The sequence below is a fragment of the Phenylobacterium sp. genome (assembly GCF_030679875.1).
Lineage (GTDB): Bacteria > Pseudomonadota > Alphaproteobacteria > Caulobacterales > Caulobacteraceae > Phenylobacterium.
The window spans coordinates 1-55,219 of record NZ_JAUXSP010000018.1 but is presented as its reverse complement, the minus strand read 5'-3'; the positions used below and the strand labels follow the sequence as shown (position 1 = coordinate 55,219).

Below are 55,219 nucleotides of genomic sequence, written 5' to 3'. Positions count from 1 at the left end.
TTCGTGGCCGGCGGCCGCAGCCGTTGCGCCCTGGTGATCGGCGCCGAGATGATGACCCGGCTGATGGACTGGACCGATCGCGGCACCTGCGTGCTGTTCGGCGACGGCGCCGGCGCCGTGGTGGTCGAGCCCGTCGAGGGGCAGGGAACGACGGCCGACCGTGGCCTTCTGGGCTTCGCCCTGCGGGCCGATGGGACCAAGCAGGACCTGCTCTATGTGGACGGCGGCCCCTCCACCAATGGCCAGGTCGGCAAGCTGCGAATGCAGGGCAATCAGGTCTTTCGCCACGCCGTGGTGAACATCTCAGAGGCGGTCACCGCCGCGGCCGCCGACGCCGGAATTGAGGTCGACAAGGTCGACTGGTTCATTCCGCACCAGGCCAATCTGCGAATTCTGGAAGGCGTGGCCAAGCGCCTGGGTATTGATGAGGCGAAGGTCGTCACGACGGTCGCCGAGCACGCCAACACTTCGGCGGCCTCGATTCCCCTGGCCATGTCCGTGGCCGTGGCCGACGGCCGGATCAAGCCCGGGGACCTCCTTCTGCTCGAGGCCATGGGCGGCGGCCTCACCTGGGGCGCCTGTGTGCTTCGCTTCTGAGCGGCTGCTCAGAAGCGGTCGGGAACCCTTTGACCTTGCGCGACAATCACTGCATGAGGGGGGTTCATAATTGTCCGGGGGCGGGGTGCGTATGAAGGGCTCGACATTGACGCGGGCTGATCTTTGCGAAGCAGTCCACGACGAAGTGGGACTGTCGCGCCAGGATTGCGCCACTCTGGTGGAACGAACCCTGGAGCTGATGATCCAGGCCCTTGAGGCTGGCGAACAGGTCAAGCTCTCGGGATTCGGCGTCTTTCAAGTCCGCGCCAAGCGCGCCCGGATGGGGCGTAACCCTAAGACGGGTGAGCCGGCCGCGATCGAGCCACGCCGGGTGATTGGCTTTCGAGCCTCCCAGGTGATGAAGGCGAGGGTCGACAAGGCGCTCGCTGGGGACGACTAGGCCGTGGCCAAGAGCCCCGAGGCCTTCCGGACGATCTCGGAAGCGGCTGAGGAGCTGGACGTGCCTCAGCACGTCCTGAGATTCTGGGAGACCAAGTTCTCCTTTATCCGCCCCATGAAACGCGCCGGCGGCCGGCGCTTTTATCGCCCCCAGGACATCGCCGTCCTGCAGGGGGTGCGCCGCCTGCTGCACGACGAAGGCTATACGATCAAAGGCGTCCAGAAGCTCCACAAGGAGCAAGGGGTTCGCCGGCTCCTCACCGTGGCGCAGGCAGATGGCGATGTGCCGCCGGTCTTTGAAACATTCCTGGAAGACGAAGCGCGTCAGCGTCTGTGGGCGGTTCTGGCCGACCTCGAAGAGGCCAAGCTCGCCCTTGATGAGCGACTTGGGGACAGGGGTGACGGTGGCTGACTTTGCGGGTTGCCCGTCGCGGGGCGCCCGCCTATAAGACGCGACCTCGCCGCTGGCGACGGAGCGTAGCGCAGCCTGGTAGCGCACTTGACTGGGGGTCAAGGGGTCGTGGGTTCGAATCCCGCCGCTCCGACCATCGTCCAAACTGGACGGGGTCGAACAAGGGGCCACCGCCGCGCGGGGCCCGTCAGGGGCCTCAGTGGCCGCGGTTCATCCAACTGATGAGCGGCAGGATGGGGATCCCCCAGGCCAGCCCCGCAACGGCGAAATAGACCGTCTGAATCCACAGGCTGTCGGGCAAGCGCTCGCCCACCAGGATGGCCGCCACCGCATAGGCGGTGACGAACGCCACCATACCAAACAGGCCGATCAGTTTGCGCAGTCGGGCGCTCATCAGTTCCTCGCGACGCATGCGGCGCCAGGTCGGCGCAACCCCCATATAGGTTGCGCCGCCGCCCGATGTCACTTGCGCCGGATAAGACCAAGAATGGCCAGGAGCAGGACCGCGCCGATGGTCGAGACGATCAGGCTGCCGATGAAGCCACTGAACGGGAAATCAATCGCGTTGGCGATGAACCCACCAATGAGCGCGCCGACCAGGCCCACCACCAGGTTGGTGAAAAGCCCGTGGTCGCGTTTCATGATCTTCTCGGCGATCCAACCCGCGAAGATGCCAATGATAATCGCGCCAAGGATACCTACGCCGCTCATGCTGTCTTCCCTCTCATGTCCGGCTGTGGTCGCCGCCTTTGCAGAATGCGGCCAAGCTTGGGGGGTTCCAAAAGACCTGACAAGGTCCGCAGACCATGGACGGATTTCCTCCGGTGCTTTAGCCCATGGCCCAACTTAAACCCCAAAGAGGCGCGATCCCGCCGCAATGACCTCGTTCCTGCGTTCGGACCGGTCGACTCCGGTCGCCATCTGGCTTTCCATCGTCGCCGCTCTCGTGCTGCTGATGGTGGTGGTCGGCGGCGCGACCCGCCTGACGGACTCCGGCCTTTCCATCACCGAATGGCGACCGGTCACAGGCGCCCTGCCGCCGATGTCCGACGGGCACTGGGAGTCGGAATTCGCCAAGTACAGGGAGATCCCGCAGTACCAGCTGGTCAACCGCGGCATGTCCCTGGACGAGTTCAAGGTCATCTACTGGTGGGAGTGGGCGCACCGCTTCCTGGGCCGTCTGGTCGGCCTGGTTTACGCCTTGCCCTTCGTCTACTTCCTGGTCCGCAAGGAGATCCCCAGGCGCCTGATCCTGCGCTGCGTGGGGCTGTTTGCGCTTGGCGGACTGCAGGGCGCCATTGGCTGGTGGATGGTTTCGAGTGGGCTGTCGGAGCGGGTGTCGGTGGCGCCAGAGCGCCTCATGGTCCATCTGGGGCTGGCCTTTATCCTGTTCTCCGCCCTGATCTGGACGGCGCTGGACGCCTGGCGGGGGGAGGCGCGCCAATCCTTGCCCAGCCCCTGGAGCGGCCTCGCCCTCGGGCTTATGGGGCTGATCTTCCTGCAGATCCTTCTCGGGGCCCTGGTGGCCGGGAATGACGCGGGCAGGGTCTATAATGACTGGCCGCTGATGAACGGCACCCTCTTCCCGCGGGACTATGCCGGCGACGGTCTGTGGGGAACCATCGCTCATAGCCAGGGGGCGGTGCAGCTCCATCACCGGCTCATGGGCTACGTCCTGACGGCGGCGGTGATCTGGATGGCCATCAGCGCCCGCCGGACCAACTATGTGCCGTCCTCAGCCAAGCGGCTGATGATGGCCACCACCCACGCCACCCTGCTGCAGGTGGTGCTGGGGATCGCCACCCTGATGCTGGTGGCGCCCCTGTGGCTGAGCATGATCCACCAGTTCCTGGCCGCCGTGGTTCTGGGACTGGCGACGGCCTTCGCCTGGCGCATCCGACGGGTTTAGGCCCCCTGACGCAGGCCTATGCGCGGAAGCTGTTCCAGGGTCCGGTGATCGCCACTGTCAGTCCAGGCCAGTAGATGTTGACGAAGCAGGTGGACCCATCCGGCGAGAAGCAGGCGCCGGCCAACTCCGCATTCCCCTCAAAGACATTGCGGGCGATCGTATAGATCCGCCCATCTGGCGTGATCCCCTTCAGGTGATTGCGCAGGGTGTCGGAATAGCGATCTTCGCAGGCGAACATGTGCCCCCAGGGCGAGATGGCCAGGTTGTCGGCGAAGTCCATGACCCGGAGATCAGTGGGCTCGACAAACAGCTCCAGCTGACCTGGGGCGTCAGCCTCGCCAGGCTGGCCCTCCTGCGGGCTGGGGATGTAGCGCAGTACCTGGCCATGGCCGGCGGGCCCGCTCGAGGTGCAGGTGAAATAGACCCCCTCCGGGCTCCAGAAGATGCCTTCACCCCGGCCGATGAAGGCCGCGCCGGCGTTATGCATGCGCAAGCGCAGATCTTCATTGGGATTGTCTGACCCTTCCACATCGATCCAGACGCAGGCCTTGCGGTCGCCCACCTGCCAGGTGGGTTCGGATCCCTTCATGTTACGCGCATCGCCGCCCTCGGGCGCGTCGCGGAACCCCAGGACCTGCAGCCGCCCGCCCTTGGCGAGATGGCGCCGGTCATTGGGCAGGAAGCGGTAGAACAGACCCTTGGAGTCGAAGGAATCCTCGGTCTGGTAGACCACGCCGGAGCCCGGATCGACCGCCGCCGCCTCATGCTGGAATCGACCCATGGCTTTCAGGGGAACCGGGTCGACCAGTCCTTTCGCCTTTGCCGGCACCTCAAAGACCCAGCCGTGTTCCTTGCCCAGCCCCGCCTTGGGGGAGAGGGTGGTTTCCTCGCAGGTCAGCCAGGAGCCCCAGGGCGTGACGCCGCCGGCGCAATTGACCAGGGTGCCGGTCAGGCTGAGATGCTGGCTCTCCAACCGCTGGCGCTTCAGGTCGTAGACCAGGGTGGTGACGCCGCCCCCCAGGGGATAGCCGTCGGGTCCCACATCATAGGCCTGCTCGCGCTTGAGCTTATCGGCCAGCTTCCGGCCATGACCCAGGGGACCATAGTTCAGGTCGCGGGGGCTGAGCTCATGGTTGCGGAGGAGGGCGATTCGCGACCCGCCCAGGGGGACCACGCCCATGCCGTCGGCCTTGTAGGGCACGAAAAAGCCGTCATCCATGGTCTGGCCGGCATGGGAAATCACCCGGTAGGAGAAGCCCTCCGGCAGATCGAGAATCTTGTAGGGGTCCGGCTTCAACGGGCCATAGCCATAGACCTCGTTGAGATAGGTCTCAGTGTCGGCCTGAGCCTGGGCCCGCAGGGCGTAGCCGGAAAAGGCCGCGCCGGCCGCGGCGGCGCCCAGCAGGGCGCGTCGATGAAGAGACATGGGGCTCCAGAGGTCAAAGGCGTTTGACGTCATTCTATGCGAAAGCCGTGGCGAGGCGATGACAGGTGTCAAATCCAGGGTTGGATCGCTTCGATATGACAGTTATCGTGTCAATATATAACGGCGAGCATCTCGCCTGAGAGAGCCAGCGGAGGCCCAATTGACCCTGACCTACGACCTCTACTGGTCCTTCCGCTCGCCTTATTCCTACATGATCACCCCCCGCCTGATGGCTCTGGAGGCGGAGTTTGACGTGACCGGCGTTATCCGCCCGGTCTATCCGCTGGCCGTCCGGACGCCGGAGTTCTTTGAGACCCGTGACCCCCTGTGGTTCAGCTATTTCCTGACCGACATTCATCGTGAGGCAGGCTTCCTGGGCCTGCCCTTCGCCTGGCCCCGGCCTGATCCGGTCTTTATGGACATGGCCACCCGGACCTATCCCAAGGAACAACCGCACATCCACCGCCTGACCCAGATGGGGGTGGCGGCCGCTGAGCGCGGAAAGGGACTGGCCTATCTGACCGAGGTCAGCCGTCTCATCTGGAGCGGGGAGGTCGAGAATTGGCATGAGGGGGATCATTTGGCTGGGGCGGCTGAGCGCGCCGGGCTCGATCCCATAGAACTTGCCGCAGCCGTAGACGCCGAGTCCGCCAGACTCGACGCCGTCGTCGAGGCCAACCAGGTCGCGCAGCGGCAGGCGGGCCACTACGGGGTGCCGATGATCGCTTTCAACAGCGAGCCGTTCTTCGGTCAGGACCGGTTTGATCAGTTCAAGTGGCGGCTCGAGCAGCAGGGACTGACCCGACGGGTTGGCTGAGGGCCACAAGCTGGTAGGCGGCTTGGCTGGACCTGATACAGTCTGGCTCGGGGTCGCGTTCGGCGCGGCCCTGGCCCGATGACGGCCTCACCTTTCGACAGATGGTTCATGAGCGAGTCCAAACCGCCCCCCGGTCCGCCGGAGCCAACGCCCGTCTCGGCCCGGATCCGGGCGCGGCTGAAGTCCTCCAACAAGCGCTTCTTCGCCAACGACAATATCGCCGCCTTCCTGGAGCCCGGCGAGCTCGAAGGGTTGCTGGACGAGGTCGAGGGCAAGTTCCGCTCCGTGCTGGACAGCCTGGTGATCGACACCGAGAGCGATCACAACACCCAGGACACCGCGCGACGTGTGGCGAAGATGTACCTGACCGAGGTGTTCCGCGGCCGGTATGCCGAGGCGCCGCCGGTGACGGAGTTCCCTAATGCCTCGGCGCTGAACGAGTTGATGATCGTTGGCCCGATCACTGTCCGAAGCGCCTGCAGCCACCATTTTTGCCCGATCATGGGGCGGCTCTGGGTCGGGTTGATGCCCAATGAGCACTCCAACCTGATCGGCCTGTCGAAATACTCCCGCCTGGCCGAATGGGTGATGTCTCGCCCCCAGATCCAGGAGGAGGCGATCACCCAGATGGCCGAGCTGCTGATGGAGAAGGTTCGTCCCGACGGTCTGGCCGTGGTGATGGAGGCCGACCACTTCTGCATGCACTGGCGGGGCGTGAAGGATACGGAGACAAAGATGACCAACAGCGTTATGCGCGGGTCGTTTCTGAAGGACCACACCTTACGCAGCGAGTTCCTCTCGCTGATCAGGTCCAGCAAGTAGGTAAGGCGTCATGCTCGTTCGTTGTCTCTACGCCAGCCGCCCATCGACCGCCCTGGAGGGCGCTGAGCTTGACCGCATTCTCCAGCAGTCCAGGAAAAACAACCCTGCGCTGGGCATCACCGGCCTTCTCTGCGTCTCCGACAATCTGTTCATTCAGGTGATTGAAGGCGGGCGTGACGAGGTTTGCGACCTCTACAACGCCATTGTGCGCGATGACCGGCACCAGAACGTCCGGATGCTCTCCTATGAGGAAATTTCCGAGCGGCAGTTCGGGAATTGGACCATGGGCCAGGTCAGCATCAAGAAGCTCAATCCCTCCCTGGTGCTCAAATACTTCCGCCGCCTGGAGTTCGACCCGTTCGAGTGTTCCGGCGCCGCCACCCTCTCCCTGCTCAACGATCTCGTGGCCACCGCTTCGATCGTCAACCGCGGGGACTGAGGTTGAGCCTGGTAATATAGTACCACGTCCCCGCAGACCGTGATTTATAAGGCTTTCCGGGCTATCTGTGTTGACAACCTGATGTGCGGCACGTACATGCCGCGCCTCACGTCGCCGGCGCTACGCCGCCGTCGCAACTAACGGATCGTCCCCATGATGAAGACCACGGCTTCTTTGAAGCCCGCCGAGGTCGAGAAGAAGTGGATCGTGATCGATGCTGAGAACGCCGTGGTCGGCCGCCTCGCTTCGTTCATCGCCATGCGTCTTCGCGGCAAGCACCGGCCCGACTACACCCCGCACGTCGATTGCGGCGACTATGTCGTGATCGTCAACGCCGACAAGGTGAAGTTCACCGGCAAGAAGCTGACCGACAAGATCTATTACTGGCACACCGGTCACCCAGGCGGCATCAAGGAGCGCACCGCGGACAAGATCCTCGGCGGCAAGTTCCCCGAGCGCATCCTGGAAAAGGCCGTGGAGCGCATGCTGCCCAAGGAAAGCCCCCTGGCCCGCAAGCAGATGACTCACCTGCGCATCTATACGAGCGCTGAGCATCCGCACGCCGCCCAGAACCCCGAGACCATCGCGTTCGCCGAGATGAACGCCAAGAACGTGCGGAGCGCCTGAGGCCCATGTCCGAGACCCAAGGTTTCGAGGCCCTGCAAAGCCTCTCGTCCAACCCCGAAGCCGCGCCGCGTGAGCCGGTCATCGACCAGTACGGCCGCTCCTACGCCACCGGTAAGCGCAAGAACGCCGTGGCCCGGGTGTGGATCAAGCCCGGCAAGGGCAAGATCACCATCAATGGCCGCGACCAGGAGATCTATTTCGCGCGCCCCGTGCTGCGCATGATGATCGCCCAGCCGCTGGAGATCGCTGACCGTCTGGGCCAGTTCGACGTCATCGTGACCGTGAAGGGCTCTGGCCTTTCGGGTCAGGCCGGCGCGGTCCGTCATGGCATCGCCAAGGCGCTCACCTATTACGAGCCGGGTCTGCGTCCGGTCCTGAAGCCGCACGGCTTCCTGACTCGTGACTCCCGTGTCGTCGAGCGTAAGAAGTACGGCAAGGCCAAGGCCCGCCGCAGCTTCCAGTTCTCGAAGCGCTAGTCGCGCGCGAACACCGCGTATGCGAAATGGGGCGCTTCGGGAGACCGGAGCGCCCTTTTTCTTGTTCATCGTCCCAGGCGGGAGACGACCATGGCCCATAAGATCTTCATTGACGGCGAGGCTGGCACCACGGGCCTGCAGATCCGCCAGCGCCTGGCCGGTCGGCGTGACCTGGAGGTGGTGTCGATTGATCCGGCGCGACGCAAGGACGCCGACGCCAGGGCTGAGCTGCTGAACAGCGTCGACGTGGCGATTCTCTGCCTGCCTGATGACGGCGCCCGCGAAGCCGTGGCCATGATCGTCAATCCTGACGTGCGGGTGATTGACCCCTCCACCGCCCACAGGACCGCGCCGGGCTGGGTGTTCGGTTTCCCGGAGCTCGCCCCGGGGCATCGTGAAACCATCGCCGCATCCAAACGGGTCACCAATCCGGGCTGCTGGTCCACAGGCTTTATCGCCCTTGTCGCCCCGCTGGTCCGGGCCGGGCTGATTCCTGCGGAGGCCGCCCTGAGCGTCCATGGGGTGTCGGGCTATTCCGGTGGCGGAAAGGGTCTGATCGCCGAGTTTGAAGACACCCCTGCGCCCGCGCCTTCGGCTGACGCCTTCCGTTCCTATGGCCTGACCCTGGCGCACAAGCACCTTCCCGAAATGGTCGCCTATACCGGCCTGACCCACGCCCCGGTCTTCTCCCCGGCGGTAGGGCGCTACGCCCAGGGCATGATCGTCGAGGTTCCGTTGGCGCTGTGGGCCCTGCCGGGTCAGCCCGGGGTCGGTGATCTGCGCGCGGCGCTGTCAGAAGCCTATGCCAACGAGGCCTTCGTCCAGGTCGCCAGTGATCTGGAGATGTCCAGCCTCAGCCAGGCCCGGGCCGGGGCGGCGGGCTATGTTCATGCCCTCGACCCCGAGGCCGTGAACGACACCAACACCTTGCGCCTCTACGTCTTTGGAGATGAGTCCAAGGGCCAGGCCCGACTGATGGCGGTGTTGGATAATCTGGGCAAGGGGGCGTCCGGAGCGGCGGTCCAGAACCTCAACCTGATGCTGGGACTGGATGAGGGCGCGGGGTTGACGCGCGCCTGAGGGCCGAAAGTGACAGCCTGCGCGCCAACACCAACAATGAGTGCTTAACCGGACTCCGATATGTGTGGGGGGTCATAGTCTGGCGCTTAAGGATCTCGTTTCATGACCCATGTGTCATTCCTCGATCCCGACTCCGAGGCGGAATGGCCGCGCCAGGAATCGCCGGCCCTCGACGCTGGCGCCTTCTTCGACGTCTCCCATGATCTGCTCGTGATCCGCGACATCGAGGGACGCGTCCTGAAGGCCAGCCGCTCCTGGCTGACCACCTTGGGGCACGATCCGGCGGAGATGGAGGGACGGCCGCTGCTGCGTCTGGTCCACCCCGACGACCTCCCCAGCACACTGGGCAGCGTGGATGAGGTTGAGCAGCGCAAGGCTGGTGATCCGGTGCTGGGGTTTATCAACCGCTATCGGCATCGGGACGGCGGATACCGCACCCTTGAGTGGCGCGCTCAGAGATTGGGCGACCGGATCTATGGCGTCGCCCGCGACGTGACTGACCGGGTCGCGGCCGAACAGGCCCTGCTGGAAGCCAAGGCGGCGGCCGAGGCGGCGAGCCGGGCCAAGACCGACTTTCTCGCCAATATGAGCCATGAGGTGCGCACCCCCCTCAACGGCGTGATTGGCATCATCGATGCGCTGTCGCGCACCCCCTTGAGCCCCGACCAGGCGGAGATGGTGGGCCTTGTCCGGGATTCCGGCGTGATCCTTGAGCGTTTGGTCTCAGACTTCCTCGTGGTCTCCAAGATTGAGGCCGGGCAGCTGGAGCTGGAAACCCGGGCCTTTGATCTGGAGGAGGCGCTACGGCCCTTTATCGAGGTCACGCGCCTTCGCGCCGAAGAGAAGGGCCTACGCCTGCACGTGGACCGAGACGAGGCGATTCAGGGCCGGTTTCTAGGGGACGCCACCCGGATCGGGCAGATCGTCGGCAACCTGTTGTCCAACGCCGTCAAGTTCACCGAGACCGGGCACGTCGCCCTCCGAATTGGTCGGGTGGAGGGGCCCGGCGGGGACCATCTGACCCTTGTGGTCGAGGATACCGGCGTGGGGTTCGACGCCGCCGCGGCCGCTCGCCTGTTTGATCGTTTCAGCCAGGCTGACGAGACCATCAGCCGACGCTTCGGCGGGACGGGTCTCGGGCTGTCCATCTGCCGGTCTCTGACCGCCCTGATGGGGGGAGAAATCTCGGCGGAGTCGGAGCCGGGTCGGGGCAGTCGCTTTGTGGTCTCGATCCCGCTGCCCCAGGCGGAGCCTGTCCTCCTCGACGAGGCGTCGCGCCCCGTGGACCGAGATCCGGCGGCCGTCCAACGGCCCCTGCGCATTCTCCTGGCTGAGGATCACCCAACCAACCAGCGGGTGGTCCAGCTCATTCTGGCGAGTCAGGACACAGAGATCGTGACCGTCGAGGATGGTCGCCAGGCGGTGGCGGCTTTCGCCGGCGGCGGGTTCGACATCGTGCTGATGGACATGCAGATGCCCCACATGGACGGTCTGAGCGCCACCCGCGCCATCCGGGCCCTTGAAGCCGAAGAGGGACGGGCGCCAACCCCCATCGTCATGCTCAGCGCCAACGCCATGGTCGAGCATCAGGCCGACGCCCTGTCTGCGGGCGCGAACATCCACGTGGCCAAGCCGATCACCGCGGCCAGCCTGCTGGCGGGGATACAGGCTGTTCTGACGTCCTAGGGAGTGGTGGTTCGGGACATTTTGGCTGGGGTTCATCCGCAGTCCGAAACCCAGCGTATAATCGGGTATGAACCTGCTGCACGCCTTCCATCGCCGCGCCGTTCTTCTCGGCGCTAGCGCGCTCGCCGCCTGCGGCGGCGCGCCCCAGGCCAAGACTCCCGACACCCATGCCAGTACGCCCTGGCGCAAGCTGACAGACGCGGAGTGGAAAAGCCGCCTCTCCCCCGCCGCCTATCAGGTTCTGAGGCACGAGGGGACCGAGCGGGCGGGATCAAGTCCGCTCGACAAGGAGACCCGCCGCGGAACCTATGTCTGCGCCGGCTGTGAGCTGCCCCTGTTCAAGTCGGACTGGAAGTATGACAGCCGCACCGGCTGGCCGAGTTTCTATCGGCCCATCGAAGGGGCGCTGGGCGAGAAGACCGACTTCAAGATCGGCTTTCCCCGGACAGAGTACCACTGCGCCCGATGCCTGGGTCACCAGGGACACGTGTTCAAGGATGGGCCACGGCCTACGGGGCTGCGCTACTGCAACAATGGCGTGGCGTTGAAATTCGTGCCGGCCTGAACCGTCCGATGAAATTCTAGGCCGAGGTTCGGCGGCGCCCTAAGACGTCCTTCAACGAGGGACAACACCTTAGGGAGGTATGATGCGACACCATATGGGACGCCGACTGGCTGGAGCCGCTTCGGCGCTCGTTCTCTCTGCGCTGGCCATGGGCCCGGCCTTAGCTGAAGTGCCCGTGGTCGCGCCGGCTGAGGCCGGTTTCGCGGCGACAGGTATCGAAGCTCTGAGTTCCGAAATGCAGAGCCTGGTCGACCAGAAGAAGCTGGCCGGCGCGGTCACCCTGTTGGCCCGGCAGGGCAAGGTCGTCCATTTCGAGGCCTATGGCGTTCAGGATGTCGCCACGGGCCAGCCGACGGCCCGCGACACCATCTATCGCATCGCCTCGATGACCAAGCCGGTCGCCGGGGTGGCCATGATGATTCTCTGGGAGGAGGGGCGCTGGAGCCTGGACGACCCGGTGGCCAAACATATCCCGGAATTCGCAGACCTCGCGGTGGCCACTGCGGGCGGCGGAACCGAGCCGCAATCCCATCCCATGACCATGCGCGAGCTCATGAGCCACACGGCCGGCTTCGACGTCAGCGCGGGCTATGAGGATGACGGCCTGCAGGACGGCGATCTTCAGGCCATGATCGACAAGCTGGCGGCCTTGCCTCTTGCGGTTCAACCGGGAACCGACTGGCGCTATGGGCCGAGCGTGAACATCCAGGGGTATATCGTCGAGAAGCTTTCGGGCCAGAGCCTGGACGCCTTCCTCAAGACGCGCCTCTTCGATCCCCTGAAGATGGAAGACACAGGCTTTCATGTTGAGGCGGCCAAGCTCGGTCGGGTCTCAGCGATGCATACCTATGGTGATGACGGCCTGATCGCTCCGGCTGGCGAGGTAAGGGCCGCGCCGACGAGTCCGCCCGCCTTCCTCTCGGGCAGCGGCGGCCTGTTCTCCACCGCCGAGGACTATTGGCGCTTCGCCCAGATGCTGGCCAATGGCGGCGAACTGGACGGCGTTCGTATTTTGAAGCCGGACACGGTTGAGCTGATGCGCACCAATGTGCTGGCCGACGGGGTGACCGTCGACCTCTATGGTCCCAGTCAGACAGGCGTCGGCTTTGGGCTGGATTTCGCGGTGATCAACGATCCCGCGGCCGCAGGCACGCCTCAGGGCCTGAACTCATTCTACTGGGGCGGGGCGTTCGGCACCTGGTTCTGGATCGATCCGACCAACGATCTCGTTTTCGTCGGCATGATCCAGAATCTGCGGGGCAGCATTCCTGGCGCAGGCACCCCGGCCATGCGCGATATCTCGCCGCGCCTGGTCTATGACGCCCTGAGCCCCAACTAGCGCCTCAGGGTCCGTCCTCCCTGCAGAGGACGGACCCTGATTGGCCTAAGATTTCACCTTCACATAGCCGCCGGGGGCATCCTCTATCGGCTTTAGCGGCCCCTTGGCGGGGTCACGGGCGGGAATCAGTCCGCCGGAGTGCGTCTTCAGCCAGGCCGCCCAATGGGGCCACCAGGAGCCTGGAGTTTCCTCAGCCCCCGCCTGCCAGCCGGCGAGGGTCGGGGGGAGCTGGTCGAAGGTCCAGTGCTGATACTTCTTGGCCGCCGGCGGATTGACGACGCCGGCGATGTGGCCTGAACCCGCCAGAGTGAAGGTCACCGGCCCGCCGAACAGGCGCGCGCCGCGATAGACAGAGGCCGCCGGCGCAATGTGGTCCTCCCGGGAGGACTGCACATAGATCGGGGTCTTGACCGTTCCGAGGTCGAGCTTCACCCCATCGACTTCCAGCTCGCCCTTGGCCAGGGCGTTCTGGCCATAGAATTTGCGCAGATAGAACATGTGCAGCGCCTTGGGCATGCGGGTCTGATCGGAGTTCCAGAACAGCAGGTCGAAGGGGCGCGGCTCCTTGCCCATCAGGTAGTTGTTCACGAAGAACGACCAGATCAGGTCGTTGGACCGCAGCACATTGAACGTGTCGGCCATGGCCTGGCCCGACAGGACGCCGCCCTCGGCGTCCATCTTCTGCTCCAGGTCCTTCAGCCAGGACTCGTCAGTGAACAGCAGCAGGTCGCCAGCCTCGCTGAAGTCCTGCTGGGCGGCGAAAAAGGTCGCCGAGGCGATCCGCTGGTCCCCTTTGGCGGCCATATGCGCCAGGGCGGCCGATAGCAGAGTTCCGCCGATGCAATAGCCCACCGTGTTCACAGCTTTGACGCCGGCCTGGGTCAAGGCCGCCTCGGTGGCCTCATAGATCCCCTGGCGCAGGTAGTCCTCGAAGGTCTTGGTCGCCAGGCTCTGGTCTGGATTGACCCAGGAGACGACAAAGACCGTGATCCCCTGGTCGGCAAGCCAGCGGATCATCGAATTGTCGGGGCGCAGATCGAGGATGTAGAACTTGTTGATCCAGGGCGGGAAGATCACCAGCGGGATCTGGTGGACCTGGTCGGTGGAAGGCGTGAACTGCAGCAGCTGTAGCAGTTCGTTCTGGAACACCACCTTGCCCGGGGCGGTGGCGACATTTTCGCCAATCTTGAATTGCTCGTAGTCCGTCTGGCTGATCGAAAGCTGGCCGCCGCCGCGGGCGAGGTCAGCGGCGAAGTTTTCCATGCCCCTCACCAGGCTCTCACCGCCGGTGGCCATGATTTCCCGCAGGGCCGTGGGATTGCTGGCCAGGAAGTTGGTCGGCGAGAAGGCGTCAGTGAGCAGCTTCATGAAGAACTCGACGCGTCGCCGCGCCATCGGATCGACGCCCTCGACCCCGCCCACCAGGCCGTTTAGCCAGTCAGCCGTGACCAGATAGGACTGTTTCATCACGTCGAAGACGGGATTTTCCGACCAGTCGGGATCGAGGAATCGCTTGTCGCCCTTGGCTGGGGTCGCGACCGGGGAGGGCGTCTCGCCGGCCATCCGCCGGGCCGTGGACTGCCACAGGTCCATATAGCGCGACAAAAGATCAGCCTGGGCTCGGATCAGACGGTCTGGCTGGCTCGCCAGCTTGCCCATGACCTCCGTCAGCGCCGGGGCGATATGGAAAGGGTCCGTGTTCAGGGCGGCTGGGCGGTCGGCGTTGCGCAGCGCGGCCTCGGCGATGGCGCCCTGGGCGGTCATGGCCGCCCGGGCGAGGTTGGTCGACAGGTTTTCCAGCATGCGTTGCTGGTCAAGGGTGAGGTCTGCCGGCCCCAGAGCGGGTTGAACCGGCGCGATCTGCTCCACCTTGGGCGGCGGTGGGGCGGCGGGGGTCGGGCGAGCCTTATCGGCCGCCGCGGGACTGACCGCTTTTGGCGCCGCGGTCTTGCGGGCTGCCGGGCGCGGAGGGGCGGCGGCCTTTGGCTGCGCCGCTGTGGCCGCAACCGCAGTGGTCTTCTTGGCTTTGGCCTTTGCAGGCGCCGTCTTCCGCGGAGACGCCGGGACGGAGGCCTTAGCGGGGATCGCTTTTGTTGATTTAGGCTTTGGGGCCGCCTTGGGCGTCTTCGGGCTCTTTTCGCTCATGGCAGGCCGTCCTCCGGGTAGGTGGGCCGATTGCAGCCCTTTCGCTGGACCGCATCATGTCATAAGAGCGAGGCGGAAATGAATGTATCGCCCGGTCTTTTTGAAAACCCCCAAGGCGCCCGTATCTGGCGCGGCGCCGGCGTGTGCCTGGGCGCGTTCATTCTCGCCGGGTGCGCCAGCGCTAATCCGTTTGCCGCCGCGCCCGTCGATCCGCTGTCGCCGGCGGGTGAAGCGGTGCTCGCCGCCGCCAGGGCGGACAAGGCCTATCCTCGATTCAGCGATATCCCACCGGCCCCGACCGATGTGCGGGGGCCGCGGGCCTGGGCTGCTGCGGTCTCCGAGGTAGAGGCCGCGCGCGCTGACCTGTTCGCCCGGACGGCGCCATCAACCTGGACGCTGGACGATACTGAGGGCTTCGCGACCCGCGCTCAGGCCCAGGCGGCGCCCCCGCCGGTGGCTGGCGCGCCCGCCAATACCGAGGCCTTCGCCCGGGAGGCCCGGGAGCGAGCTACACCGCCTCCGTCGCCCCGTTGAGGGGGCCCGCGGAGGCGAAAAGTTCCTTGAGCCTGCTTGGCGGACTCCAGCCCGGAGTCTATCCATGCGCGACTTTCAGCTCCCAGACGCCGCAACAGCGGCAGAGCTTGCAATGACCCCCGAATTCCATCGCATCCGACGCCTCCCGCCCTACGTCCTCGAGGAGGTGAACCGCATCAAGGCGCGGCTTCGCGCCGAGGGCACAGACATCATCGACTTTGGCATGGGCAATCCCGACATGCCGACGCCCAAGCATATCGTCGAAAAGATGATCGAGACCGCCCGAGATCCGAAGGCGGGTCGCTATTCGGCCTCGAAGGGCATTATCGGCCTGCGCCGCGCCATGGCCGGCTACTACAAGCGCCGCTTCGACGTGACCCTGAACCCGGACACCGAGGTGATCGCCACCCTGGGTTCCAAGGAGGGCTTCGCCAATCTGGCCCAGGCCCTGACCGCGCCGGGCGACGTCATCATCTGTCCAAATCCGGCCTACCCGATCCACGCCTACGGCTTCATCATGGCCGGCGGCGTGATCCGCCACGTACCGGCTCACTCGCCGGAGGAATATCTGGCCGGTGTCAGTCGGGCCGTGAAGCACTCTGCGCCACCGCCAAGCGTGCTGATCCTGTCCTATCCGTCCAACCCGACCGCCCAGTGCGTGGACCTGGACTTCTACAAGGACGCCATCGCCCTCGCACGGAAGCACGATCTGCTGGTGATCTCCGACATCGCCTATTCGGAGATCTATTTCGACGATAACCCGCCGCCATCGGTCCTGCAGGTCGAAGGCGCCAAGGACATCGCCGTCGAGGTCAATTCGCTCTCGAAGACCTACGCCATGGCCGGCTGGCGCGTGGGCATGGTGGTCGGCAATGAACGGATCTGTAACGCGCTCGCGCGGGTGAAATCCTATCTGGACTACGGCGCCTACACGCCGATCCAGGTTGCGGCCGCCACCGCATTGAACGGGCCGCAGGACTGCGTCGCCGAGATCCGCAGCATCTACAAATCGCGCCGCGATGTCCTGGTTGAATCCATGAAGCGGGCCGGCTGGGACATTCCCTCGCCCAACGCTTCCATGTTCGCCTGGGCGCCTGTCCCGGAGAAATTCAAGGAGGCCGGCGCCTTGGTCTTCTCAAAGCTGCTGATCGAAGAGGCGGGCGTGGCCGTCGCGCCCGGCGTCGGGTTCGGCGAGTATGGCGAGGGGTTTGTCCGCGTCGGACTGGTTGAGAATGAGCATCGCATCCGGCAAGCCGCCCGCAATGTGAAGAAGTTCCTCGGCAACGCCGATGAGATTCTCGCCCGGGCGCACAACACGGTGACAAGCTGATGAGTCCGCGAAACTGGCGCGTCGGCGTTGCTGGCCTGGGCACCGTCGGCGCCGGCCTCCTGACCTTTCTGAGCGAGCGTCCCGGCTTCGCCCCGGCTGGGGGCCTAGTCACGGTCAGCGGCGTTTCGGCCCGCTCTCGGAGCCGGCCGCGACCGTTCGACATTTCGAAAATGGCGTGGTTTGACGATCCGGTGGCGCTGGCCCAGTCGGACGAGGTCGACCTGTTTGTCGAGTTGATCGGCGGGTCAGACGGTCCGGCCAAGGCGGCCGTCGAGGCGGCGCTGAAGGCGGGCAAGCCCGTGGTGACGGCCAACAAGGCCCTGATCGCTGAACACGGCGCGGAGCTGGCGTCCCTGGCGGAGACCGCCGGCGTTCCATTGCTGTTTGAGGCCGCGGTGATGGGCGGCACCCCAGCGGTTAAGATGGTCCGTGAGGCCATGGTCGGCGACGACGTCCGCAGCCTTTCCGGGATCCTCAACGGCACCTGCAACTTCATTCTGACCGAGATGGAACAGGGGGGGCGCGCCTTCGAGGACGTCCTGGCTGAAGCCCAGCGCCTGGGCTATGCCGAGGCCGATCCCACCATGGACGTGGGCGGGTTCGACGCCGCCCACAAGATTACGATCCTGGCGGCCCTGGCCTTCAACTGCGCCCCGGACTTCGCCGCCTGTCAGGTCGAGGGCGTCGATCAGGTCGAGCTGCTCGACATCCGCATGGCCAAGGACCTCGGCTATCGCATCAAGCTGATCGCCTCGGCCGACCGCAGCGACGAGGGGGTGTCGGTGCGGGTTCATCCGTCCCTTGTGCCCCTGGCCCATCCTCTCGCCCAGGCCGGCGGCGCCCTCAACGCCCTGTTCATCGAAGGCCAGCGGCTTGGCCGGATCTTTATCCAGGGCGCCGGCGCTGGCGCAGGTCCGACGGCGGCCGCGGTGGCCGCGGACATCGCCGACGTCATGACCCAGGCTGTCCGTCCCGTGTTCCAGCGCCCGGCGACCGAGCTGGCCGCCTTCACGCCTGTCGACCGCAGTCGCAGTCTGGTCCGGGCCTATCTTCGCCTGCTGGTCAAGGATGAGCCGGGCGTCATCGCCGCGGTGTCCGAGACCCTGGCGGAAGCTGGCGTTTCCATCGAGAGCTTCCTGCAGAAGCCCGTGGAAGACGCCGAGGGGGTGCCCATCGTGCTGACCACCCATTCGGTGTCTGAAGCCGTGCTCGCCAAGGCGGTGGAGCGCATCGGCGGTCATCCCGCCGTCATACAGGCGCCACGGCTGATGCGAATCGCCCGGATATGAGACTTCCCGGAGACTAACGGCCCGCGGGGGCAGGACGGAGACCGACATGAGCGCTGAGACCCTCGATCGCGGATTGGTGCTGGACTCGGTGCGGGTGACGGAAATCGCCGCCATCGCGGCCTGGAACCTGGTCGGGCGTGGCGATGAGAAGGCCGCCGACCAGGCCGCGGTCGACGCCATGCGCACGGCGCTGAACGACCTTGCGATCGACGGTGAGATTGTCATCGGCGAGGGCGAGCGGGACGAAGCGCCCATGCTCTACATCGGCGAAAAGGTGGGCCGGGGCGGGCCGGCGGTGGACATCGCCCTGGACCCGCTTGAGGGCACGACGCTGACGGCCAAGGCCATGTCCAACGCCCTGACGGTGATGGCCTGGGCGCCCAAGGGCACGCTTTTGAATGCGCCCGACACCTATATGGACAAGATCGCCTGCGGACCCGGCTATCCTGCGGGGGTGATCGATCTCGACGCCACCCCGGCTGAAAACGTCCAGGCGCTGGCGCGAGTCCGGGGTGTCGACGCCAGCCAGATCACCGTCTGTGTTCTGGACCGGCCGCGGCATGGCGAGATCATTGCACGGCTCCGGGAGGCCGGCGCCCGGGTGCATCTGATCACCGACGGGGACGTGGCCGGCGTCATCAATACGGCTGATCCCGACACCGGCATCGACCTCTATCTGGGGCAGGGGGGCGCGCCGGAAGGGGTTCTGGCCTGCGCCGCGCTGAAATGCGTGGGCGGCCAGTTCCAGGGACGGCTGGTCTTCCGAAACGCCGATGAGCGGATGCGCGCCGAGCGATGCGGCATCACTCAGCTCGACAAGAAGTATGACCTGCATGAGATGGTCCGCGCTGACGCCATCTTCGCCGCCACCGGCGTCACCAAGGGGGTGCTGCTGGACGGCGTCCGGCTGAAGGACGGCTTCGTGCACACCCATTCCATGGTGATGAATTCCTTTACCCGCACCGTTCGGGAAGTGCGGATGAAGCGGCCGGTGTGACCATGGCCGACGGCGCGGGCGGCCCAGCAGGCTATCTGGATGTTGATCGCTCCCTGAGCGGCCGGCTCTGGCGCGCGCGTCCGGCCGATCCGGCCCTGGTCCGAGCCCATCAGATGGCCCTGGGTCTCGATGAGCCCATGGCTCGGGCCCTGGCGGCCCGGGGGATCACGGCCGAGGCGGCGGTCAGCTATCTGCAGCCGACGCTCAAGGCGCTGTTTCCCGATCCTTCCACCTTCGCCGATATGGACAAGGCCGCGCGGGTGCTGGTGGACGCCCTGGTGGCCGACAAGGCCGTGGTGGTCTTCGCCGACTACGATGTGGATGGCGCCTCCAGCGCAGCCCTGCTGGTCCGGTGGTTCGACGCCATGGGCAAGCGCCTGACCATCTATGTCCCTGATCGCGTGGCCGAGGGCTATGGCCCGTCGCCGGCCGCCTTCCGACGCCTGCGGGAGGAGGGGGCCGATCTGGTCGTCACCGTGGACTGCGGGGCTGCGGCCGTGGACGCGATCGCCTGCGCTGGTGAGATCGGCCTCGACGTGGTGGTGGTCGACCATCACCTGATGCGCGATGAGATTCCGGTCTGTGCGGCCCTGGTCAATCCCAACCGCGCCGACTGTGGGTCGGGCCAGGGGGTGCTGGCCGCCGCCGGCGTGACCTTCGTCCTGCTCGCCGCCCTGAACCGCGAGGCCCGCGCCCGGAACCTCTTTGTCGAGCGTCCAGAACCTGACCTGCGTCAGTGGCTCGATCTGGCGGCCATGGGGGCCGTCTGCGACGTCACACAGCTGGTCGGCTTCAATCGCGCCCTCACCGCCCAGGGACTCAAGGTCATGTCCGCCTGGGCCAATCCCGGCCTAAAGGCGCTTCTTGAAGCCGCGGGCGCCAAGGGTCCGGCCACCACCTTTCATGCTGGCTTCGTCCTGGGCCCCCGAATCAACGCCGGTGGGCGAATCGGCCGCTCCGACCTGGGCGCCCGCCTGCTCTCGACCGACGATCCGGACGAGGCGCGCAAGATCGCCCTCGAGCTCGACGCCCTGAACGCCTCGCGCCGCGAGGTGGAGGCGCAAGTCCTGGAGGCCGCCGTCCGCATTCTGGAACGCGAGAGCAATTTCGCCGACCAGCCCCTGCTGCTGGTCGCCGCCGACGACTGGCACCCCGGCGTTATTGGCATCGTCGCCGGACGCCTGCGGGAACGCTACCGCAAGCCGACCCTGGTTGTGGGGATCGACCGCGCCGCCGATGTGGGCAAGGGCTCAGGCCGCTCACAGCCGGGGGTGAACCTCGGACGCGCGGTTCAGGCGGCCTTCGACGCCGGACTTCTACTGGCCGGCGGCGGTCACGCCATGGCGGCGGGGCTTTCGGTCCGCCCCAATCTCCTTCCGGAACTGCGAGAGTTTCTTTGCGCCCGACTTGAAGTGGAAGCCGACGCCGCCACTGAGGCCGACGCGCTGGAGATCGACGCCCTGATCACCGCGGCGGGGGCGGACCGCGGCCTTCTGGAGTCTTTCCAGCGACTCGCTCCGTTCGGTCCCGGCAATCCCGAACCCCTCTTCGCCCTCGCTGAGGCCCGTGTGGAGCGTCCGATGATGCTTCGGGGCGGACATGTGCGCTGCACCCTTACAGACCGCTCTGGGGCCCGCCTGAAGGCCGTGGCGTGGCGGGCGGAGGAGACCGAGGTCGGCCGCAGGCTGATGGGTGGCGGCGGCGCGGTCCATGTCGTGGGCCGTCTGAAGGCTGATGATTGGAATGGGCGACAGGGCGTGGAGCTGGAGATCGACGACGTGGCCGATCCCCGCCGCAAAAACGTCTAGCCTGCGGGTTGCGTGGGGCAGGGAAGGCGGATATAGAGCCGCCCTCCGCGTCGAGTGGTCCCTTCGTCTATCGGTTAGGACGCCAGGTTTTCAACCTGGAGAGAGGGGTTCGACTCCCCTAGGGACTGCCACGCGGAGCTCTCCTCATCCCTTGATCTGACCGGCCTTTATCTGACCGGGGCGCCATTCCGGGTTGGCGCAACAAATAGCGTAGCCTTGCGTTCAACTCCGGCATTCTGACGGAGAGACCGAGCGATGAAGATCATCACCCTTCTGGCGGCTGGGGCGGCGGCGCTGGCCATGACCGCCTGCACCGATACGAACCCGGAGCAGACGGACACAGCCGCCGCCATGCCGGATACCAGCGCTGCGGAATCGCCTGCGCCCGACGCCGGCGCCACGGGCGTGGCTGGCGAAGGCGCCATGCGCGCCAATCCCGCGGTCGCGTCGCCGGCCGGCACGGCGGAGACCGATGAGAACCTGCCGCCGGTCGACCTGCCCCCTGTGTCAAACTAGGCGTAACACGCCCCTCGGCGCGGCCTCTTTTCCTCAAATCTGCCCTGCAAGCTGGCGATTTTCGTATTGCCAAGCTTGTTCAGCCAAATGGTTATTGACGGCTCTCGGCTAACGAGAACAGTGTTATAACTGGCCTGGTCGTGTGGATCGAGGGAGACCGGGTCAGAGGGGCGCATGTCTGGTTACGATTTTCAGGATGCCGGCGCGGATGACGCTGTACGCATCAGCGGTCGCGTAAAATGGTTCGACGCCGGCAAGGGCTATGGCTTCGTCGTCCCGGATGATCCCAGTCAGACGGGCCTGAAGGACGTGCTGCTGCACGTCACCTCCCTGAGAGACTCCGGGCATGAGAGCGCCCTTGAGGGCGCCATCATCGTCTGCGAGGCCATTCGTCGCCCCAAGGGCTGGCAGGTGGCAGAAGTCCTGGAGCTTGACGAGAGCGCGGCCCCGCCCCCGGATCCGCGGCGCAGCCGCGATGAGGTTCGCCGCGAGAGCCACGACCGTGAGGACCGCAGCCATGATCGTGGGGATTCCTTCGCCCGGCCGCGTCGCCCGGTGCTCGCCGGCGGGCCTCAGGAGCGGGCCAAGGTGAAGTGGTTCAACCGAGCCAAGGGCTATGGATTTGTGGTCCGCGAGACCCAGCCAGGGGACATTTTCGTCCACATCGAGACCCTGCGTCGTGCCGGTCTCGAGGACTTGCAGCCGGGGGACGACGTCGTGGTCCGGTTCGCCGAGGGGCCAAAAGGACTTGTGGTGGCCGAGATTGAGCCGGTAGGTCTGGCCTAGAGCGCGTTCCGTAAAGGTGGACCCCGGTTTTACGGCCGAAGCGCGCTCCTGCTCGCAAGCCGTATTCGACGTCCGCTGATAACTTAGGCGCGCGTCTGGTCGGCCGCTCATGGTCTGTCGGAGGTTTTGCCCTGTCCCGTCCCTTGGTTCATCGCCGCGCGATTTTGGCGGGCTTAGCGGGTCTCGCCGCGCCGACGCAGCTATTCGCCAAAACCCTGCCCGCCCTTGAGCCCCTGCAGATTCTCACGGCCCGCGGCCCCGTGCGGTTCCAGGTCGAAGTCGCCGCCGACAACGCCAGTCGAGCCCAAGGCCTGATGTATCGCAAGTCACTGGCGGCCGATCGCGGGATGCTGTTCGACTTCCACACGCCGCGCCCGGTCTCGTTCTGGATGCGAAACACATACATCTCCCTGGACATGATTTTCATCCGGGCCGACGGTCGTATCCTCTCCATCGCCCGGAACACGGTTCCCCTGTCCGAGGAAGGCGTCCCCTCCGGTGGGCCTGTGCGGGCGGTCCTGGAGCTGGTCGGGGGGCGTGCGGCTCAGATCGGCGCCTTGCCGGGGGACCGAGTGGTTCACCGGATCTTCCCCGGTGGGTGAGTCGCACGACGAGATCCCCGCGCCGCCGGAAGGCTTTGTTCGTTCGGAAGGGCGCGGCGCCTATTCCGGTCATAACGGGCCCTATTTTCACCGGTCGACCCCCGGGGAAACCACCGAACAGGCCTTCTTCGCCCTGCCGCGCCACGCCAACGGGCTCGGCCTGGTGCATGGGGGCATGCTGACAAGCTTTCTGGACGGCTTGATGGGGGCGGCGGTCTTCCGCGCCGCCCGTCGGCCGGGCGTGACCATCCACCTCTCGGTGGACTTCCTGCACATGGGTCGGGTCGGGGAGTGGGTCATGGGCGAGTCACGGGTCACCCGCCTGACCCGGGATGTCGCCTTCGTGGAGGGGCGGGTCTATGTGGGCCGCCGCGATGTGGTCCGGGGGTCTGGTGTGTTCAAACTGATGCACAAGCGGGATTGATCGTCGCAGCTCACATTGCGGCGCGGCGCCTTGCGTGGCATGAGACGGCCGTTGTCGGCGTCCGTCTCGGGGCGTAGCGCAGCCTGGTAGCGCATCTGCTTTGGGAGCAGAGGGTCGCGTGTTCGAATCACGCCGCCCCGACCAGACGCCGACGTCGGGCCCTCGGCCTTCCAGCGACGCTGGGGAGCCTGTGGTCCCTGAGTTTCGCCGGGGGGCCTCCGTGGCCCGGAGCAGGGGCCACACCTGTCCGGGAGGGGCCGCCGAGATCGCCAATGGGACAGCCACATGCTCGCGCGCATCCTTCGCCCCGCCAAGAACGCCATGCAGTCTGGACGCGGCAAGTCCAATGACTGGGTTCTGGAGTTTGAACCCGCCAGCGCCCGTCGACCCGACGCCCTGATGGGCTGGACGCAGACTGATGACACCCGAGGCCAACTGCGCCTGTCCTTTGAGACCAGGGAAGAGGCTGTGGCCTATGCCGAACAGAACGGCATCGCCTTCGAAGTCTTTGATCCCAAGCCCGCCAAACGCATCATCAAGGCCTATGCCGACAATTTCGCCTTCGGCCGCAAGGTCCCCTGGACCCACTAGCGCCAGGTCCTCAGGCGCCCTTAGCTCAACCGGATAGAGCATCCGCCTTCTAAGCGGACGGTTGCAGGTTCGAGTCCTGCAGGGCGCGCCATTCCGGCCGCAACTCCAAATCGAGGGGTAGGTTCATCACGCCTTTGAGAAGTGTCGACTGACCGACAGACGGACGAGCTCCGCTGGCCCAGAGGTTATCTGGCAGACTCGCCCGGATGACTGTCTTTACACGGGAGGACCCATGGCCTGGCTCGCGAAGGTTGGTGAAGCCGTGGACAATGTCGTGTCCGTCTCGCCTGTCGAGGGCGGCTGGTCGGTGACCTGTGGCCTGGCCGATCATCCGCTGATGTTCATCTCAGGGGCCGACGCCGAGGCCAAGGCCCGCAGTCTCGCCCAGCTGATCGCCTCGGCCGGGGGAGACGCCCAGGTGCTCGTCCACGATCGCCGCAACACCTTGGTCGGAACCTTGCGCTATTTCGCCGAGGAGGGCGCCGGCCTCGAGCTCAGCGCCTCGACCCAGCAGGTCCAGCCATCCGCATAGTGCGATCCGGGGCGAGGTCGATCACCAGATCGGCGAGATCGGGCAGGGTCGCCAGGATGTGGCGGGTCAAGCGCTCATAGAGCTGGATGAAGTTTCGAACCGCTGCGGGGTCCATGGTCTGGCCAGGGCCCAGGCCTTCGGCCTGACGGCTTTGGCGCAGCTTCTCTTCCTGTTCTGTTCGCCAGTCGGCGACCACCTCGAAGCTGGGCGCCCTCAGGAGCGTCAGGTGATCGATCCGGTCGAACAGCTGCTGGTAGGGGCCTGACAGGGCGGCGTTTACCGCGGTGCGCCATACGGCCTCAGGATCCTGATCATGCTCGAGCCGGTTGATCGGCGCGGCGAGCGCGTTGAGCGGCTGAGCCTGGGCCCCGACACACCAGCCCTCGAACAGGATCAGATCGACTGGCGCCTGGACCAAAGGCCAGACGCCCTGCGCCGCCGGCTCGTCGCTCGCCTTGTCGAACCGCGGCAGGACCACCCCGCCAGTCCCCGCCAAGTCGTCAAACAGGCTGAGCCCCTGGTCGATATCGTGGGTCCCGGGCGGGCCGCGGGTGGCGAACAGAGGATGGATGCGCCTCGCCAGCTCTGCACGCGCCGCACGGGACAGATAGAGGTCATCCAGCGACAGGACCGCCACCCTCAGGCCCCGCCGTCGCAGCAGGCGCGCCAGCGCCTCGCATAGGGTCGACTTGCCTGAGCCCTGAGCGCCGCAAACGCCTGCAATGACGGGCCCCCGGCGTCCGGCGCTCAGGGCGGCCAGCCTCCGAGCCAGGGGTTCGGCCACCGTCTGGATCGTCCCCCGATAGGCGGCGGGCAGGACCTGCTCGCACAGGAAGTCGGCGATCCAGTCCGCCGGTTCAGCCATCTAGAACGCCGCCCGCCAGGCGGAGAAGCCGCGTTCCAGGTCTGCGATCAGGTCGTCTGGGTCCTCCAGTCCCACATGGAGCCGGATCAGCGGGCCCCCATAGGCGTCGGGGGAAAGGCGGCCCGATAGCTGTGGGTCGCAGTCGATCGCAAGACTCTCGAAGCCGCCCCAGGAGAAGCCCAGGCCAAACACCTGCAGGGCATCGAGGAAGGCGGCCGTGGCATGTGGCTTGCCTGGCGCCAAGGTGAAGGCGAACAGGCCACAGGCGCCGCTATAGTCCCGCCGCCAGATCTCGGCCCCTGGAGCGCCCGGCAGGGCCGGGTGCAGGACTTGACCCACCTCCTCGCGGAGGGCGAGCCACGTCGCCAGGCGCCGCGCCAAGGCGTCGTGGCGGGCCATGCGGGTGGGCAGGGTCCGCAGGCCTCGGAGCATCTGATAGGCGTCGTCAGGGGACACCGCCCAGCCGATGTTCAGCACGCCGTCGTCCAGGGCGCGAACCAGGCTCTCCTCGGCCACGGCGGCGGAGCCCATGAAGACGTCCGAATGGCCGCCGACATATTTTGTCAGGGCCTGGACGCTGATATCGACCCCATGGTCCAGGGGCTTGAACAGCAGTCCGGCGGCCCAGGTGTTGTCGATCAGGGTCAGCAGCCCGCGGGACCGGGCGGCTGCGGCGATGGCCGGCACGTCCTGAAACTCGAAGCTCAACGACCCCGGCGACTCCAGGAGGATCAGCCGGGTGGCCGGTCCGCAGGCGGCCATGAGCGCCTCGGCGTCCAGGCTGGCGGGATAGTAGCGGACCCCGATGCCAAAGCGCCGCAGCACGGTGTCGCAGAACCGTCGGGTCGGCTTGTAGATGGTGTCGACCACCAACACCTCGTCCCCGGACTTCAGGACCGCCAGCAGGGCGCCAGTCAATGCGGCGAGCCCCGAGGGGTAGAGGGTCACGCCCTGGGCGTTCTCCAGCTCAGCCAGAGCGGCGATCAAGGCCGACTGGGCGGCCAGACCCTGTCGCCCATAGGTGACCTGCGCTTCGTGATCATACAGCGCCGCGGCGTTGGGCAGCAGGACAGTGGAGCCCCGCTGAATTGGTGGGCCGACCGTGCGGGCGAGAGGCGTTTGCGCCAGACCCGAATGGATCAGGCGTGTTTCTTCGGTCATGCGGGTTGACGTTCGTGAGGCATCAGGGGCGAAACTCCATGTACTAGACCTCTCTACCCCTGTCCGATCAAGGAGCCCCCCATGATCCGACGCCTCGCGGCGTCCGCTGTCCTGTTGCTGGTCCTGGCCGGGTGCGGTCGGGAGGCGGAGTCTCCGGAACCTGAACCGACGCCAGCGCCCACCCCTGCGGTGGTGCGCGACTTCGCCCCCACGCCCAGTCCGACCCTGCAGGCGGTGCGACGGCGCGGCCATGTTCTATGCGGCGTCCATGCGGGCCTGGCCGGGTTTGCGGTGCGCGATGTGCGCGGAGTTTGGCGTGGCTTTGACGTGGACATCTGTCGCGCCGTCGCCGCCGCCGTGCTCGGGGACGCCAATGCGGTCCGTTACCGCTCGGTCTCGGCGCAGAACCGGTTTGCCGAGTTGCAGGGCGGTTCCGTGGACATTCTATCGCGCAATACCTCCTGGACCCTGTCTCGGGACGCGGGCCTCGGTCTCGATTTCGCAGCCATCACCTATTACGACGGCCAAGGCTTCATGGCGCCTCGTTCACTCAATCTGACCAGCGCCGATGAACTCAGTGGCGCCCGGATCTGCGTTCAGGCGGGGACGGCGACGGAAACCACCCTGTCGGACTATTTCCGCGCCCGAGGGCTTGAGTTCACCCCCGTCGTCCTGGATGACGAGGCCGAGGCGCGAACCTCCTACGAGGCGGAGGCGTGCGACGTCTTCACCGCGGACGTCTCCGCCCTGGCCTCGGCCCGCTCGTTGATGAGCAATCCCAACGCCCACGTCATCCTGCCGACCGTGATCTCGAAGGAGCCCCTCGGCCCCGTGGTCCGCCAGGATGACCCAGCCTGGACCGATATCGTCAGATGGACGGTCAATGCCTTGATTGTCGCTGAGGAATTGGGTGTGAACTCAACCACTGTGGAAGGGTCCCGGGAGACGGCGTCTGACCCTGACACCCGGCGTCTGCTGGGAGTTGAAGGGGAACTAGGGGCGATGTTGGGCCTCGAAGCCGACTGGGCCTATCAGGCCATCTCCCAGGTGGGGGCGTACAACGAGATCTTCCGCCGCAATCTCGGCGCCGATTCCGGACTGAAGCTTGAGCGCGGGCTCAACGCCCTGTGGAGCGCGCCCGACCCTGGCCTCATCTACGCAGCCCCCGTCCGCTAGAACCGCAGGAGCATGGCGCACCGCCGGTGGGGATCATGACCGCGGGCGATCTCCCGGTCGAGATAGGCGACGAGCGTGGTTGGGGCCTGGCCGCGCTCAATGACCTCAAAGCCCGCCGAGGCGTAGAAGGCCGCATTCCACGCGACATCACGGAAGGTGGTCAGGCTGAGCCCCTCAAGGCCTCTGCGGCGGGCTTCGTCGATGACAAAGCCCAGCATCCGCCGTCCGATACCCTGGCCCTGATGGCGGCGATGGACGTCAAATTCGAGGATATGGAGACGACCGTCCTCGATTCTGGCGGCCAGGAAGGCGCCGGGCGCCTCGTCATCGGCCATGACCCACAGCAGGCCGGCCGCCATGATCGGCGCCCAGGTCTCCGCGGGCGTGAACTCGATGGGGGCGTCGTCGGCCTCACCGGTGATGATCTGGACGCCAGAGTCTCGAAAGAGAGTCGCGGCCGAGACTTCTATTTCCGGGAGCATTGGGAGGTCATCGGCCGTGGCTAGACGGATGACCATGGCGCTGCTCATGGGCCGGTGACGACCGGCGTATCTGACCGGGCGCCCCACTCGCTCCAGGAGCCGTCATAGATCGGGACCCGATCAACGCCGAGCCGGGCCAGTGCCAGGGCCAGGACGGCGGCGCTCACCCCGGAGCCGCAGGTGGTGATGATCGGTCGGTCCAGATTGATCCCGGCCACAGCGAAGGCGGCGTGGAGCTCAGCCGGCGCGCGTAGGGCCCCATCGGCGTCGACGACCGCGCTCCACGGCAGATTGCAGGCGCCGGGCATATGCCCGCCGCGCAGGCCCGCGCGGGGTTCTGGCGCCTCGCCGCGGAAACGCGGAGCCGGGCGGGCGTCGAGAATCTGCACCTGCGGGTCGGCAAGGGCCGCCAGTACAGCATCCAGATCGCGCACCAGATCTAACTGTGGTCGGGCCGAGCTTGGCGCCGGCTCCAGCGTCGGGGCGCCAGAGTCGAGAGGCAGGCCGGCCGCCCGCCAGGCCTTCAGCCCGCCGTCCAGCACCGCCACCTGCTCAAACCCCATCACCCGCAGAGTCCACCAGACACGGGGGGCTGAGAAGATCCCCTGACCGTCATAGACGACGATGCGGTGCGCAGGGGCCAGGCCCAGGCGCGAAGCCGCCGCAGTGAAGGCCTTAGGGTCGGGCAACATGTGAGGAAGGTCGAGGGTGCGGTCCGCGATCTGGTCGATGTCAAAGAAGACCGCGCCTGGGATGTGTCCCCGCTCGAACTCCGACAGACCCGGCCTGTTCTCAGCCGGCATGTACCAGGTGGCGTCGACCACCCGCAGGTCGGGCTCTCCCAGGCGCGAGGCCAGCCAGTCGACAGAGACGAGGGGACCGGTCTCCATTCTCAGAGCCAGGCCGGAATGGGCAGGGCCTTTTCCGTGAGGAAGGCCCGATTGAAGATCTTACTCTGGTAGCGCGCGCCCTGGTCGCAGAGGATGGTCACGATGGTGTTGCCGGGGCCAAGATCCCGCGCGAGCCGGATGGCGCCGGCTACGTTCACGCCGGTTGATCCGCCCATCACCATGCCCTCGTGCTCCACCAGGTCAAAGATGACCTTCAGCATCTCCTCATCAGAGATCCGGTAGGCGTGATCGACAGTGAGACCCTCGAGATTCGCCGTGATCCGACCCTGGCCGATGCCCTCGCTGATCGAGCCACCCTCGGACTTCAGCTCGCCGGTCGTGTAGTAGGAATACAGCGCCGCGCCATAGGGGTCGGCGAGGCCGATCTTCACATCCGGCCGCTCGGCCCGTAGCGCCTGGGCGACACCCGCCAGGGTGCCGCCAGAGCCGACAGCGCAGATGAAGCCATCCACCTTGCCGTCGGTCTGTCGCCAGATCTCTGGCCCCGTGGTTTCGGCGTGAGCCCGGCGATTGGCGACATTGTCAAACTGGTTGGCCCAGATGGCGCCATTGGGATCGGTGGCGGCCAGCTCCTCGGCCAGGCGACCGGAATAGCGCACATAGTTGTCGGGGTTCGAGTAGGGAACGGCGTCCACCTCAACCAGTTCGGCGCCGAAAAGGCGGATGGCGTCCTTCTTCTCCTGGCTCTGCGTCCTGGGGATGACGATGGTCGCCTGGTAGCCCAGGGCCTTAGCGACCATGGCCAGGCCAATTCCGGTATTGCCTGCCGTGCCCTCGACGATCCGCCCGCCGGGGCGCAACATGCCTTTGGCCTCAGCGTCACGGACGATGTAGAGGGCCGCCCGGTCCTTCACCGACTGGCCGGGATTCATGAACTCGGCCTTGCCGAGAATCTCGCAGCCCGTGAGATCGCTGGCCCGGTTGAGGCGGATGAGCGGCGTATCGCCGATGGTGTCGAGAACGCTGTGTGCGACGGTCATGGGCCGCTATTTAGGGCCCTGCCGAGCGCTGGAACAGGGGGCAGGGCGCCCTAGGCTAGGTTTTTGAGAGGGCGAGCTGGATTACGTTGGTGCGTTCGGTCCGGAACCCGGCCTCGCAATAGCCGAGATAGAACCGCCAGAGCCGCCGGAAACGATCGTCAAATCCCTGCGCCTGAATATCTGGCCACGCGGCCTCGAACTCTCGCATCCACTCAGCCAGGGTGTCGGCATAGTCCTGGCCGAAGCGGCTGACCTCGTCCCAGGCCAGGCCCGCCGTCCCAGTTTCGATCCGCAGGCGCTGCTCGCTGATCAGCATGCCGCCCGGGAAGATGTAGCGTTGAATGAAATCGGCGCGGCGGCGATAGCCCTCGAAAAACTCATCCTTGATGGTGATGATCTGCAGCCCGGCCCGGCCGCCTGGGGCCAGGGCCTCGGCGATCTTTCCGAAATAGCTCGGCCAGTATTTTTCCCCCACCGCTTCGAACATCTCGATCGAGGCGACCCGGTCATAGGTCCCGGCCACGTCGCGATAGTCGACCAGCCGAATCTCCGCCCGCTCGGCCAGGCCCAGGTCGAAGATCCGCTTGGCGGCGAAGTCGTATTGCTCCTGCGAGATGGTGATGGCGGTGACCTTCGCGCCGATCTCGCCGGCGGCGAAGGCGGCGAACCCTCCCCAGCCACAGCCAATTTCCAGCACGTGATGCCCGGGCTCCAGACGCATATGCGCCGCCAGAGCGCGATATTTGTTGGTCTGCGCCTCAGCCAGCGGCTGGCCCTTGTGGGCGTAGCGGGCCGCTGAGTAGGTCATGGTGGGGTCAAGCCACCGGGAATAGAAGGCGTTGCCCAGGTCATAGTGGGCGTGGATGTTCTTCTTAGCGCCGGTCCGGCTGTTGTCGCGAAACAGATGCAGAAACCGGTTCAGCACCCACATCAGCGGCGCGCCCAGGGCCAGGCGCTCAATCTTGTCGAAGTTCAGGCTGAAGACGCAGAGCAGGGCCGCCATGTCAGGCGTCTCCCACTGGCGCGCCATGTGACCCTCGGCGAAGCCGATGTCGCCCGCCGCCAGGACACGGTTCATGAAGGCGTAGTCGCGGATGATGAGCCGGCCGCCGGGACCAGGCTCTGGGCCCACCAGGTCCAGTTCACGCCCCGTGGGGAGGACGAAGGTCAGGGTTCCCACGGTCCAGTTTCGCGCCAGAAGACCAAGGGCGCTGCGAAAGGCCGCTGGGGCGCCGCTGAGTTCCGGGGCACGGCGAAGCGCGCCGGGGACCATGGCAAGCTCGGCCAGGGAAGACGAGTTGTGGGCGATGGTCATCGTCGCTTACCCCTCGTGTCGAACGCAAATTAGCACAGCAGGCCCCGGTGCGCGACACTCGCCCGGAGCCCAGTGTACGGCCCCTGTGCAGCCCCGGACGCAGCCGGACGGGCCGGCGCGCAGGATTTCCGGCTTGTGAAGCCGCAAGCCGGGCGCCACTTAGGCCCTGATCCGCTCACCCAGGGACGATCTGATGGCCGCACTCGAACTGAAGCACTGGAACCTGTCGATTGGCGCCGGCCAGCCGCTGGCGGTGATCGCCGGCGTCAACGTGCTTGAGGACCTGGAGCTGGCCCGCGACGCCGCGCGCCACCTGAAGGCGGTCTGCGCTGACCTGGGCCTGCCCTATGTGTTCAAGGGGAGTTTTGACAAGGCCAACCGCTCCTCGATCCGCAGCTATCGCGGCCCGGGGCTGGAGGAAGGTCTCAAGATCCTTCGACAGATCAAAGACGAGTTCGACGTTCCGATCTGCACCGACCTGCATGAGATCGATCAGGTCGAGGCGGTCGCGGCCGTCGCTGACCTCGTTCAGATTCCGGCCTTCCTCTGTCGCCAGACCGACCTCGTGGTCGCCGCCGCCCAGGCGACCAAGGCCGCCGGCGGCCTTCTGCACGTCAAAAAGGGGCAGTTTCTGGCGCCTTGGGACTGCCGCAACATCCTCGACAAGATCAAGGAGGCGGTGGAGGTCGACATGACCATCCTGTGTGAACGCGGGGTCAGTTTCGGCTACAACAACCTGGTCGTCGACATGCTGGGTATCGCCGAGATGCAGGCCCTTGGCGCGCCGGTGACCATCGACGCCACCCATGCCGTGCAGCTGCCCGGCGCCAATCCGAAGTCCAACGGCGCCTCCACCGGCGGACGCCGTGAAGGCGTGCCGATCATCGCCAAGGCGGCCGTCGCCGCCGGCGCTGACGGCGTCTTTCTGGAATTTCACCATGATCCCGACCGGGCGCTGTGCGATGGGCCGAGCTGCCTGCCCTTGAAGGACGCCGGGCCTCTTCTGCGGACGCTCAAATCCCTGCACGACGCGGTTCAAGCCTGAGGGAACGCCCCATGGATCTCGCCGCCCTGCAGCATCTGCTGTCCACGGTCCCAGGCGTGAGGGTCGCCTGCGTCGGCGATCTGATGATCGACCGCTTCGTCTATGGCGAGGTGACGCGGGTCTCTCCGGAGGCGCCGATCCCCGTCCTGGCGCGCCAGCGGGAGCTGGTCATGCTTGGGGCGGCCGGCAATGTGGCGCGAAATGTGGCCGCCCTGGGGGGGCATGTCTGCCTGGTCGGGCTAGTCGGGGGAGACGGCGAGGGGCGCGAAGCCTTGCGCCTCGTGGCTGCGGAGCCTGGCGTGGAAGGCTTCATCGTCACCGATGCCGCTCGCCCGACAACCCTCAAGACCCGCTTTGTCTCCGGGGGCCAGCAACTTCTGCGGGTTGATAACGAGGTGACCAGCCCAGCCGACGGCGAGGTTGAGGAGCGCCTGATCCGCACGATCCGCGACATCGCCGCCGATGTTGGCCTGATCCTGCTGTCGGACTATGGGAAGGGCGTCGTGACCCCGGCTGTGATCGCAGCGTGTCGGGCGGCGGGGGCGCGGATCATTGTTGATTCCAAGGCCCGCAACTTCGCCCGCTATGGCGAGGTGGACATCATCAAGCCCAATGCGGCGGAGTTGGCCCACGCGACGGACATGCCCACCTCCACCGACGAGGAGATCGCGGCGGCCCTGGCCCATGCGCTGAGCCTCTGCGAGGCGCGAGCCATTCTGGTGACCCGGTCAGCCAAGGGGATTTCACTGGCTGTCCGCGGTCAGCCGGTCCGACATTTTCCAGGGACGCCGAAGGAGGTGTTCGACGCCTCGGGCGCCGGCGACACCACGCTTGCGGCCCTGGGGCTGGCCCTGGCGGCGAACGCCGCCATCGAAGACGCGGCCGCCTTCGCCATGCTTGCGTCCGGCGTCGCGGTGGGCAAGGCCGGAACCGCGGTCGTCACCCCGGGTGAGCTGATCGAAGCGGCCCTCGCCGCCCACCAGGCGCCGGCTGAGGCCAAGGTCTGCACTCCCCAGCGCATGGCCGAGGAAGTCGCCCGCTGGAAGGCGCGCGGCCTGAGGGTTGGCTTCACCAACGGCTGTTTCGACATCCTGCACAAGGGCCATGTGGCCTATCTGAACCAGGCGCGCAGCTGGTGCGACCGGCTGATCGTCGGGGTCAACGACGACGCGTCGGTCCGGCGACTGAAGGGCGAGAGCCGCCCGGTAAATGACCTGGAGAGCCGGTCCGTGGTGCTGGCCGGTCTCGGCGCGGTCGATCTGGTGGTGCCCTTCGACGCCGATACGCCCCTGGATCTGATCGAGCTTGCCCGTCCCGACGTGCTGATCAAAGGCGCGGACTATGTCGAGGACCAGGTGGTCGGGGCCGCTCAGGTGAGGGCCTGGGGCGGCGAGGTCCGTCTGGCCCAGATTGTCGATGGCTATTCCACCACCGCGGCCCTGGCCCGGATGCAGGAGAAGGCATGAGCCGACGTATCGTCTTCGTCACCGGTGGGGCTGGCTTCATCGGCTCCAACATCGTCGCGCGCCTGGCGCAGGACCGCAGCCTCGATGTGGTGGTCTGCGACCGTCTGCGGGAGGCTGAGCTTGGCAAGTGGCGCAATATCGCCAAGCATCCGATCGGCGACTTCGTGGCGCCCGAGGAGATGTTTGACTGGCTGGAGAAGCGCTGGCGCGACGTGGAGCTGGTCATCCACATGGGAGCGGTCTCCTCCACGACCGAGCCCGACGCCGACAAGATCATCCAGTCCAACTTCGCCTTGTCCCGGGACCTGTTCCGCTGGTGCGCTGATCGGCAGCGCCGGCTGATCTACGCGTCTTCGGCCGCGACCTATGGGGACGGACACCTGGGCTTTGGGGACGACAACAGCTTCGAGGCGCTCGCCGCGCTCAAGCCCCTCAACGCCTATGGCTGGTCCAAGGCCCTGTTCGACATCTTCGCTGTCCGTCAGGCCGCGCGGGACTATGCTCCGCCCCAGTGGGCGGGACTGAAGTTCTTCAACGTCTACGGGCCCAACGAAGGCCACAAGCACGGCATGAAATCCGTGGCCGCGCAGATCTGGCCCAAGGTCCGAGACGGCCAGCAGGTCCAGCTGTTCCAGTCCCATCGTGACGATATCGCTCATGGCGGGCAGTTGAGGGACTTCGTCTATGTCCGGGATGTCGCCGACGTGATCGCCTGGCTGGCGGCAAATCCCCAGATTAATGGGATTTACAATCTTGGATCAGGCGACGCGCGGACCTTCGCCGATCTGGCCAGGGCGGTGTTTGCCGCGGCGGGCCGGGCGCCAGATATCGATTACATCCCCATGCCGCCGGCCATCCGCGAGCGCTACCAGTATTTCACCCAGGCGGAGATGGGGAGATTGCGCGAGGCGGGCTACGAGTCGCCCTTCACCAGCCTGGAAGCGGGTATCAGCGATTATGTCGGCAGCTATCTGTCACAGCCTGACCCCTATCTCTGATCCCGGTGTCGATGGGCTGCAGATTTCCACTCGCCCGATAAAACGCTAGCCTCGCGCCATGGGCGACACAGGACGGACAAAGCTTTGGCTGACGGGGGCGGCCCTTCTGATCGTCGGCCTGCTGGTCGCCGCCGGCGTGGTCTGGCGCGACGACATCCTGCGCACCGGGCTCGATCCAAAGGAACCCTTCCAGACCTATGAGCCGCCACCGGCGCCCGACTATGCAAGCCGGGAGGCCTGGAGCCTGCTCCCGGCGAAGCCGGATACCTGGACTGAGGATGCGCATCAGGCGGACGTCTTCTTTGTCGGGCCGACCAGCTACGACGGCGGCAGCCACTGGAATGCGCCCATCGACGACCCCCGAGCTGATGCGTTCTTCCGCCGTACTGTGGGGCCAAACTATGTGGGGCCCTTCGTCCGCACGGGACGGGTGTTCGCCCCCCGCTATCGGCAGGCGAGCCTCTATTCCATGCTCACCCTGCGCGATGACGCGCGGGAGGCTCGGCGGTTCGCCTATGGCGATGTGCGGCAGGCCTTCATCCAATATATGCGCGCCTACAATCATGGGCGGCCCTTCGTCATTGTGGGGGTGGAGCAGGGGGGGACCCTCGCGGCGCGATTGCTGGCCGACGAGATCGCAGGGGATCCTGATCTGCGACGTCGGTTGGTGGCGGCCTATCTGATTGAGACCGCCGTTCCAGCCAACGCGCCGCCCCTGCCGCTCTGCCGCGCGCCGACTGAGACCGGGTGCCTGGCGGCCTGGGTGTCAGCCTATGATCGGGATCGGGAGCGCGCCCAGCTGCTTCGTGACCGGTCTCTGACCTGGGATGGGGCGGGGCAACTGGTCAATCTGACGGGCCCGGCGGCCTGCTACAATCCCCTGCTCGGCGCGGTCAGCGAGGCTGAGGCGCCGGCCCGCCTGGCCAAGGGCGCAACCAACGCCACCAGCCTGGAATGGGGCGCCCGGCCAGCCTTGCAGAGTCGCCAGGTCAGCGCCCGCTGCGAGGCCGGCATTCTGCGGGTCTCCCGGCCGCGCTCGGCGGCATTTCGCCCAACCGGATCATGGGCAAATCAGAGAAAGATACCTGGATACAATCTATTCTACGGGGATCTGGAGGCGAGCTATGAGCTTCGTCTGAGCGCGCTGCTGGCGGATCCGGACTTCCCCCACGCGGCCCGACCCATCCCCCCGGGCGCCGAGATCGAGACCTCTCCCGTTCACCGCATTGACTGACATCGCCTGACGGCTCAGCCGGCGTCCTGGAGGGTGGACTGCGCCTGCCAGTCAAACAGGGCCTGGAGCACCCGCAGCGCCTTGCCGCGCTCTGAGGTGAGGTCCGGGTCGCGGGCCAGGATCAGGCGCGCATCGTCACCGGCCGCGGCGATCAGGTCCCGGTGCGCGATGGGATCTGCGAACACATAGGCCGGAAACCCGCTTTGGCGCAGCCCAAGCGGGTCGCCGCCGCCGCGCAGCTCCAGGTCGCGCTCGGCGATGAGGAAGCCGTCATCTGTCCGCCGCAGGATGTCGAGCCGCTTCTGGCCAGCCTCGGAAAGGGGTGGGTCGTAGAGCAAGACACAGGCGCTTTCCCCATGCCCACGGCCGACCCGGCCGCGGAGTTGATGAAGCTGGGCCAGGCCAAAGCGCTCCGCCTGCTCGATGACCATGATTGTGGCGTTGGGCACATTGACGCCCACTTCGACGACCGTGGTGGCCACCAGGACCGACAGCTCCCCCTGGGCGAAGCGCGCCATGACGGCGTCCTTCTCGGGGCCGGGCATCTTGCCGTGGACGAGGCCGACGCTGGGGCCGATCCGCTGGCGCAGTTCGCCGGCTCGACGCTCGGCCGCAGCGAGATCGCTCTTTTCCGACTCCGAGACCAGGGGGCAGATCCAGAAGGCCTGGGCGCCTGCGGCGACGACAGACTTCAACCGCGCCTCCACCTCGGACATCCGGCCCATGGGGATGGCGCGCGTGGCGACAGGGGTGCGGCCCGGGGGCTTCTCGTCGATCCGGGAGACATCCAGGTCGCCGAACACGGTCAGTTCCAGGGTGCGCGGAATCGGCGTCGCCGACATGGCCAGGAGGTGGGTGGCCTGACCCTTGGCCTGCAGGCGCTGACGTTCCGCGACGCCGAAGCGGTGTTGCTCGTCGATGACCGTCAGCCGGAGGTCATGGAAGACCACGTCGTTCTGGAAGAGGGCGTGGGTTCCAACCGCCACCTGGATCGCGCCGCTGGCGAGGGCGCGGAGCTTCTCGGCCCTGGCGGCGCCCTTGTCGCGGCCCGTCAGCAGAATGGCGGCCAGGCCCTGCGCCTCCAGCGGGGCCGCCAAGGTCTCAAAGTGCTGCCGCGCGAGGATCTCCGTCGGCGCCATCAAGGCGCTCTGACCTCGAGCCTCGGCGACGTCAGCCATGGCCAGCATGGCCACGACGGTCTTTCCAGAGCCCACGTCCCCTTGGAGCAGCCGCGACATCCGCTCGCCGCTGGTGAGGTCGGCGCGGATGTCGGCCAGGGCGCGTTCCTGAGCCCCAGTCAGTTGAAAGGGCAGGGCCGCCGCCAGGGCGTTGGCCAGGCGGCCTGGAACAATAGGCGGCGCGGGTTCGGCCCGCCGCTCGGCCCTCCGCTGCCCCATGGCCAGCTGATGGGCCAGCAGTTCGTCAAAGGCCAGGCGCTGGCGGTGCGGGGCCTGGGGGCTAAGGTCAGTTTCCTGTTCCGGCGCATGGAGCCGTTGCAGGCATTCGCGCCACGACCCCCAGCCCTGGCGCGCCAGCCAGGCGGCATCCTGCCACTCCGGAAGCGCCGGCGCCCTGGACAGGGCGTCGAGGGCGAGACGTCGCACTGTCCGGGCGGGCAAGCCGGCGGTGGCCGGATAGACCGCCTCAATCTCCGGGATCTGGTCGGCCTTGTCGATCGGCACCAGATAGTCCGGATGCGCAATCTGGATCTCGGAGCCGAAGCGCTCCACCTTGCCGCTGACCAGACGCTGGTGGCCGACGGGATTTTGCCCCTCTATCCGCGCGCCCAGGCCACCGAAGTAGACCAAGGTCAGGAAGCCGGAGCCGTCGAAGGTCCGGACGCGCCACGGTTGGGAGGCGTTGCGGGGCGCCTGATAGGCCTCAATGGTCACCGCAAAGGTCTGCACGGCGCCTTCCACCGCGGCGTCGACCCGGGCGGGGTGTCGAAAGATCAGACTGTGCGGGGCCAGGAAGGCCACGTCCCGCACCAGGGGGCCCGCCAGTTTGGCCAGAAGGGGCGCAACCCTCGGGCCTACGCCCTTGAGCGTGTCTATCGGGGCGAAGAGCGGGTAGAGAATCTCCGGGCGCATGGCGCGACCATAGCGTGGCCAGCGTTGCCGCGCGCGATGGACCGACCAAAGGTCGTCGGGTGTTTTGAGCCTTGGCTCTGGCAGGGGGACGTGATGCGAAGGTGGATGTTCAGCGTGGCTTTTGCAGGCCTGATGGCAGCCTGCAGTGAGACTGATCCAGAGGCCGCGTCCCTGAACGCAACGCCCCCGGCTCCGGAAGGACAGGTCGAGGTCGCCGCGCCGACCCATCCGGGCTTCTCTCACGTCGCCGGCGAGGACCTGTTTGGCTATTACATCCCGAGCCAGGAGGTCCGCATCGGCGAACTTCGGCTTGATCATCTGCACATCGGCGGGGCGGCCGAGTTCGCCGCCTGGGAGGGCGGTGATCGGATGGAGACCTATGCCCCGGTCATGCTGGAGTTCTCGGACCTCTCCAGCCCGGTTGAGACCAATGAGCTTGGGGGTGAGGCGCACAGTGTGCGCATCCGCGTCCTGCCGACGAGCTACAAGCTTGGGAACGGTGAATTCCGATTCGCCGGCGAGGCGCCGGGGGTCGGTCAGGTGAGGCTTGATGGCCAACTGGACCTAGAAGCCCTGCGGTCGGCGCAAGGGTCGGCCGTTGGCGGCGAGCCACCTGTTATCCTGCGCACAGCCGGCCAGATCGGACCTGAGCGACTTCGGACCCTCTCATTCACCTGGTTTGGCGGGGATTGATCGTACCTGACCCTGGCGCTGGCGCGACAGGGCCTCTATATCCGCGCACGCAATGGCCAGCACGCATGACATCCGACTGAAGCGCCTGAAGTTCCGCTCCTGGCATCGGGGCTTCGTGGAGGCCGACCTCATCCTGGGCGGTTTCGTGGACCGGCATGCCAAGGCGCTAAGCGAGGCCCAGCTCGACATCCTTGAGCACCTCCTCGATCAGCCGGACCATGACATCTACGCCTGGATCGTGGAGCGGTCGCCCACGCCGCCTGAGTTCGACACCGAAATCATGACGATGATCAGGGTGTTCCGGGACGAGGCTCACAAGACGATTGGCGGTCAAAGTGGCGGCTGACGGAGCCGCCGCGCCCAGCGCCACCCAGCTCAAGCGCATCAACACCGACCCGGAACGCATCGACCTGGTCGGCGCGCCAGAGGGCTATGACGCCCTGGTCATGTCGGACATCGTTCGCGCCCGTGGCGGGCTGAACGTCTTCATCGCCCGCGACACCGCTCGGCTGAACGCCTTTGCGGAGGCCTTCGCCTTCTTCGCCCCGGACGTCGAGGTCATGCGACTTCCGTCCTGGGACTGCCTGCCCTACGACCGGATCGGCCCTTCGCCTGCGGTGGCGGCCCAGAGGATGACCACCCTGGCGCGCCTGGCGACCGGGGGTTTCGCGCCCAAGGTCCCGGCCCTGCTGGTGGCGGCGATCCCGGCCATGATCCAGCGGGTGCCCCCCAGGGTCGCGGTGGAGGGGGCCTCCTACAGCGCCCATGTCGGCCGCCAGGTGAAGATTGCTGACCTCGAGCGCTACTTCGCCGTCAACGGCTATCAGCGCGCCTCCACGGTTTCCGAGCGGGGCGAATTCGCCATCCGCGGCGGGGTGATCGATGTGTTTCCGCCCGCAGCCGACGAGCCTGTGCGGCTCGACCTGTTCGGCGACATTCTGGAATCCATCCGAGCCTTCGATCCCGAGACCCAGCGCTCCACCCGCCAGCTCACCGAGGTCAGCCTGCTGGCCGTGAGCGAGGCCCTGCTCGACGCCGAAGCCGTCTCCCGCTTCCGGACCGGCTATGTGGCGACGTTCGGCGCCGCCGGTGACGACCCGCTCTACGCCACGGTCAGCGAAGGGGGGCGGCGGGCGGGCATGGAGCACTGGCTGCCGCTCTATTATCCGAGCCTAGAGACGGTCTTCGACTATCTGCCGACCAATACCCTGATCGCCGTCGACCACCTGGCGCCAGAGGCCCGGGACGAGCGCCTGAGCATGGTGACGGACGCCTATGGCGCGCGGGCCGAGGCCGGTCGCAAGTCCAACTACCGGCCCCTGCCACCCGAGCAGCTCTATCTCACCGTCCCGGAGTGGGAGAGCGCGCTTTCCACGCGGCCCAACCGGCGTTTCTCGGCCTTCAACGCCGTCGAGGGCGAGCAGGTGATCGACCTGGGCGCCCGGGCCGGGCGCAGTTTCGCGCCTGAGCGGCAGCGCGACAGCGTCAATCTGTTTGAAGCGACCGTCGATCACGCCAAGGCCATGTCGGCGGCGGGCAAGCGCGTCCTTTTCGCGTCTTGGACCGAAGGCGCGTCTGAGCGTCTGGGCGGCATGCTGGCCGACCACGGCCTCTCGAAGATCGCGCTTGCGCCGTACTGGCAGGCGGCCAAGGCGGCCGATCCAAAGATACCCCAGAGGGTGGTCCTGCCCCTGGAGGCCGGTTTCGAAACCGACAAGCTGGTGGTCATCTCCGAGACCGATATTCTCGGCGACCGGCTGGCGAGACCGCGCAAGCGTCGGCGCGCCGCCAACTTCCTGGCTGAGGCGTCCGCCCTGACGCCCGGCGACCTGGTCGTCCATATCGAACACGGCATCGGACGATACGAGGGTCTGAAGACCCTCGACGTCCAGGGCGCGCCTCACGACTGCCTGGAGCTGCAGTACGGCGGCGAGGCCAAACTCTATCTGCCGGTGGAGAACATCGACCTTCTGACCCGCTACGGCGCGGAGTCCGACGGGGTCGCCCTCGACCGGCTTGGCGGGGCGGCATGGCAGGCGCGCAAGGCCAAGGCCAAGGAGCGGCTGCGCGAGATGGCCGGCGGCCTGATTCGCATCGCCGCTGAGCGGGCCATGAAAACCACCCCGGCCATCGATCCGCCGCACGGGGTGTTCGACGAATTCTGCGCCCGGTTCCCCTATGAGGAGACTGAGGACCAGCTCAACGCCATCGGCGACGTGCTGACCGACCTGGGCTCAGGCCGGCCGATGGACCGGCTGATCTGCGGGGATGTGGGCTTTGGCAAGACCGAGGTCGCCCTGCGGGCCGCCTTCGTCGCGGCTATGAGCGGCCAGCAGGTGGCTGTGGTCTGTCCCACCACCTTGCTGGCCCGTCAGCATTTCAAGACCTTCGAGGCCCGCTTCCAAGGTTGGCCGATCAAGGTTCGGCGTCTGTCCCGCCTGGTTCCCGCCAGGGAGGCGGCCGAGACCCGCGAAGGCCTCAAGTCCGGCGAGATCGAGATCGTCGTCGGCACCCACGCCATCCTGTCCAAGCAGGTCGGGTTCAAGGACCTTGGACTGGTGATCGTCGACGAGGAGCAGCACTTCGGGGTCAAGCACAAGGAGAAGCTCAAGGAGCTTCGCGCCGATGTGCATATGCTGACGCTGACGGCGACGCCCATCCCGCGCACCCTGCAGATGTCGCTCTCTGGAATCCGCGAGATGTCGATCATCGCCACGCCGCCCGTCGACCGACTGGCGGTGCGGACCTATGTCACCCCATGGGATCCAGTGACCGTTCGAGAGGCCTTGCTGCGCGAGAAGTACCGCGGCGGTCAGGCCTATTTCGTCGCGCCCCGGATATCGGATCTGCCGAACCTGGAGCGCTTCCTTCGCGAGCAGGTGCCCGAGGTGCGCTTCGTGGTTGGCCATGGCCAGATGCCGCCGACCCAACTCGAAGAGGTCATGTCGGCCTTCTATGACGGCCAGTACGATGTGCTGCTCTCCACCACCATCGTGGAGTCCGGGCTCGATGTCCCCACCGCCAACACGCTGATCATCCACCGGGCCGATATGTTCGGCCTCTCGCAGCTCTATCAGATCCGCGGCCGCGTGGGCCGGGCCAAGGCCCGGGCCTATGCCTACATGACCACGCCGGAAGACAAGGCCATCACCCTGTCGGCGGAAAAGCGGCTTCGGGTTCTGCAGTCCCTCGACAGCCTGGGCGCGGGTTTCCAACTCGCCAGTCACGACCTGGATATCCGGGGCGGTGGCAATCTGTTGGGGGAGGAGCAGTCTGGTCATATCCGCGAGATCGGGGTCGAGCTTTACCAGCAGATGCTCGAGGACGCGGTCAATGAGCTGAAGGAGCTCGTGGGCGCCGAGGGTGTTCAGGATCGTGGCTGGTCGCCGCAGATCAACACCGGCGCCGCCGTGCTGATCCCGGAGGCCTATGTGCCGGACCTGAACGTGCGCCTGTCGCTCTACCGCCGCCTGTCGGACGCCGAGCAGGCCGCCGATCGGGAGGCGTTGGCCGCCGAGCTGATCGACCGCTTCGGCCCCCTGCCGCCCGAGACCGACCAACTGCTCAAGGTGGTGGCCATCAAGGGCATGTGCCGCCAGGCCAACGTGTCGAAGATCGATGTGGGGCCCAAGGGCGCCGTCGTCACCTTCCGCAATGACGCCTTCCCGAACCCGGGCGGCCTGATCGCCTTCGTCGGGCGCAATCAGATGGGTTGGCGCCTGCGGCCGGACAACAAGGCCGTGGTCAAGGGCGAGTGGGAGAGCGCTGAGCAGCGCCTGAACGCCGCCGAGCGGATTCTGACCGAACTGTCGCGCCTGGCGGTGGCGGCCTAGGCGGGCGCCTCAGAGCGTTCCTTTCGCGACCGCGCGCGGTATGGCCCGCTGCGCTGGTTTGTCGAATAGCTTTTCAAAACAACAGGCTAGCGCCGTTGCTGCGCGCGTCGGTCAGACGGCTCTAGGTCGCCATGGCCCGGCGCGCGGCTTCCTCAAGGGCCCGGCCGGCGCCTTGCGCGGGGCTGACCTCGGCCACGCCGATATCAAACTCCACCACGAAGGGCGGTCGGCCATCGCCGGCTTCAAAAGCGGTGCAGCCGATGACGGCGGCGATCCGCTCGCCCGCCGCTCGCGCCGCCGCGGCCGGCGTGGCGGGCAAGGCAAGGGCGAACACCTCGTGGCTCAGGCGCGCGGCGGTGTCCTCGACCCGCACCAGTCGGCCGATCATGGCGCCGATCTGCGGAATGGCCCGGTCCAGCCAGCCCTGGGCGCGGGCCTCGGCGACGTCCTCCCGTTCAGAGACCTTCAGCACGCAGACGCTGAGGGGGCGGTTGCGAATCCGGGCCGCCTGGGCGAGCCGGCTGAGATGGGTGGCGAACAGCTCCCGAGTGAACAGGCCCGTAGCCGGATCCATCAGGCCTGAGGCGCGGGCGCGTTCGAGGGCTTTGCGGGTGGCGGTCTGCTTTCGATAGGACCTGGCGAGCTCGATAACCCGGCCGGCGGTCTCACCTTCAGGAGAGCCGGGCGAGGCCACATCGGACACTCCGCGGTGATAGGCTTCGGACATGGTGAGGTAGGATTCCTCGCGCATGTAGAGCAGCGCGGGCACATGGTAGAGCCGGGTGTTGCGGCGCATGCCGGCCGCGATGGACAGCGCCTCGTTCGGATTGTCCCCAGCCCACAGCACCACGGTGTCAAAGGGCCGCTCATGCAGATAGTCGAAGGCTGTATAGGCGGTGAAGGCGCCCACGACCTCGGCGCCGCTGCGCGCCAGGGCGTTGGACAGGGCCAGAAACTGAGGGGCGGGTTCGCCGATGGCGAGGATCCGGAACGGCGCCGGGTCGGACTCAGCTGAATCCAGGGCCCGGTTCTTCTCGGCGAAGGTCTGTTGGCGGAGCTCGTACTCCTCCTCAGCCACCGCCATGCGAACCAGGTTCTCGAGTCGCAGCACCGCCTGGGCGGGATGGAGCGGCGGGGCGAGGATCAGATCGAAGTCCTGTGCCCCCTCATCGGGCTCTCCGATCGCCACCACGGGCAGGCGCCGAGGGGCGCAGGCGGCTTTTAGGCGCCGGGCCAGGGTCAGCGCCTCTGGCCCACCGCTGCGCAGATCGACAATGGCGGCCTCAATCTGCAGATCAGCCAGGGCGGCGATGCCCGCATAGGGGCCTCGCGCGGTGATCGTACGCCAGCCGAGGCGATCAAGCCCCTCAGCCAGGGGGCCAGCCAGCCCGTCGTCTCGCGCGACAATCAGAACCCGCGCCTGGACGCCTGCGGACATTCTCTGCACCTTTGACGCAATACACATTCCCCGGCTCGCGCCCAGGGCGCCAGAATCGGGCGTCCGCGAAGATATCCCGCCCGGACGGTCCGAGCGAGGGATGTGCCGTCGCATGTCCGGCATAAGGAAGAAAAGATGGTCGCTGAAAGACTCCTGGAGGGCAAGGTCGCCCTGATCACCGGCGCGTCCGGGGGGTTGGGCGCCCACTTCGCCCGCATCCTGGCGATGTCAGGCGCCGAGGTCGTCCTTACGGCGCGGCGCCTGGACCTGGTTCAGGCGGGGGCGGCGGCGATCTGTGATGCGGGCGGTCGGGCTCATGCCCGGGCCCTGGACGTCGCCGATGTCGCGCAGATCGGCCCTGTGTTCGACGACGTGGCCAGGACGGTCGGTCCGGTCTCGATCCTGATCAATAATGCCGGGGTTGGCGGGGAAGGGCGGGCGCTGGACCTGACGCCAGAGGCCTGGAACCAGGCTTTCGACGTCAATGTCCGAGGCGTGTTCTTCTGCGCCCAGGCGGCCGCGCGCCAGATGATCGCCGCTGACCTCGCGGCGGCCGGCGGCGGGCGGATCGTCAACATCGCCTCCATCGCCGCCCACACCGTCCTGCCGGGACTGAGCGCCTACAACGCTTCAAAGGCGGCCGTGGGCATGATGACCAAGGCCCTGGCGCGGGAGTGGGCCCGCCACCACATCGCCGTCAACGCCCTGTGCCCGGGCTATGTTGAGACCGACATCAACGCGGCTTGGTTCGCCACCGAGGGCGGGCAGAGGCAGATCCACGGCTTCCCGCGCCGGCGGCTGATGGACGCCGCCGATCTCGACGCGGCGCTTCTGATGCTGGCTGGCCCCTCTGCAGCGGCGATCACCGGAACCCTGGTGACGGTGGATGATGGGCAGTCTCTTCCGTGACGGTCTTGGCTGACGGGGCGTCACGGCGCCTAGGTGGGGCACAGAAGAGTACGACAACGGAGGATCGCACCATGCGCCAGGGGCCCTTGAGCGGATTGAAGGTTGTGGAATTCGCTGGGATCGGACCTGGTCCATTCTGCGGCATGCTGTTGTCCGACCTCGGGGCGGACGTGATCCGGATCGACCGAAAGGGGAAGGGGCGGGCCTCGCCTGCTGACGTCACCAGCCGGGGCCGGCGCTCCATCGGCATGGACCTGAAGTCGCCGGACGCCATCGAGGCCTGCCTCAAGCTCATGGAGGGCGCCGACGCCGTCTTTGAAGGCTTCCGACCTGGGGTCATGGAGCGTCTGGGCCTTGGTCCGGACGTGGCCCTGGCCCGCAACCCCAGGCTCGTCTACGGCCGCATGACAGGCTGGGGGCAGACAGGCCCCTACGCCAACGCCGCCGGACATGACATGAACTATATCGCCATCACCGGCGCGCTGGACGCCATCGGCACCCACGAGAAGCCCGTTCCGCCGCTCAACCTGGTGGGCGATTTCGGCGGGGGCGCCCTCTATCTGGCGTTTGGGCTCCTGGCTGGCGTGATCCACGCCCGCGAGAGCGGCCAGGGCCAGGTCATCGACTGCGCCATGAGCGACGGCGCGGCGTCGCTCATGGCCATGTTCTACGGCTTCAAGGCCTCAGGCATGTGGAGCAAAGGGCGCCGGAACAATCTGCTGGATGGTGGCGCCCACTTCTACGACACCTACCAGTGCAAGGATGGCAAGTGGGTCTCGATCGGCTCCATCGAGCCGCAGTTCTACGCCCTGCTGCTGGAGAAGACCGGGATTACGGATCCGGCGTTCCAGAAGCAGATGGACCGCGGAGAGTGGGAGAGCCTGCGGGCTAAGCTCGCCGAGGTCATCGCGGGAAAGACCCGGGACGAGTGGACGGCGATCATGGGCGGCACAGATGTCTGTTTCGCCCCCGTCCTCGATATGGATGAAGCCCCGAGTCACCCCCACAATCAGGCGCGCCAGACCTTTGTTGAGGTGGCAGGCGTCATGCAACCGGCGCCAGCCCCCCGCTTTTCAGCGACGCCAGGCGTGATCCAGGGCCCGCCTCCGGCCATCGGCGCGCATGACGAGGAAGCGCTGTCGGACTGGGGCTTTTCCGGGGACGACATCGGAGCCCTGCGGCGCGCCGGCGCTGTGTCGGAAGCCAACTAAGTTTCTGAACAACAAGCCGAATTACTGTTCAGGCGCCGTTCAGCGGGCGCGCCCTAGCTTGGTTGCAGGTTAAGGCCGCACTCCCGTCCCTCGAAGTGGCCCTGACCCGATGGCTGACACGCCCATCGATGGCGCGCCTCCGGTCGTTCCGGAGGCGCGCCGTCACCCCCGGAAGGGGGCGCTTGCGTCGTCGCAGTTTCCTTGATCAACGTGCGGCATGTCGATCCACCAGGAGTTGGACCGCTTGGGCCTGCGTCGATGGGAGCCCCTCCATGTGGCCCGTCTTGGCTTGTCCACGGTCGGTCGCGCCCTGACCCGTCTCTGGGGTCGGGACGTGATGCTCTATGTGGGCGGCACCTCCTTCTTCATCATGCTGGCCATCTTTCCAGCCGTGGCCCTTCTGATCGGCGCCTACAGCCTGATGGCCGACCCGGCGCAGGCGGAGTTTCAGGCCGAGGCCCTGGCCCGTCTGATGCCGGCCGGCGCCCAGGACCTCTTTCGGGCCGAGTTGGAACGGCTAGCCCACGCCCCACGGGACGCCATCTCGGCCCAGAGCGGGGTCGCGCTGGTCATCGGCGCCTATGCCGCCCATCGCGGCTTCAAGGCTCTATTGGCAGGGCTTTCGTTCATCCATGACGAGCCAGATCCCCGGGGCTTCGTGGGGTTCAACCTGCTGGCCCTCGTCGTGCTGCTGGCTGCAGCGGCGATGATGGGCGTGGTCTCGTCTCTGTTTCTGGGCCTGCGCGTGGCCGGGGCGAGCTTTGACCTGCGACCTCTGGCGGGGGTCTCATGGCTCTACAGTGAGTGGACCTGGGCCAGTTCCGGCCTGACCCTGGGGATGAGCCTTATCTATCGCTACGCCATGTCGCGCCGCACCGTCGCCTGGTCCGCGGCGGTCTGTGGCGGGTTCGCCTCGGCCATGCTGTGCCTTTTCGCGTCCTGGGCCAGCGCCTTCTATGTGGAGCAGATCGCCCACCTCGGCGCGACCTATGGCTCGATCACCGCAGTCGTGGTGTTCTTGATCTGGCTGTCATGGAGCGTCAACGCGGTCTTCTTTGGCGGCGCCCTGGCGACCGAGATCGAAATCCGGCTCGATGAACACCGCCGCCAGGCCCTGCTCGCTGATCTCAGGCCAAAGAGCCCCCGGCCGTCTTCTCCACCAGGAAGCTGAACCCACCGTCATCTGACGTCTGGGCGATCAAGGTCATGCCTGCGCCCGCGACGAAATGAGGGACATCGATGCGCGCCAAGGGGTCGTCCGCCAGCAGGCGCACCCTGGTCCCTGCGGGCGCCGCTTCCAGCGCTCGGCGCAGGCGCAGGGTGGGGACCGGACAGCGGTGGCCCCGGGCGTCGACCAGGATTTCGGGCGCGGACATGTCGCCCCTTAGCGCCGCCGCGGAGCCGGCGAAAGCCCGCTGATCAGGTTTTTATGGTCCGGCCTGCGTCCGATCGCTCGCCTCGGGCGTTAGGGTCGAGTTTGGGGAGAGGGGACCCGATGGCCAGTTCCGATGTCTTTGTCACCCAGGTGCCGGCCAGGCTTGATCGCCTCCCCTGGAGCCGGTTCCACTGGCTTGTGGTCACGGCCCTGGGGGTCACCTGGATTCTCGACGGCCTTGAGGTGACCCTGGTGGGGTCGCTTTCACCGGCGATCGCCGGCGCCGACGGGCTCAATCTTACCGCCACCCAGGTGGGTCTGACCGGCAGCGCCTACATTCTGGGAGCCGTTTTCGGCGCCTTGGTCTTCGGGCGTCTCACGGATCGTTTCGGCCGCAAGAAGCTCTTCACCGCGACTGTTTTCGTCTACATGATCGCCACGATCGCCACCGGGTTCTCGTGGGATTTCTGGTCGTTCATGGTGTTCCGCTTTCTGACCGGGGCAGGCATCGGCGGCGAGTACGGGGCGGTCAATTCGGCGATCCAGGAACTGATCCCCGCGAGGCGGCGTGGCTTCACCGACCTCGTAATCAACGGAAGTTTCTGGCTGGGCGCGGCGCTTGGGGCGCTCAGCTCCATCTTTCTCCTCAATGCCGACTTCATTGATCCGGCGTGGGGGTGGCGCCTGGCCTTCATCATTGGCGGCGCCATGGCGCTGATCATCATCTGGATCCGCCGGTTCATGCCCGAGAGTCCTCGCTGGCTCATGACGCACGGGCGCGAGGCTGAGGCTGAGGCGATCATCGCGGAGATTGAAGCCCGGGTTGAACGCGATACCGGTCAAAAACTGCCGCCACACGATGAACTGTTGAGCCTGCGGCTGGTGCGCCGGCCCCCGACCTCCTGGCTGGAGATCGCCAGCACGCTTATCCGCCGTTACCCCCAGCGCACCACCCTCGGCATTGTCCTGATGGCGACCCAGGCCTTCTGCTACAACGCGATCTTCTTCACCTACGCCATGATCCTGACGCGGTTCTACGACATCGAGCCGGCCAGCATCGGCTGGTTCATGCTGCCCTTCGCCCTCGGAAACTTCATGGGCCCACTGCTGCTGGGCCGGCTTTTCGACAGCTGGGGCCGCAAGCCGATGATCAGCCTGACCTACGGCCTGGCGGGCGTCCTCATGTGCCTGACGGGATGGCTGTTCAGCGCGGGCCTGCTGTCGGCGCCGGCGCAGACCGCCGCCTGGACGGTGATCTTCTTCTTCGCCTCCGCCGGCGCCAGCGCGGCCTATCTCACCATCGGCGAGACCTTTCCGCTGGAAATCCGCGCTGTCACAATCTCGATGTTCTATGCCTTCGGCACCCTGGTCGGCGGCGTCGGCGGCCCGGTTCTGTTCGGCGCCCTGATCGATACGGGCGAGCGAAGCCAGATCCTCTGGGGCTATCTGCTCGGGGGCGGCCTCATGATCCTGGCCGCTCTGGTGGAGATGAAGCTCGGCGTCGCCGCCGAGCGCCGACCCCTGGAAGAGGTGGCGCCGCCCCTCTCCCAGGCCCCCGCCGATGTTCCCTGAGCTGACTGCGCTGGACCGCGGCCCAATGACGCACGGCTTGATATTGCAGACGAACGCGGAGAGAAATTGCAACAGCGCGGGATGATCGATGGGGCGACACGGCTATGAAGTCTCTGACCCGCCAGTTCTTGATTAGTATCGGTCTGACCGCGCTATCTTTAACTGTATTGGTCGCGGTGATCGCCGCCCTGATATTCCAGCGAGAACTGTCCCACCGACAGGTCGCCTTTCTTGGTGATTATGTTCGTGAGCGCAGCCTCAATCTGGATAGCCGGTTTGCCGCACTCACGGCGCTGCAGGTTGCCGCCGGCGAGGAACTAGAGCGGCGCGCCCTGGCCCTGGAGCCCGGCGAGGCTGAGCGCCTGTTCGACCAGTATTTCCCCCTGCGTCCGGACGGCACCCGCCGCAGCCGGCCCGAGTATTTCGAGGGGGTCCGACGCTGAGACGGCGGCTTCGTCTATGGCATGGGCGCCTTCATCGGGCGGGCCAGCGAGACGCCGGCGGCGGAACTCGCCGCGCTGGCCGCCAGCTTCAGTGTCGTTTCGGATCTCGGTCAGGCTGCGGGGGCTGATGTCGACAACTTCTACTTCTTCACCCCGGCCACCCGGCTGGTGATGTTCGGGCCTCACCGTCCCGACCGGCTGATGTTCTATCGCCAGCTTGCTCCCGCCGACCTTGATGTGAGCGGTGAGGAAATGACCTTGATTTCCTTGCCGTCCAACAATCCGACGGGTGAGACCCGCTGCACACGGTTGCAGAGGCTGGTGCAGGAGGCAGATCAGACCCCTCGGTTGGGGTCGGCCTGTCTGACGCCGGCCTATGTGGACGGCAGCTTCGTAGGCGCCTTTGGCTCCTCTATCGAGCTCACGGGCCTGTTCCGCAGCGCGGTGCGGGAAACCCTTCGGGGCGCCACCGCGATGATCATGACCCACGAGGGCGAGATCATCGCCGATCCCGCCTTCGGCGCGGACGGGTTGTTCTCCGAGGCCCAGGTGAAGGCGCTGGAGCTGGAGACCGGAACGCGGGAGATCGCTGCTGCGATCGCGATCCATCCGGACCGGTTCGGGGTCATGGACAGTCCCGACGGCTCAGCGATCATCGCCTTCGGCCGACTGAACATGGCCAACTGGAACTACCTGCTCGTCTATCCCAAGCGGGCGCTGATGATCAGTGCGGCCCAGTCGGCCGCCTGGGTGCTTTTGCTGGGCGGCCTGGCGGCCGTGCTGCAGGCTTGGCTGATGGTCGCTCTGGCCCGGCGGCAAATAACCGGTCCCGTCCGGCGGCTCGCTGATTCCTGTGATCCTGATCTGGCGCCGCCGAGCTTGTCGCGGCTTGCCGAAGACGAGGCCCGTGAGGATGAGATCGGCCTCCTGGCCTGCGCCCTGGCAGCCGAGCGGGCCAATGCTGAGAGCGCGAGAGCGTCCCTGGAGGACCGGGTGCGCGAACGGACGGCCGAGCTGGAGCAGGCGAACGCCGAAAAGTCCCGTTTCCTGGCCAATATGAGCCATGAATTGCGCACGCCGCTGAATGGCGTGATCGCCATCTCCCAGGCCCTGAGGGCCCGCCAGACTGACGAAAAGGACCAGGAGCTGGCTGAGCTGATCGTCTCGTCCGGTCGTCTTTTGGAACAGGTCCTGACCGATATCCTGGACTTCTCCAGCATTGAGGCCGGGCGGATACAGCTCTCCCAGAACACCTTCGATCTCGAGACTGTGGTGCGCCGTATCGCTGAGCTCCACCGGGCGGCGGCCGAGAGCAAGGGGCTGACCCTGGAATGGTCGGTGGCGCCTGAGGCGAGTGGCGGCTACCTCGGCGATCCTGTGCGCCTGACCCAGGTGCTGTCCAACCTGCTGAGCAACGCCGTCAAATTCACCCAGCTCGGGGGCGTGAGCCTGGGGGTCCAGAGCGCGGGAAGGGCGCTTGAGTTCACCGTCAGCGACACGGGGATCGGCTTCGACGAGACGGTGCGTAGCCGCCTTTTCCGGCGCTTCGAACAGGCAGACGATTCCATTCGCCGGCGTTTCGGCGGCACCGGCCTGGGGCTCGCCATCAGCCACTCCCTCGTCGAGCTGATGGGGGGCGACATCTCGGTATCGTCGACGCCAGGGGAGGGCTCGGTTTTCCGGGTTCGCCTTGTGATGCCGCGGGTAGAAATGACCCCCGCCGATCTGAGCACCGTTGAGGACCAAACGACGTCCAAGTCCATGGGCGACCTCCGGGTGCTGCTGGCCGAGGACCATCCCACCAATCAGAAGGTCGTCCAGCTGATCCTAGGTTCTATCGGGGTTGACCCTGTTGTCGTCGGCGACGGTCAAGCTGCGCTCGACGCCCTAAAGGACGCGCCATTTGATGTTGTGCTGATGGACATGCAGATGCCAGTCCTGGATGGGCTGAGCGCGACGGCGGAAATCCGACGGCGGGAAGTCGCCCAGGGCCGACCTCGGATTCCGGTCATCATGCTCACCGCCAACGCTCTGGAAGAGCATGTTCGCGCTGGCCAAGCCGCTGGCGGAGACTGGCACCTGTCAAAGCCGATCCGGGCCGGGGACCTGCTCGGGGCCATCGCCGCGGTCACGGGGCAGGGTGATGATTCACAGGAAGAACACCTATCTGCGGACAAGGCTGGAGCTTAGGCGGGCCTCCGCGCATTATGGCGGCGGCCACCCGTGACCCAAGACACCCTGCAAGATCCCTCCGCGGAGCCTTCCGCCCTCAAGTCTGTATCTCATAGGAGACGCGGACGACGTTTGGCGTGGGGGGTCTGCCTCCTGGTCTTCGCCCTGATCATGGCGCTCGCCGTGGCCTATTTCGCCCGTCGGGTCCTGGCCCGGGAAGCGCTGGTCGGGTGGTTGGAGGCCCGGGGGATCGAGGCGGAGGCGAGCTTCGAGGCTTTGGGGCCCAGAGGGCTAACCGGTGGACTGCGCATCGGGCCCGCGGGCGCCCCCGTCCTGACGGCGGAGAGGGCGGAGCTGTCCTACCGGATCACCGGACCCTGGCGGGGCCGGGCTTTGGGCGTCGAGCTTGAGCGGATCGAGTTGTTTGAGCCCACCATCCATGTCCGCTGGACGCCGGAGGGACCGAGCCTTGGGGACCTTGACCCCCTGATCGCGGAGTTTCGCAGCCGCCCCTCACAGCCGGACGCGCCCTCGCCTGACATTGTCGTCCACAACGGTCTCCTGCAGTTGGAGCATGCCGGCGGACAGGCTGTCATTCATGCCGATGCGCGTATGGCCAAGGGTGTGCTGATCTCCCTGACCGGTCGACTTGAACCTACGCGCCTGTCCCTCGATGACCTTGTCCTTGACCTAGGTGAGGCGCGTCTGGGTCTTGTGACCCGTGATGGTCGCACCAGCGCCAGCCTTGCGGCCGCATTGAAGTCTGGCCGGCTCGGCGACGTTGCTGTCGGGTCTGGCGCTGTGTCGCTGGCGCTCAACGCCGCCTATCCCGAAGCCCAGGCTCCCCTGGCGACGGGGCCCATCACCCTTGTGGTATTGGCAAACACATCGAGCCTTCGCCAGGGTGAAACCCGCGTCGAGCGCCTCAGCCTGTCGGGCAGCTTCAAGGGAGACGCCGCTGGGGACCTGCCCCGACTCACCCTGCGTGGCCGCGGCGCCCTGCGAGCTGAAGCTGCGTCCGGACAGGCCTCGGAGGTCCGGTTCGGGACCCTTCAGGGGTCGGCTCAGTCTGATGATCTGGTTTGGCGTCGGGGTCCCAATGGCGAGGTTTCCGGTGGCGTAAGAGTCAGCCTGGAAGGCAAGGGCATCGAGACAGGCCAACTCGACGTGACCCAGCTGGCGCTGGATCTGAGTGGGTCAGTCCGCCATGGGGCCAGCGTACGAAGCGCCGACCTCACGGGCGCCATGAGCCTGGTCGGCGGATGGAGCGGGCTGGGCGCGGTGAAAACCGGCGACGTCGAGACCGTGGCGTCCCTCAAGCGCGCGGCGCGGGCGTTCCGCCTGAGCGCGCCCGAGGCCAGCCTGACCTACGGTCCATCAGGCCTGCAAGTCGGACTTCCGCGTCCGGCAGAGATCATCTCGGACAGCGGGGGCCGCCTTGTTGTCACCGCTCGAAACCGGGCGCCGGTCTATGCATCTGGCGCCGGGGCCTTTGACCTCTCGGCGGACGGGGGAGGCCTGCCGAAGATCGACGCGCAGGTGGCAAGCTACAGGGCGAATTCCCAAGGGGTGAGCGCCCAGACCCGCCTCGCCGTTGCGACCGACTTCGGGCCCCTGGAAGGTGTCGAAGCCGAGGCCGCCGGCCGGTTGGCCTTCGCCGGGTCGCGTCTCGCCTTCCACGCCTCTGGCTGTGCGCCGGTCCGCCTGGAGAGGTTTGAGGCAGGCGCCACCAGTGTGGAAGCCATCAGCCTGAGGCTTTGTCCTGGTTCACAGCCGCTCCTGATCGCAGAAGGTGGCCAGTGGCGCATTCAGGGCCGCGCCGAGGCGGTGGCGGCTGCGGCGCCCTTCCTGCAGGCCGAGCTTCTGGACGGCGGCGGCGACCTTGTTTTTGGCGTCCGATCCGGAGACCTGTTCACCAATGTCCAGGTTAGGGGCGGCCGTCTGATGGACGCCGCCGATAGCCCGCGCTTCAATCCCCTCGAGGTCACGGGGCAGGTTCGACTGCAGCGGAACGTATGGAGGGGCGACCTGCGTCTGGCCTCCTCAGGCGAGCAGGTGGCTCAGGTCGAGCTCAACCACGATGGCGAGGTGGGTGTTGGCGACGTGAATGTGGACACCGGTCGCCTGGTCTTCGCTGAAGACGGGCTGCAGCCCTCCGACCTTTCTCCCCTGGCGGAGGCGATCGGCTCCCCTGCGGTCGGAGCCGCCCGCTTTGTCGGTGGATTTCAATGGAACCCTGAGGGCGCCGTGAGCGCCGGGCGGCTATCTGTGCTTGGACTGGATTTCAACAGTCCTGCTGGCCCGATCCGGGGACTGGCCGGCGAGATCGAGTTCACCAGCCTGACCCCCTTGGAAACGGCCCCCGGCCAGCAGTTGGCGGCGACTCAACTGCAGCTCCTTGCCCCCCTCGACGCGCCACGCCTCACGTTCCAGCTGTTGGGGCAAAGCCTCGAGGTTTCTGGCGGCTCCGTGGACGTGGGTGGCGGTGTGATCCGCCTGGAAGCCATGAGCATTCCCTTCGATCCTGGCCAGTCCTGGCGCGGGGAGCTGGTGATCGACGGGGTCCAGCTGTCGGACATCGTCAGCGCCACGCCATTCGCCGATCGGTTCGCCCTGTCGGCGAGGGTCAGCGGCCGTCTGCCCTTTATTGCGGGGCCGGACGGGTTCCGGTTCGTGCAGGGGCGGCTGGAGGCGATTGAGCCCGGCCGGCTTTCGATCCGGAGGGCCGCATTGACCGACGTCAACGCCTCGGGCGGGGGCGCCAGCGCCGCCGTCGACGGGCTGGGCGAGGCGGCCCCGATCGAAGAGACCAATACCGCCGTAGAGTTCGCCTATCAGGCCATGGAGCATCTGGCCTTCGACCTACTTGACGCTGAGGTGAATAGTCTGCCTGGCGGCCGCCTGGGCGTCCTGTTCCACATCCGCGGCGAGCACAGCCCTCCCCAGCGCCAGGAAATTCGCCTGACCCTCGGAGAACTGATCCGCCGGGACTTCCTCAACAAAGAACTGCCCCTGCCGTCTGGCACCAAGGTTGATTTGACGCTGGACACGACCCTCAACCTGGACCAGCTCTTGGCTGACTATGCTCAGGCCCAGGCCGCCGGCGGTTCAGGCGAGGTTCAGACCCCGGAGCCACAATGAGCCATTCGATCCCAATAGCCCTGAGGAGCCGCATCTTGACGCCCCCAAATCGACAGATCATCGGCGCGGTCATGGGCGCCGCCGCCCTGGCCGTCGGGCTCAGCGCCTGCGCCCCAACAGTGCGGGTCCAGGTCGACCCGATCACCATATATGCAAAGCTGGACGCCGATGTGCGTGTGCGCCTGGACGAGGACGTCAAGGCGCTCATCCAGCAGAACCCGAACCTGTTCTAGGGGATGATCATGACCCGTATGAAATATCTGGCCCTGGCCGTCGCCATCCTGGGCGCGACGGGCGTCGCCACCGTCGGCGCCGCCGCCAGCTCCGCCATGGCGCTGACAGCCGAAGCCCTGGCCAGGGTCGACGCGGCCAATGCTCAGTGCACGGTGGGCTAACGCAACGACGGACTGCTGGGCTTTGTCGTGGCCAGCACTGATCCGGCGCTCGAAGGGGCGGTGAACGAGATCAACGCCGGCCGTTCGCAGCTCTACCGTCAGGCTGCCGCGCGAAATGGCGTCACGGTGGCCGCCGCTGGGGCGGCAGCCTTCACGGAGGTTGTGA

Annotated in this window: 55 protein-coding genes and 4 tRNA genes (1 of these 59 cut by a window edge); 46 read left to right on the top strand and 13 right to left on the bottom strand. The window is 66.5% G+C overall.

The window, feature by feature from the left end; translation table 11 throughout:
• The 4 genes from Q8K84_RS10525 to Q8K84_RS10510 all read left to right on the top strand — a co-directional run.
• Window positions 1–597 carry the 3' portion of a beta-ketoacyl-ACP synthase III gene (locus tag Q8K84_RS10525; protein WP_305282595.1) on the top strand. Its footprint begins 384 nt before the window's first position, so only the last 597 of its 981 coding nucleotides appear in the window; its start codon lies off the left edge, out of view; its stop codon occupies window positions 595–597.
• Between the two features lie 91 nt (window positions 598–688).
• Entirely contained in the window at window positions 689–997 is a 309-nt protein-coding gene (locus Q8K84_RS10520; protein WP_305282594.1) for an integration host factor subunit alpha, read from the top strand.
• Between the two features lie 3 nt (window positions 998–1,000).
• Window positions 1,001–1,408 carry a MerR family transcriptional regulator gene (locus Q8K84_RS10515; RefSeq protein ID WP_305282593.1) on the top strand — a complete coding sequence of 136 codons (408 nt, stop codon included), beginning with the start codon at window positions 1,001–1,003 and terminating at the stop codon, window positions 1,406–1,408.
• A gap of 59 nt (window positions 1,409–1,467) precedes the next feature.
• A tRNA-Pro gene (locus Q8K84_RS10510) sits at window positions 1,468–1,544 on the top strand.
• A gap of 60 nt (window positions 1,545–1,604) precedes the next feature.
• Here Q8K84_RS10510 and Q8K84_RS10505 read toward each other — a convergent pair.
• Together Q8K84_RS10505 and Q8K84_RS10500 are read right to left on the bottom strand one after the other, a co-directional pair.
• Window positions 1,605–1,802, bottom strand: a complete 198-nt coding sequence (locus Q8K84_RS10505; protein ID WP_305282592.1) for a DUF2842 domain-containing protein — start codon at window positions 1,800–1,802, stop codon at window positions 1,605–1,607.
• Between the two features lie 68 nt (window positions 1,803–1,870).
• Entirely contained in the window at window positions 1,871–2,119 is a 249-nt protein-coding gene (locus Q8K84_RS10500) for a GlsB/YeaQ/YmgE family stress response membrane protein (protein ID WP_305282591.1), read from the bottom strand.
• A gap of 166 nt (window positions 2,120–2,285) precedes the next feature.
• On the opposite strand from Q8K84_RS10500, the gene Q8K84_RS10495 reads away from it, so the two are divergent.
• Window positions 2,286–3,317: a COX15/CtaA family protein gene (locus Q8K84_RS10495; RefSeq protein ID WP_305282590.1), complete on the top strand. Its 1,032-nt coding sequence runs from the start codon at window positions 2,286–2,288 to the stop codon at window positions 3,315–3,317.
• A 16-nt stretch (window positions 3,318–3,333) separates the two neighbouring features.
• On the opposite strand, the gene Q8K84_RS10490 is transcribed toward Q8K84_RS10495, so the two are convergent.
• Window positions 3,334–4,743, bottom strand: coding sequence for an alkaline phosphatase PhoX (locus Q8K84_RS10490; protein ID WP_305282589.1), 1,410 nt, complete (start codon window positions 4,741–4,743; stop codon window positions 3,334–3,336).
• Window positions 4,744–4,903: 160 nt separating this feature from the next.
• On the opposite strand from Q8K84_RS10490, the gene Q8K84_RS10485 reads away from it, so the two are divergent.
• From Q8K84_RS10485 to Q8K84_RS10445, 9 genes are all read left to right on the top strand, one after another.
• The gene (locus tag Q8K84_RS10485) at window positions 4,904–5,560 is read left to right on the top strand and encodes a 2-hydroxychromene-2-carboxylate isomerase (RefSeq protein WP_305282588.1); all 657 of its coding nucleotides are present in this window, start codon (window positions 4,904–4,906) and stop codon (window positions 5,558–5,560) included.
• A 108-nt stretch (window positions 5,561–5,668) separates the two neighbouring features.
• Window positions 5,669–6,382, top strand: coding sequence for a GTP cyclohydrolase I (gene folE, locus Q8K84_RS10480; RefSeq protein WP_305282587.1), 714 nt, complete (start codon window positions 5,669–5,671; stop codon window positions 6,380–6,382).
• A 10-nt stretch (window positions 6,383–6,392) separates the two neighbouring features.
• On the top strand, window positions 6,393–6,821 hold the full coding sequence (locus Q8K84_RS10475) for a BLUF domain-containing protein (protein ID WP_305282586.1): 429 nt from the start codon (window positions 6,393–6,395) through the stop codon (window positions 6,819–6,821).
• Between the two features lie 153 nt (window positions 6,822–6,974).
• Complete coding sequence (gene rplM / locus Q8K84_RS10470) at window positions 6,975–7,448, top strand: 50S ribosomal protein L13 (protein WP_305282585.1); 474 nt, start codon at window positions 6,975–6,977, stop codon at window positions 7,446–7,448.
• Between the two features lie 5 nt (window positions 7,449–7,453).
• Complete coding sequence (gene rpsI, locus Q8K84_RS10465; protein WP_305282584.1) at window positions 7,454–7,924, top strand: 30S ribosomal protein S9; 471 nt, start codon at window positions 7,454–7,456, stop codon at window positions 7,922–7,924.
• A gap of 90 nt (window positions 7,925–8,014) precedes the next feature.
• Window positions 8,015–9,004: an N-acetyl-gamma-glutamyl-phosphate reductase gene (gene argC / locus Q8K84_RS10460; RefSeq protein ID WP_305282583.1), complete on the top strand. Its 990-nt coding sequence runs from the start codon at window positions 8,015–8,017 to the stop codon at window positions 9,002–9,004.
• Window positions 9,005–9,106: 102 nt separating this feature from the next.
• A complete protein-coding gene (locus tag Q8K84_RS10455) occupies window positions 9,107–10,690 on the top strand; it encodes an ATP-binding protein (protein ID WP_305282582.1) in 1,584 nt (527 codons plus the stop codon).
• 67 nt (window positions 10,691–10,757) lie between these two features.
• A complete protein-coding gene (gene msrB / locus Q8K84_RS10450; RefSeq protein ID WP_305282581.1) occupies window positions 10,758–11,255 on the top strand; it encodes a peptide-methionine (R)-S-oxide reductase MsrB in 498 nt (165 codons plus the stop codon).
• Between the two features lie 82 nt (window positions 11,256–11,337).
• Window positions 11,338–12,594 (top strand): serine hydrolase, encoded by a 1,257-nt coding sequence (locus tag Q8K84_RS10445; RefSeq protein ID WP_305282580.1) that lies wholly within the window; start codon window positions 11,338–11,340, stop codon window positions 12,592–12,594.
• A gap of 45 nt (window positions 12,595–12,639) precedes the next feature.
• Here Q8K84_RS10445 and phaC read toward each other — a convergent pair whose 3' ends face one another.
• Entirely contained in the window at window positions 12,640–14,397 is a 1,758-nt protein-coding gene (gene phaC, locus Q8K84_RS10440; protein ID WP_305282579.1) for a class I poly(R)-hydroxyalkanoic acid synthase, read from the bottom strand.
• Between the two features lie 420 nt (window positions 14,398–14,817).
• Here phaC and Q8K84_RS10435 point away from each other — a divergent pair, with 420 nt between their 5' ends.
• The 14 genes from Q8K84_RS10435 to Q8K84_RS10370 all read left to right on the top strand — a co-directional run bounded on the left by Q8K84_RS10435 (window position 14,818) and on the right by Q8K84_RS10370 (window position 24,148).
• The gene (locus Q8K84_RS10435) at window positions 14,818–15,273 is read left to right on the top strand and encodes a hypothetical protein (RefSeq protein WP_305282578.1); all 456 of its coding nucleotides are present in this window, start codon (window positions 14,818–14,820) and stop codon (window positions 15,271–15,273) included.
• A 112-nt stretch (window positions 15,274–15,385) separates the two neighbouring features.
• The gene (locus Q8K84_RS10430) at window positions 15,386–16,603 is read left to right on the top strand and encodes an LL-diaminopimelate aminotransferase (protein WP_305282577.1); all 1,218 of its coding nucleotides are present in this window, start codon (window positions 15,386–15,388) and stop codon (window positions 16,601–16,603) included.
• Entirely contained in the window at window positions 16,603–17,892 is a 1,290-nt protein-coding gene (locus Q8K84_RS10425) for a homoserine dehydrogenase (protein ID WP_305282576.1), read from the top strand. The genes Q8K84_RS10430 and Q8K84_RS10425 overlap by 1 nt, the downstream gene beginning before the upstream one ends.
• A gap of 46 nt (window positions 17,893–17,938) precedes the next feature.
• On the top strand, window positions 17,939–18,889 hold the full coding sequence (gene glpX / locus Q8K84_RS10420) for a class II fructose-bisphosphatase (protein WP_305282575.1): 951 nt from the start codon (window positions 17,939–17,941) through the stop codon (window positions 18,887–18,889).
• 2 nt (window positions 18,890–18,891) lie between these two features.
• Window positions 18,892–20,697 (top strand): single-stranded-DNA-specific exonuclease RecJ, encoded by a 1,806-nt coding sequence (gene recJ, locus Q8K84_RS10415; RefSeq protein WP_305282690.1) that lies wholly within the window; start codon window positions 18,892–18,894, stop codon window positions 20,695–20,697.
• A gap of 56 nt (window positions 20,698–20,753) precedes the next feature.
• A tRNA-Glu gene (locus tag Q8K84_RS10410) sits at window positions 20,754–20,828 on the top strand.
• A 124-nt stretch (window positions 20,829–20,952) separates the two neighbouring features.
• Entirely contained in the window at window positions 20,953–21,213 is a 261-nt protein-coding gene (locus Q8K84_RS10405) for a hypothetical protein (RefSeq protein ID WP_305282574.1), read from the top strand.
• A 174-nt stretch (window positions 21,214–21,387) separates the two neighbouring features.
• Window positions 21,388–21,999 carry a cold-shock protein gene (locus tag Q8K84_RS10400; RefSeq protein ID WP_305282573.1) on the top strand — a complete coding sequence of 204 codons (612 nt, stop codon included), beginning with the start codon at window positions 21,388–21,390 and terminating at the stop codon, window positions 21,997–21,999.
• Between the two features lie 164 nt (window positions 22,000–22,163).
• On the top strand, window positions 22,164–22,601 hold the full coding sequence (locus Q8K84_RS10395) for a DUF192 domain-containing protein (protein ID WP_305282572.1): 438 nt from the start codon (window positions 22,164–22,166) through the stop codon (window positions 22,599–22,601).
• Window positions 22,594–23,025, top strand: a complete 432-nt coding sequence (locus Q8K84_RS10390; RefSeq protein ID WP_305282571.1) for a PaaI family thioesterase — start codon at window positions 22,594–22,596, stop codon at window positions 23,023–23,025. Before Q8K84_RS10395 ends, Q8K84_RS10390 begins: the two co-directional genes overlap by 8 nt.
• Window positions 23,026–23,092: 67 nt before the next feature.
• Window positions 23,093–23,169, top strand: a tRNA-Pro gene (locus Q8K84_RS10385).
• Between the two features lie 141 nt (window positions 23,170–23,310).
• On the top strand, window positions 23,311–23,616 hold the full coding sequence (locus Q8K84_RS10380; RefSeq protein ID WP_305282570.1) for an ETC complex I subunit: 306 nt from the start codon (window positions 23,311–23,313) through the stop codon (window positions 23,614–23,616).
• Window positions 23,617–23,630: 14 nt separating this feature from the next.
• Window positions 23,631–23,707 (top strand) — tRNA-Arg (locus Q8K84_RS10375).
• Window positions 23,708–23,848: 141 nt separating this feature from the next.
• The gene (locus Q8K84_RS10370) at window positions 23,849–24,148 is read left to right on the top strand and encodes a hypothetical protein (protein WP_305282569.1); all 300 of its coding nucleotides are present in this window, start codon (window positions 23,849–23,851) and stop codon (window positions 24,146–24,148) included.
• Here Q8K84_RS10370 and Q8K84_RS10365 read toward each other — a convergent pair.
• Window positions 24,111–25,013, bottom strand: a complete 903-nt coding sequence (locus Q8K84_RS10365; RefSeq protein WP_305282568.1) for an ATP/GTP-binding protein — start codon at window positions 25,011–25,013, stop codon at window positions 24,111–24,113. The genes Q8K84_RS10370 and Q8K84_RS10365 overlap by 38 nt on opposite strands.
• Window positions 25,014–26,174 carry a cystathionine beta-lyase gene (gene metC / locus Q8K84_RS10360; RefSeq protein WP_305282567.1) on the bottom strand — a complete coding sequence of 387 codons (1,161 nt, stop codon included), beginning with the start codon at window positions 26,172–26,174 and terminating at the stop codon, window positions 25,014–25,016.
• Window positions 26,175–26,255: 81 nt separating this feature from the next.
• On the opposite strand from metC, the gene Q8K84_RS10355 reads away from it, so the two are divergent.
• Complete coding sequence (locus Q8K84_RS10355) at window positions 26,256–27,350, top strand: amino acid ABC transporter substrate-binding protein (protein ID WP_305282566.1); 1,095 nt, start codon at window positions 26,256–26,258, stop codon at window positions 27,348–27,350.
• Here Q8K84_RS10355 and Q8K84_RS10350 read toward each other — a convergent pair.
• From Q8K84_RS10350 to Q8K84_RS10335, 4 genes are read right to left on the bottom strand one after another with little or no spacing between them, the layout of a single operon-like run.
• Entirely contained in the window at window positions 27,347–27,868 is a 522-nt protein-coding gene (locus Q8K84_RS10350) for a GNAT family N-acetyltransferase (protein ID WP_305282565.1), read from the bottom strand. The genes Q8K84_RS10355 and Q8K84_RS10350 overlap by 4 nt on opposite strands.
• An 8-nt stretch (window positions 27,869–27,876) precedes the next feature.
• The gene (gene sseA, locus Q8K84_RS10345; RefSeq protein ID WP_305282564.1) at window positions 27,877–28,722 is read right to left on the bottom strand and encodes a 3-mercaptopyruvate sulfurtransferase; all 846 of its coding nucleotides are present in this window, start codon (window positions 28,720–28,722) and stop codon (window positions 27,877–27,879) included.
• A 2-nt stretch (window positions 28,723–28,724) separates the two neighbouring features.
• Complete coding sequence (locus Q8K84_RS10340; RefSeq protein WP_305282563.1) at window positions 28,725–29,723, bottom strand: cysteine synthase A; 999 nt, start codon at window positions 29,721–29,723, stop codon at window positions 28,725–28,727.
• Window positions 29,724–29,778: 55 nt separating this feature from the next.
• Entirely contained in the window at window positions 29,779–31,038 is a 1,260-nt protein-coding gene (locus Q8K84_RS10335; protein WP_370867860.1) for a class I SAM-dependent methyltransferase, read from the bottom strand.
• 193 nt (window positions 31,039–31,231) lie between these two features.
• Between Q8K84_RS10335 and kdsA the strand changes: the two genes are divergently transcribed.
• Genes kdsA through Q8K84_RS10315 form a run of 4 tightly spaced genes read left to right on the top strand, consistent with a single transcriptional unit; the run spans window position 31,232 to window position 35,781 of the window.
• Window positions 31,232–32,083, top strand: a complete 852-nt coding sequence (gene kdsA / locus Q8K84_RS10330) for a 3-deoxy-8-phosphooctulonate synthase (RefSeq protein ID WP_305282562.1) — start codon at window positions 31,232–31,234, stop codon at window positions 32,081–32,083.
• Between the two features lie 11 nt (window positions 32,084–32,094).
• Entirely contained in the window at window positions 32,095–33,549 is a 1,455-nt protein-coding gene (gene rfaE2 / locus Q8K84_RS10325) for a D-glycero-beta-D-manno-heptose 1-phosphate adenylyltransferase (RefSeq protein WP_305282561.1), read from the top strand.
• A complete protein-coding gene (rfaD, locus tag Q8K84_RS10320; RefSeq protein WP_305282560.1) occupies window positions 33,546–34,547 on the top strand; it encodes an ADP-glyceromanno-heptose 6-epimerase in 1,002 nt (333 codons plus the stop codon). The genes rfaE2 and rfaD overlap by 4 nt, the downstream gene beginning before the upstream one ends.
• Before the next feature lie 58 nt (window positions 34,548–34,605).
• Window positions 34,606–35,781: a DUF3089 domain-containing protein gene (locus tag Q8K84_RS10315; protein ID WP_305282559.1), complete on the top strand. Its 1,176-nt coding sequence runs from the start codon at window positions 34,606–34,608 to the stop codon at window positions 35,779–35,781.
• 14 nt (window positions 35,782–35,795) lie between these two features.
• Here Q8K84_RS10315 and recG read toward each other — a convergent pair whose 3' ends face one another.
• Window positions 35,796–37,871: an ATP-dependent DNA helicase RecG gene (gene recG, locus Q8K84_RS10310; RefSeq protein WP_305282558.1), complete on the bottom strand. Its 2,076-nt coding sequence runs from the start codon at window positions 37,869–37,871 to the stop codon at window positions 35,796–35,798.
• Window positions 37,872–38,003: 132 nt separating this feature from the next.
• Here recG and Q8K84_RS10305 point away from each other — a divergent pair, with 132 nt between their 5' ends.
• Genes Q8K84_RS10305 through mfd form a run of 3 tightly spaced genes read left to right on the top strand, consistent with a single transcriptional unit; the run spans window position 38,004 to window position 42,397 of the window.
• Window positions 38,004–38,564, top strand: coding sequence for a hypothetical protein (locus Q8K84_RS10305; RefSeq protein WP_305282557.1), 561 nt, complete (start codon window positions 38,004–38,006; stop codon window positions 38,562–38,564).
• Between the two features lie 52 nt (window positions 38,565–38,616).
• Entirely contained in the window at window positions 38,617–38,910 is a 294-nt protein-coding gene (locus tag Q8K84_RS10300; protein WP_305282556.1) for a succinate dehydrogenase assembly factor 2, read from the top strand.
• A gap of 37 nt (window positions 38,911–38,947) precedes the next feature.
• On the top strand, window positions 38,948–42,397 hold the full coding sequence (mfd, locus tag Q8K84_RS10295; protein WP_305282688.1) for a transcription-repair coupling factor: 3,450 nt from the start codon (window positions 38,948–38,950) through the stop codon (window positions 42,395–42,397).
• Window positions 42,398–42,518: 121 nt separating this feature from the next.
• On the opposite strand, the gene Q8K84_RS10290 is transcribed toward mfd, so the two are convergent.
• Complete coding sequence (locus Q8K84_RS10290; RefSeq protein ID WP_305282555.1) at window positions 42,519–43,835, bottom strand: diguanylate cyclase domain-containing protein; 1,317 nt, start codon at window positions 43,833–43,835, stop codon at window positions 42,519–42,521.
• 135 nt (window positions 43,836–43,970) lie between these two features.
• Here Q8K84_RS10290 and Q8K84_RS10285 point away from each other — a divergent pair, with 135 nt between their 5' ends.
• The 3 genes from Q8K84_RS10285 to Q8K84_RS10275 all read left to right on the top strand — a co-directional run bounded on the left by Q8K84_RS10285 (window position 43,971) and on the right by Q8K84_RS10275 (window position 47,126).
• Window positions 43,971–44,744, top strand: a complete 774-nt coding sequence (locus Q8K84_RS10285; RefSeq protein ID WP_305282554.1) for an SDR family NAD(P)-dependent oxidoreductase — start codon at window positions 43,971–43,973, stop codon at window positions 44,742–44,744.
• Between the two features lie 71 nt (window positions 44,745–44,815).
• Entirely contained in the window at window positions 44,816–45,955 is a 1,140-nt protein-coding gene (locus Q8K84_RS10280) for a CaiB/BaiF CoA-transferase family protein (RefSeq protein ID WP_305282553.1), read from the top strand.
• A 217-nt stretch (window positions 45,956–46,172) separates the two neighbouring features.
• Window positions 46,173–47,126: a YihY/virulence factor BrkB family protein gene (locus tag Q8K84_RS10275; RefSeq protein ID WP_305282552.1), complete on the top strand. Its 954-nt coding sequence runs from the start codon at window positions 46,173–46,175 to the stop codon at window positions 47,124–47,126.
• Here the strand turns inward: Q8K84_RS10275 and Q8K84_RS10270 are convergent.
• A complete protein-coding gene (locus Q8K84_RS10270) occupies window positions 47,083–47,331 on the bottom strand; it encodes a sulfurtransferase TusA family protein (protein WP_305282551.1) in 249 nt (82 codons plus the stop codon). The genes Q8K84_RS10275 and Q8K84_RS10270 overlap by 44 nt on opposite strands.
• A 119-nt stretch (window positions 47,332–47,450) precedes the next feature.
• Here Q8K84_RS10270 and Q8K84_RS10265 point away from each other — a divergent pair, with 119 nt between their 5' ends.
• From Q8K84_RS10265 to Q8K84_RS17400, 7 genes are all read left to right on the top strand, one after another.
• On the top strand, window positions 47,451–48,902 hold the full coding sequence (locus Q8K84_RS10265; RefSeq protein WP_305282550.1) for an MFS transporter: 1,452 nt from the start codon (window positions 47,451–47,453) through the stop codon (window positions 48,900–48,902).
• A gap of 104 nt (window positions 48,903–49,006) precedes the next feature.
• Window positions 49,007–49,345 (top strand): hypothetical protein, encoded by a 339-nt coding sequence (locus Q8K84_RS10260; RefSeq protein ID WP_305282549.1) that lies wholly within the window; start codon window positions 49,007–49,009, stop codon window positions 49,343–49,345.
• Between the two features lie 21 nt (window positions 49,346–49,366).
• Window positions 49,367–51,535, top strand: coding sequence for an ATP-binding protein (locus Q8K84_RS10255; RefSeq protein WP_305282548.1), 2,169 nt, complete (start codon window positions 49,367–49,369; stop codon window positions 51,533–51,535).
• A 114-nt stretch (window positions 51,536–51,649) separates the two neighbouring features.
• Window positions 51,650–54,658 carry a YdbH domain-containing protein gene (locus tag Q8K84_RS10250; protein ID WP_305282547.1) on the top strand — a complete coding sequence of 1,003 codons (3,009 nt, stop codon included), beginning with the start codon at window positions 51,650–51,652 and terminating at the stop codon, window positions 54,656–54,658.
• 71 nt (window positions 54,659–54,729) lie between these two features.
• The gene (locus tag Q8K84_RS10245; protein WP_305282687.1) at window positions 54,730–54,891 is read left to right on the top strand and encodes a YnbE family lipoprotein; all 162 of its coding nucleotides are present in this window, start codon (window positions 54,730–54,732) and stop codon (window positions 54,889–54,891) included.
• Window positions 54,892–54,900: 9 nt separating this feature from the next.
• The gene (locus tag Q8K84_RS10240; protein ID WP_305282546.1) at window positions 54,901–55,053 is read left to right on the top strand and encodes a hypothetical protein; all 153 of its coding nucleotides are present in this window, start codon (window positions 54,901–54,903) and stop codon (window positions 55,051–55,053) included.
• Between the two features lie 12 nt (window positions 55,054–55,065).
• A partial coding sequence (locus Q8K84_RS17400; protein WP_370867865.1) for a DUF1318 domain-containing protein occupies window positions 55,066–55,219 on the top strand: 154 nt, incomplete at its 3' end.

Coding starts and splice junctions, on each gene's coding strand:
- Q8K84_RS10520 (WP_305282594.1), top strand. CDS start 689: ATGAAGGGCTCGACATTGACGCGGGCTGATCTTTGCGAAGCAGTCCAC.
- Q8K84_RS10505 (WP_305282592.1), bottom strand. CDS start 1,802: ATGAGCGCCCGACTGCGCAAACTGATCGGCCTGTTTGGTATGGTGGCG.
- Q8K84_RS10500 (WP_305282591.1), bottom strand. CDS start 2,119: ATGAGCGGCGTAGGTATCCTTGGCGCGATTATCATTGGCATCTTCGCG.
- Q8K84_RS10495 (WP_305282590.1), top strand. CDS start 2,286: ATGACCTCGTTCCTGCGTTCGGACCGGTCGACTCCGGTCGCCATCTGG.
- Q8K84_RS10490 (WP_305282589.1), bottom strand. CDS start 4,743: ATGTCTCTTCATCGACGCGCCCTGCTGGGCGCCGCCGCGGCCGGCGCG.
- folE (WP_305282587.1), top strand. CDS start 5,669: ATGAGCGAGTCCAAACCGCCCCCCGGTCCGCCGGAGCCAACGCCCGTC.
- Q8K84_RS10475 (WP_305282586.1), top strand. CDS start 6,393: ATGCTCGTTCGTTGTCTCTACGCCAGCCGCCCATCGACCGCCCTGGAG.
- rplM (WP_305282585.1), top strand. CDS start 6,975: ATGATGAAGACCACGGCTTCTTTGAAGCCCGCCGAGGTCGAGAAGAAG.
- rpsI (WP_305282584.1), top strand. CDS start 7,454: ATGTCCGAGACCCAAGGTTTCGAGGCCCTGCAAAGCCTCTCGTCCAAC.
- argC (WP_305282583.1), top strand. CDS start 8,015: ATGGCCCATAAGATCTTCATTGACGGCGAGGCTGGCACCACGGGCCTG.
- Q8K84_RS10455 (WP_305282582.1), top strand. CDS start 9,107: ATGACCCATGTGTCATTCCTCGATCCCGACTCCGAGGCGGAATGGCCG.
- msrB (WP_305282581.1), top strand. CDS start 10,758: ATGAACCTGCTGCACGCCTTCCATCGCCGCGCCGTTCTTCTCGGCGCT.
- Q8K84_RS10445 (WP_305282580.1), top strand. CDS start 11,338: ATGCGACACCATATGGGACGCCGACTGGCTGGAGCCGCTTCGGCGCTC.
- phaC (WP_305282579.1), bottom strand. CDS start 14,397: ATGCTGGAAAACCTGTCGACCAACCTCGCCCGGGCGGCCATGACCGCC.
- Q8K84_RS10435 (WP_305282578.1), top strand. CDS start 14,818: ATGAATGTATCGCCCGGTCTTTTTGAAAACCCCCAAGGCGCCCGTATC.
- Q8K84_RS10430 (WP_305282577.1), top strand. CDS start 15,386: ATGACCCCCGAATTCCATCGCATCCGACGCCTCCCGCCCTACGTCCTC.
- Q8K84_RS10425 (WP_305282576.1), top strand. CDS start 16,603: ATGAGTCCGCGAAACTGGCGCGTCGGCGTTGCTGGCCTGGGCACCGTC.
- glpX (WP_305282575.1), top strand. CDS start 17,939: ATGAGCGCTGAGACCCTCGATCGCGGATTGGTGCTGGACTCGGTGCGG.
- recJ (WP_305282690.1), top strand. CDS start 18,892: ATGGCCGACGGCGCGGGCGGCCCAGCAGGCTATCTGGATGTTGATCGC.
- Q8K84_RS10405 (WP_305282574.1), top strand. CDS start 20,953: ATGAAGATCATCACCCTTCTGGCGGCTGGGGCGGCGGCGCTGGCCATG.
- Q8K84_RS10400 (WP_305282573.1), top strand. CDS start 21,388: ATGTCTGGTTACGATTTTCAGGATGCCGGCGCGGATGACGCTGTACGC.
- Q8K84_RS10380 (WP_305282570.1), top strand. CDS start 23,311: ATGCTCGCGCGCATCCTTCGCCCCGCCAAGAACGCCATGCAGTCTGGA.
- Q8K84_RS10370 (WP_305282569.1), top strand. CDS start 23,849: ATGGCCTGGCTCGCGAAGGTTGGTGAAGCCGTGGACAATGTCGTGTCC.
- Q8K84_RS10365 (WP_305282568.1), bottom strand. CDS start 25,013: ATGGCTGAACCGGCGGACTGGATCGCCGACTTCCTGTGCGAGCAGGTC.
- metC (WP_305282567.1), bottom strand. CDS start 26,174: ATGACCGAAGAAACACGCCTGATCCATTCGGGTCTGGCGCAAACGCCT.
- Q8K84_RS10355 (WP_305282566.1), top strand. CDS start 26,256: ATGATCCGACGCCTCGCGGCGTCCGCTGTCCTGTTGCTGGTCCTGGCC.
- Q8K84_RS10350 (WP_305282565.1), bottom strand. CDS start 27,868: ATGGTCATCCGTCTAGCCACGGCCGATGACCTCCCAATGCTCCCGGAA.
- sseA (WP_305282564.1), bottom strand. CDS start 28,722: ATGGAGACCGGTCCCCTCGTCTCTGTCGACTGGCTGGCCTCGCGCCTG.
- Q8K84_RS10340 (WP_305282563.1), bottom strand. CDS start 29,723: ATGACCGTCGCACACAGCGTTCTCGACACCATCGGCGATACGCCGCTC.
- Q8K84_RS10335 (WP_370867860.1), bottom strand. CDS start 31,038: ATGACCATCGCCCACAACTCGTCTTCCCTGGCCGAGCTTGCCATGGTC.
- kdsA (WP_305282562.1), top strand. CDS start 31,232: ATGGCCGCACTCGAACTGAAGCACTGGAACCTGTCGATTGGCGCCGGC.
- rfaE2 (WP_305282561.1), top strand. CDS start 32,095: ATGGATCTCGCCGCCCTGCAGCATCTGCTGTCCACGGTCCCAGGCGTG.
- rfaD (WP_305282560.1), top strand. CDS start 33,546: ATGAGCCGACGTATCGTCTTCGTCACCGGTGGGGCTGGCTTCATCGGC.
- Q8K84_RS10315 (WP_305282559.1), top strand. CDS start 34,606: ATGGGCGACACAGGACGGACAAAGCTTTGGCTGACGGGGGCGGCCCTT.
- recG (WP_305282558.1), bottom strand. CDS start 37,871: ATGCGCCCGGAGATTCTCTACCCGCTCTTCGCCCCGATAGACACGCTC.
- Q8K84_RS10305 (WP_305282557.1), top strand. CDS start 38,004: ATGGCAGCCTGCAGTGAGACTGATCCAGAGGCCGCGTCCCTGAACGCA.
- Q8K84_RS10300 (WP_305282556.1), top strand. CDS start 38,617: ATGGCCAGCACGCATGACATCCGACTGAAGCGCCTGAAGTTCCGCTCC.
- Q8K84_RS10290 (WP_305282555.1), bottom strand. CDS start 43,835: ATGTCCGCAGGCGTCCAGGCGCGGGTTCTGATTGTCGCGCGAGACGAC.
- Q8K84_RS10285 (WP_305282554.1), top strand. CDS start 43,971: ATGGTCGCTGAAAGACTCCTGGAGGGCAAGGTCGCCCTGATCACCGGC.
- Q8K84_RS10280 (WP_305282553.1), top strand. CDS start 44,816: ATGCGCCAGGGGCCCTTGAGCGGATTGAAGGTTGTGGAATTCGCTGGG.
- Q8K84_RS10275 (WP_305282552.1), top strand. CDS start 46,173: ATGTCGATCCACCAGGAGTTGGACCGCTTGGGCCTGCGTCGATGGGAG.
- Q8K84_RS10270 (WP_305282551.1), bottom strand. CDS start 47,331: ATGTCCGCGCCCGAAATCCTGGTCGACGCCCGGGGCCACCGCTGTCCG.
- Q8K84_RS10265 (WP_305282550.1), top strand. CDS start 47,451: ATGGCCAGTTCCGATGTCTTTGTCACCCAGGTGCCGGCCAGGCTTGAT.
- Q8K84_RS10260 (WP_305282549.1), top strand. CDS start 49,007: ATGAAGTCTCTGACCCGCCAGTTCTTGATTAGTATCGGTCTGACCGCG.
- Q8K84_RS10255 (WP_305282548.1), top strand. CDS start 49,367: ATGGGCGCCTTCATCGGGCGGGCCAGCGAGACGCCGGCGGCGGAACTC.
- Q8K84_RS10245 (WP_305282687.1), top strand. CDS start 54,730: ATGGGCGCCGCCGCCCTGGCCGTCGGGCTCAGCGCCTGCGCCCCAACA.
- Q8K84_RS10240 (WP_305282546.1), top strand. CDS start 54,901: ATGACCCGTATGAAATATCTGGCCCTGGCCGTCGCCATCCTGGGCGCG.